This window comes from Paenibacillus sp. T2-29 (assembly GCF_052921365.1).
This window is the reverse complement of the sequence record NZ_JBREVE010000006.1, coordinates 57672-114628: the sequence shown is the minus strand read 5'-3', so window position 1 is coordinate 114628 and position 56957 is coordinate 57672. Positions and strand designations below refer to the sequence as shown.

Here is a 56957-nt window from a genome sequence, read left to right as displayed (position 1 = left end):
TGGGCGCATCCTGGTCATGACCGCGGTTGAAGGCGAACGGGAGGCTGTGCTGCGCGGCCTGAAAGGCGACACTCGCTTTGTGGTCGAACTGGCTGGTGTAGGCGCTCCGTCCGCAGCGGCTTCAACCGCGCTGGCACTAGCTACAGGCGATTACCGTCTAGTCATTAGCGCCGGAATTGGGGGTGGCTTCGTGGAGGTCGCTGCACTGGAGAGCGTCGTCGTTGCTGACGCGATTATTGCCGCCGACCTGGGGGCAGAGACGGCAGAGGGTTTCAGCAGCGTGGACGAGCTGGGTTTTGGCTCCAGCCGCATTGCCGTGAACGCTGCCACCACGCAGCGATTCGTTCAGGCGCTGCGTGATGCTGGCCAGACGGTCGTCGCCGGACCGATCCTGACCGTCTCGACGGCCACCGGCACGGCGGTAACAGCGGAACGCCTAGCCAAACGCATTCCCGGAGCTGCTGCCGAAGCGATGGAAGGTTACGGCGTTGCCGTGGCGGCCAACAGGTTCGAGCTGCCGATGATGGAGATTCGCACGATTTCCAATGCTGTTGGTCCACGTGACCGTGCAGCCTGGCGAATCAAAGAGGCTTTGCAAGCGTTGGAAGCCGCATTTTCTACATTAACGGAGGTTATATAGATGCAAATTGCTTTTTCACCTTGTCCTAACGACACTTTTGTCTTCCATGCCTTGGCTCATGGATTAATTCCGGGCGCACCCGCGCTGGACATTACATTCGCCGATATCGACATCACCAACAATCTGGCGATCACACCAGATGGACTTGATATCATGAAAATTTCGTACGCTGCACTTCCTTGGGTGCTGGATGAATACGCCCTGTTGCCTTGTGGCGGCGCACTGGGCCGGGGTTGTGGGCCGCTCGTGCTGACTAAGGAAGGTTCCACCGTCAAAGGTCCGGAAGCCCTGTCCGGCAAGCGTGTAGCTGTTCCAAGTGAACGCTCCACTGCTTATCTGCTGTTCCGCCTATGGGCGGCCAAGCATGTGCCTGGGGGTGTCGGCGAGATTGTCGTAATGCCGTTCGACCAAATTATGCCTGCTGTCCGTGACGGACATATAGATGCTGGATTGGTGATTCATGAAGCACGCTTCACATATCCGTCCTATGGACTTAGCAAGCAAGTTGATCTGGGGAACTGGTGGGAAGAAGATACAGGACTGCCAATCCCTCTCGGAGCTATTATTGCCCGTCGTACGCTGGATCTGGATGCGATCACCAACTGGATACGTGCCTCTGTCGAATATGCTTGGAAACATCCCGAAGCTTCGCGTGAATATGTATTGTCTCATGCGCAAGAGCTATCACCCGATGTTGCCCAATCGCATATTGACCTGTATGTGAACGATTTTACCGCTAATCTGGGCGATAGCGGTTATGCCGCCATCGAAGCCTTGCTCGGTCGCGCCGCACAGGAAGGGCTGGTGCCTTCGTTTGATTTAGCCAAACTGCGCCTTACGTCCACAACAACACGTTAAAAGGCGCAGACATGCCATGCATGTTATCTCCTGAATAAAGCAGCTTAAACATATAAAACCTCCCGAACGAGCACATTGCCTAGCCATGCGCCCCATTCGGGAGGTTTTATGATTTCAATTCATGATGCAAATCTTCATGAGATCTCGCTTGATCCTTATTCTTAGCTCTGTTCTTGCTCCACGACCTCGGTCTTAAACACGTTATCCAGTTTGGTACCCAATCGTTTGACCAGCGGCACCTTGATATCCCGACTCAGCTCCTTGAAAAAAGCGTCCATGTCACAATTAATCTTATCCAACACGACCTTTACGGTGCCCTCTTCCAAAATCTGCTCATTCAGATCCTCAGGTACCGTAACCGAGATATCATACTTCTTGCATAACGTTTTAATGTAGCGGCTAAAGATTTCGATAAGCTCCTCATTGTTGAACTTCTCAACTGCAACTTGCCCTTTGTTCGTAAATTTCAAATTCACTCTCACGTTAGCATTTCCCCTTTTCCTTTTGACCATTTATTTTGGATAAACGTTGAACCCTTCAGAGGCTCTTCAAAGAAAGGGCCTTACCGGTCGTTTTAGACTCTTGTCCTTTGATATACTAAGTATAACACATTAAGTCCGTTTTCATTTCCCAACTTGTCGTTTTATGATAAAAAATGATACATTTTGCGCATTTTCAGCATAATTTCTTTCTTTTCATGCCAATCATTAGGAATAGTTTATACACAAATACACAAGAAAACGCCAATCTGGCAAATGAAAGACGTCTCCATGTAGATGTTTAAGTAGTATGCATTTATAGAGGTTTCGTACATTCCCAACCGTGTGAACGATACTCACGCACAGCATCTCGTATATCCTCAATATCATCTGTATGCAGCAAAATGGCAGGTAGAATTACCCAGTACTCATTCTCCGCTAGATCAATAAATACGTCCTCGACATCATAATATTGCATATCGCCAAATGCCGTATCCCTGATTTTCTGTCCAACCAAAGGTGTAAAAGGGGAATCAAATGTTTTGGTCACCTTCGTATATTCCTTCACACCCGTTGCCGAGATTTGCTGTGAAACAATGACGCTCAATGGTGTTACCTCCCTGACCTAATAATGCTCATTATAACCTTCTCTCAGACCTTCTACAAAACCTTGCGCGAAAAAAATCATAAAAATCAACAGGCCAATGCCAATGGCGACGGAGCTGATGACGATAATCAGGATGCCCTGCGTGTTTCTTTGTTCCATCTTTCTAGTCAAAATTCCGAAAACAAGGCCGATAAGCCCAAGTAAGCCTCCAATGACAAAAAAACTAAATACGAACCCCAAACCTGAAAAAATCCAGCCAAATAGAGCGAGCACCCAGCCCTGCGGCTGCGGCTCACTCTGTTTCATCTGCCAGCGTTCCCTCGCTGTAGGTGTGTATCTGTCCATTTCTTAGCTCCCCCGCTCAATTTACATTCCATAAGACAAAAATCTGTAATGCCCAGCATCGGATTAACGTTAGGTTCCTTCCTATTGCTGACCAGTGAGCTTAAAAATGCCGCCTTCCCGCTTACCAAGCGGATAATTTTGAACCGTCATTTCCACCTTCGTATTCTTATCCCATACCGGAAGCTTGTCAGATGTATTGTACTCTTTCATAGCTATGTTGATGACTTCCTCTGCCTTCTTCGTCAATGCAGCAGAAGACATATTATATTTGCCATAACCTTGATAAGCACCGCCAAAACCGAGATTAGGTTGGTTGTTCACATTCAGTAGCACACCCTTCAACTTGCCATCCTCTGCCACATTAAAAGTCACTTTTTCCAATACAAAATCATCAGTAACGACAGATGTCTGCTCTAACAGATGCGTTATGGATGACAGGTTGGCTGCTAATTTAACTTTTCCCAGTAGCGCCTCTGTATCATTTTGTTGCTTGGTTAAGACTTGTGTTGTCTGTTTTAGCGATGCATTCGCTATAGTTAAAGAATTGACCTTTGTATTAAGATTATAGTTCCATACCGCCAAGGCTATACAGCCTAGTACAGCTACTCCTGAAATGACCGTTGCCACAACTGCCAGCTTACGAATAGACTGTGGTTGCGACTCCACAGTCTGAGTATGACCGCTTAACTCTCCCATACCAAACTTCCTCTCTATTTATATAGTCACATTTTACTATTCTCCCCTCTGATATTCTAGTATATTTTTCCTAATTCTATATTTTCTAAGCATTTGTACAGGAATTCGTTTTATCAGCTTTCGAGCTTTGATTCGCTCTTTTCCCAGGAGAAGCTGTATTTACCAGATATACACTACCTGCAATCAGCACCAACCCTACTACAAATGTCAAAGTGAGGGATTCTCTGAGCATGACCATACTAAAGATCGTGGACAGTACCGGAATCATAAACGTATATGAGCCGACGGTTCCCGCATCCCCGTTGTCGATTAGCTTAAAATAAATCAGCCAGCCCATCGCAATCACGAATATTGAAATAAATAATAGAATCGCGATAAAGGAGGCTGTCCAGTGGATATCGGCCCATTTCTCGGTCGTAAACCCAATCCCGTTGAGTAGGACCCCTCCCAGAATAAGCTGCATCGTCACCGCCCAAATGGAGTCCAGTTGTTTGCTTTTTTTCTTCATATAAATTGTTCCGAGCGCCCAGCACAGTCCTGAGGCTAGCCCCAACACAATGCCCAGCACAGACAAATGACCTGCCATTCCACCGGAGCTAATCACGATCACTCCGCCAAAACCCAGTACCAGTCCAATGACTTTCAGGGGAAACATACGCTCTCCTAACCACAACCAGGAGAATAATCCCAACAAGATCGGCTGAAGGAATACTAAAGTGGAGAACAACCCAGCAGGCAGATAACGCAACCCTACCGTCTGCAAGCCATAGTAGCCTGCAATATTAAATATAGCCAGCACAAGATAAGTCCACGCATTTTGTCTAAGTCGTAAGGTTTTCCGATTACGCATAGCGAACAACAGCAGAATCACACCACCCAGCAGCGTGCGGATTCCCGAAAAAAATATCGGCGGCGTATCTGGCAAAGCCAGCTTGGTCAACGGCCAGTTGATCCCCCATACCATCACTAATATCAAGACAAGCCACAACGTAGCTTTAGGCGTTAATTTTTTCATAGATGTCTCTCTCCTTAAAATTTCATTGCGCATTGCTTACGACTAAAATCTGAATAGCCGTTTGCAAAGTTTTGCTTTACTAGCTTATACTGTGGTCACTAATAAATAAAATGAATGTTTTCAATAAGGGAGATAACTTTTCACTTATGACTATAACTCAGATTATGATCTTTGTTCGCGTAGCTGAAACACTAAACTTTACTCAAACTGCCCATGAGCTGCATATGACGCAACCTGCGGTCAGCCATGCCATCGCTAGTATCGAGAACGAGCTTGATGTCCAGCTATTGCTGCGCGATCGAAAAAGAGGCGTGCTCCTGACAGAAATCGGACAAAAGGTGCTGCTGCAATTCCGCATGGTGCTGCAAAGCATGGAAAAAGTACAGCAGCAAGTGGCCGCTGAAAAAGGCTTGGACGTAGGTACAATCACGATTGGTGCCTTTCCTTCTGCCTCAGCCTATTTTCTGCCCCCCATTATTCATCATATCCGTCAGCACTATCCGAACCTTGTTTTCGATTTACATGAAGGCTCTACCAATGAGGTCAAGGAGTGGGTGCATACCAGAGAAATTGAAGCGGGAATCATCTTGTTGCCAGACCCTGAGGTAGATGTAATTCCTTTATGTCAGGATGACATGATTATTCTCTTGCCTGACGGTCATCCTTTTCAATCGCACGACAAAATCGCCATCCGAGACTTGAATCAACAGGAAATGATCTTTTGTAAAGGTGGACATGAGGTCGCCATTATGGAAGGGTTTGAACGCGAACAAAGTCAGTTGCAAGCACAATTTATTACTCACAATATCAGCACGCTGGTCAGCATGGTCCGACAAGGACTAGGTATGGGCATTGTCTCATCTCTCGCCTTATCTACGTTCCCCCATGATCTGACCGTCAAGGAAACCACGCCTCTAATCACGCGTCAAATTGGTATCGCTATCCCCTCTCTACACAATGCTTCACTTGCTGTACAGTTATTTGTGCGAACCGCGCAGGAGCTGTTTACGGATTTGAAACAATAGAGCAATGGTAACGGGATATGGGTAGGTGTATAATGTTTCCTTTACTTACTTGAATCATTGTCATAAGGAGGTCTATTCATATGCAGGTAAATCAAATCATTGAATACGAGGAAAAACTGCGTAAGGCGATGCTGACTAGTGATGTGAAGATCTTGGATGAGCTTATTCATGATAAGCTTATATTCGTGAATCACTTTGGACAGGTGTTGAACAAAGAAGCGGATCTGGAAGCCCACCGTTCGGGTGTTTTACATTTTACGGATATTCAAGTTCTTAATCAATCAGTAATTCCGCTGGATGATACTGTCGTTACGGTGACCCGCGTTTCTTTACGAGGAACGGTAGGCAATGATCCCATTGAAGATGAAATGTGCTATACACGCGTTTGGCACAATATAGATGGTGCGTTGAAGATCATCTCAGGGCATTGTAGCACGGTAAAATAAGATTAGTCGCGAATCCGCCATGGATGCTAAATCTGACTAAGACAGGTGAGCAGCTACGGCAAGAATCTTCGTAATTAAATCAATGGCACGGTGTAAGCACAAGAGCACTAACCATTTTAGGGATAGCGCTCTTCATTTTTACAGTCTTGTTAAGTCACTTGGTTGTAGCATCATACAAACGCTGTAAAAGGGTAACAGCTTCAGCACGTGTGACCAGTGCCTTTGGGCGAAGGTATCCATTGTCAGCGGTAAGGACGCCCATCTTGGTAAGGGTGTAGAATGCTTCTGCCTTTTGATCCTGGAAATCTCCATCATAGGAGTACTCTTCTCCCGTTGTGTCGATGTACAGTACCGGATAGTAGGCTGAGAATTTGTCATTGTAATTTGCCTGACGAACTTTCATATCGTTGTACTGTGCAGCTGAGGAAATTACTTCGGCAATCTCAGGATGAAGCGTCTGATTGGTATAATCCGTTCGAACAGAAGCAATCATCATCATATCCCAACGGGTCAGCGGTTTATCAGGATTGACATAGAATTGGTAGTTTGGATATTTGCCCCCTACACTTTCAGCAAACGGCCACACATAATCTCCGTTGAATATAGCTGCAAAATCTTGATTCGCCCAGTGCTTGCGTGCATCTACAAACTCTGAAGATTTACCCGCTGAATTATTGACTTCTGGAAAAAGTTTATGAAACATATGTACAAATTCTGCTTTTGTTATGGTTTTGCCTGGCTTGAAGGTCCCATCCGTATAGCCGCTGACAACACCTTTGTCGACCATCGAATGAATGGATTCGGCAGCCCATTCATATTTTGTACCATTCACATCAGGAAACGTATTTGCCGCCAATGCGGATTGACTGAACAACAGTGCCACCGCAACCACAGGGGTAATCAGCCATTTCTTTTTCAACATCTTGTTCCACTTCCTTTAGGTAAATTTACGTAGAAAATAGTTCTCCAGACTCAATGTTATATCGGTATTTCCTATGCAAAAGATAAACATAAACACAAAAACGACCTTCGCAACGAGTAAAATTCGTTACAAAGGCCGTTATCCGTAACCTAAACGTGTATCTTTAGGAATAATTCAGACCACCATTCGAAAAATTAACAAGGCTCTTCGTTTGGTTTCCCCGCATCTGTAGCTGTACGGAAGCTTGAACCGCAGCCGCATGTAGCTACAGCATTCGGATTATGAATCGTGAAACCGCCAGACATACCAGACTCTTCAAAGTCGATTTCCAGACCGTCCAGATAGCGGATACTATCCTTTTCCACGACTACTTTCATATCCTGTACATTCATATATATATCCTGATCCGTCTCGTTGTCGTCAAAGCCCATGGCGTACGAAAATCCGGTACATCCACCTGGCGTAACACCCAGACGTAAAAACGTATTCGGCGTTTCCTGCTGCTCCAGCATTTCTTTCAGGCGTTCAGCAGCGGAATCGGTGATGTTAATCATAGCTCCATCCTCCTCTTTTACTTCATGCTCCCCTTCAGTATACTCTCTTATTTGCAGGTGCTCAAGTCATGGAATGTCCTTCCGTTACAGGCTTAAACACCTCTTTTTCTACTCGTTTGTATTGAACACCAGTGGTGTGAGGTTTATAATAGGTGAAGAGTGTGTTAAAGAAACTGTCGGAAATTTGTCATTTCAAAGGCGAAATTATGAGACATCCATCATTGTAGCCTGGCATTGTAACATTTTTCACATATCGTATATCCGCGCTGCCGGATTTTACCGACGGAACGGGACATCCTGTGCGCATCAAGCGCTTGTGCCGCTAATTCGGCGGACAGCCTCGCACAGAGCAACTTGAAGGAGGAATAGGCATGTCCACATTAGTTACACCTTTTACAGACCGCAGAATGGCGGAAATTGTAGAAAAGGTACAAAACGGGATTCGTTTGAACCTCGAAGATGGTATATATTTGTATGAAACTGACGATATTCTCACACTGGGCCAGTTGGCTAACGAAGCTAATTTACGCAAGAACGGTAAAAAGGTTTATTTTATCGAAAACATGAGCCTGTACTTCACCAATGTATGCGAAGCGCGCTGCGCGTTCTGCAATTTCCGCAAGGATCAGGGGGAGGAAGGCTCTTATACGTTGTCCGGGCAGGAAATGATTGATTATGTAGAGCAACATATCCATCCAGGCGTAAGAGAATTCCATATCGTCGGCGGTCATAATAATCATGTACCTTTCCAATACTATGTAGATTCACTGAAAGCGCTGAACGAAAAGTATCCCAACGTTACACTGAAAGCATACACTGCAGCGGAAATTGACTTTTTCACACGCATAAGCGGCTTGAGTGTTAAAGAAGTTCTTCAAGAGCTGCAAAAGGCAGGACTTCAATCTTTGACTGGTGGTGGCGCGGAAATCTTATCCGATGAATATCGGAAGAAGATGCGTGTTACCAAAGCCAATGTAGACCGCTATCTTGAAGTACATCGTACGGCCCACAATCTCGGTATGAAAACTCATACGACGATGCTGTACGGTTCAGTCGAAACTTATCAGGATCGTATTGAGCACATGCTGCAAATTCGTGAATTGCAGGATGAAACAAATGGATTTATGGTATTTATCCCACTGTCCATGCAGCCGAAAAGCAAAAACGCCAACATCATGCGCCGCAACTCTGCTTACGAGGATCTCAAAACCATTGCGATCAGCCGTTTGATGCTGGACAATATCGACCATGTTAAAGCTTACTTCATTAATATTGGTCCGCAATTGACGCAGGTCGCTCTTACCTTTGGCGCATCTGATGTCCATGGCACGATTGTGCGCGAGCAGATCAGCCATGCTGCAGGTGCGTTGACTCCTGCCGGATTGACCCGCAAAGAGCTAATCTGGCTAGTCAAAGGTGCTGGACGCATACCTGTAGAACGTGACACCTTCTATAACGAAATCGAAGTTTTCGAATAAGTGTAACATTGGATTCAGATTTCCCGCGTGCATTTTATCCCCATTACTCACACCATGCAGCCTCAAGCTGCCCCGGAACACACTGGTCTGTCTGCCAAAGGCAGGCCCGCTTTTCCGGGTTTTACAACAACAAAAACTTGTGGCTAGATCGACAAGACACCAGACCATTGCCGGGGACACGGTAACGAAAGGACGGCGGATTTTGATGAAAAATTTCGTTATTCTGGGGGGCGGCTATGGCGGCCTTACCATTGCCAAAGAATTGCTGGATAAACACATTCCCGACAATATTCAAGTTATTTTAGTGGATCGGATGCCCTTTCAGGGCTTGAAAACAGAATACTATGCCCTTGCGGCAGGTACCGTATCTGATTTTGATTTGCGGGTACATTTTCCCGATGAACAACGCCTTATTCGCAAATATGGAGAAGTCACATCGATGGATCTTGAGAATAAAATGGTCCATTTTCAAGACGGTGAGCCTTTGCCCTATGACCAGCTTGTCATTGCACTAGGTTGTACCGACCGCTTTCATAATACACCGGGGGCAGAAGAATACAGCTGTACAATCCAGTCCTTTAATCATACCCGCCAAACGTATCTGCGCTTGAATGAAATCAAGCCTTATGGACATGTCCATATTGTAGGTGGCGGTCTAAGTGGGGTCGAGATTGCTGCGGAGTTACGTGAAAGCCGCGCGGATTTGAATATTACTATTATGGATCGGGGCGAGCGGGTGCTATCAGCATTTCCGCAACGTTTGTCTGCTTATGTACATGCCTGGTTCAAGGAGCATCATGTGAACGCACTAAATCATGTTGCGGTTTCCCGCATTGAGCCAGGGGCTATTTACAACCGTGACGAGCAAATTATGACCGATGCGGTTGTATGGACAGCCGGGATTCAGCCCGTTAAAATTGTGCAGGATTTAGCAGTTCCTAAAGACCCTCAGGGCCGCATCGTGCTAAATGAATATTATCAAATACCGGATCATCCTGAAGTGTACGTCGTCGGAGACTGTGCGAGCCTTCCTTACTCTCCAAGCGCTCAGGCGGCAGAGGTGCAGGGTGAGCAGATTGCCCACATTGTACGCGACCTGTGGAAGGGCCAAACGCCTCACCCGCATCCTTTAAAGCTACGTGGTACATTAGGTGCACTTGGCAAGAAGGCCGGGTTTGGTTATGGCTTTATGGGCAGTACCTCTTTGCGTGGACGAGTGCCGCGTCTGCTGAAGAGCGGTGTGCTCTGGAAGTCCAAACGCCATTTTGGCTAATTGGATACTCAACAACAAGGAAGACCTGCTTCCAGAGCAGGTCTTCTTTGTTGTTGCATCTATAAATAATATATATTTCCTACAAGAGGAAGCTGGCTTGCCGGTGACTTCTATTTTTAATCCAAATCCAGGTTGTCCCATGCTTCGGCTTCTTTAATTTTGTTTAGAATCACTTCGTACAGAAGCTCTGCTGAATCTGCGGATACAATTTCACCATTAACCATCGCATAAGGCTCTGCGTTACACTGACCGCAATTGCTTAGGCAGCCGTATTCAATCACATCATAATCCGGGTTCTGTTCTAGTTTGGACATAATCTCATCGGTACCAAAATGCATATTACTGGTGCAAAATTCAATAATAGGTCTTAACATTTTTTTCACCTGCTTTGAATGACGGGCATTTTAATTTGGCCCGCTTTGTAATATAATAAATAAGGTATAGGAAAGGAGTTGAATTCTAATGAGCGAAGCACAAAGCGTTCAAATGTATGATGAAGTAGCAGACGTACTGGATAAGCTCCGTCCGTTCCTGCAACGCGATGGCGGTGACGTTGAGCTGGTTGACGTTGAAGATGGTATCGTTAAGCTGAAGCTGGTAGGCGCTTGCGGCAGTTGCCCAAGTTCTACAATTACGCTGAAGGCAGGGATTGAACGCGCTCTTCTCGAAGAAGTCGAAGGCGTCCAAGAAGTGGTACAAGTATTCTAATGCTTGATGCATAATGATCAGAGAGTCTTGACTTCGGTAACGAAGCTCAAGACTCTTTTTGTGTTACAACGTCTAAAGGATCTCTCGATCTTATATGGTTGGCCGAATGGGGTCCAATCCTCCGGACACATCCATAATATTACCCGTTATAAAATCCGAATGCTCCTCACACAAATAGGCGATCACTCGCGCAATGTCCTCTCCGCTTCCTGGACGCCCACGCGGTGTCTCTGTATCCTGCATGCCTATGACATCGGCAATCGACTTTTCCTTGTTCGCTCCTCGGATATCCCCGGGACAGATCATATTGACCGTGATGCCATGGGGAGCTTCCTCTACAGCCAGTGACTTCGTAAAAGACACCAGCCCCACCTTAGCAGCTGCGTAGACGGCGCGATGCGGCCAAGCCCTTGCTTCTCCAGCATGACCAAAGCCAAAATGAATAATACGTCCCCATTGCTGGCTACGCATGTGCGGCAATACCAAATGATCCAGCAACATGGTACCGACCAAATTTCCCTGTATCATGGCATGAATCTCAGCTACACTGTAGTCCGCAAAAAGACGGCGTTCCCGGATGAAGGGTCCGGCATTATTCACCATAATATCAACCCCGCCCAGACGATCCTGCACTTCACCGATCAGCCTGGTGATATCTTCCTGAACAGAGATATCTGCTTGTAAAGACAGACAGCGTACTCCCTTAGATTCAATTACCTGCTTAAGCGCTTCGGCTTCAACCTGGCTATGGACATAATTTAGTGCAATGTCACAACCTTCATCAGCCAAACGCAGAGCGGTCATTTTACCTAAACCTTTGGCACTGCCCGTTATGAGTGCGACTTTGTCTCTCAACAGTTTTCCTCCTCTTCACAGAGAACGGTCACCCCCAAGTATAAAATATTTAAGCAATCCCTACAACTCCAGCCAAGAAGAAACCCCAGTCCTCTTGTTTAAGAGAAGCTGGGGTTTACGTTCAGCGGTTTCTTAGTTTCTGCTTAAAATGCAGGGATAATTGCGCCTTGATATTTGTCTTCAATGAATTTTTTAGTTTCTGGAGATTGCAAAGCTTTAAGCAGTTTTTGGATCGCTTCGGAATCTTTATTATCAGGACGTGCTACCAGTACGTTAGCATATGGTGAATCTTTGTCTTCCAGTGCCAATGCATCCTTGGTCGGATTCAGCTTGGCTTCCAAAGCGTAGTTCGTGTTGATCAACGCAATATCCACTTCAGGCAACTGACGTGGCAGCATAGCTGCTTCCAAAGTTTTAAATTCCAGATTTTTCTTATTTTCAGTAATATCTTTTACGGTAGCTTCAATGTTGCTTGCGTCCTTCAGCTTGATCAGACCTTGTTTCTCCAACAGCAACAATGCACGGCCTCCATTGGTCGCATCGTTCGGAATCGCTACTGTCGCACCGTCTGGAAGTTCATCAAGCTTTTTATATTTTTGAGAGTAGATACCGAATGGCTCCAGATGAACAGCGCCAATAGATACCAGATCCATTTTACGCTCTTTATTCATCACATTCAGGTAAGGTACATGTTGATAAAAGTTAGCATCCAGTTGCTTGTCAAACAATTGCACGTTCGGCTGTACATAGTCGTTAAACTGAACGACTTGAAGGCGAACTCCTTCTTTTTCCAACTGAGGCTTGATCGCTTCCAAAATTTCCGCATGTGGCACAGGAGAAGCTCCAACTTTCAGTTCGACTTCACGTGGTGACCCGCCTGTATTTTCGGCCGCATTGTTTGTATCCGATGTAGTGCTCTTTGTACCGCAAGCAGCCAGTACCGCAATTAATGTCAAGCTCAATACAGCCAATACCCATTTCTTCATGTTGTTACCCCTCCAATAATTTGTAATATTCAGGATCAGACGTCCTGATCAATAAGGATATCTATATGTTTTCCCTATTTTCGAGTATAATGCCGCACAAGGCGATCTCCTGCCATTTGCAGCAGTTGTACCAATACGATCATCAGCACGACCGCAACGATCATTACAGCCGTTTCATAACGATAATAGCCGTAGTTGATTGCCAGCGTACCCAGTCCACCGCCCCCGATCATACCGGACATTGCCGTGTAGGATACGAGTGTAACGACGGTAATGGTTAATGCGGCGAGCAGGCCCGGCAGTGCCTCACGTAACAGCACACGCCGGATAATTTGTCCTGTCGAAGCCCCCATCGCTTGTGCAGCTTCAATGACACCCTTGTCCACTTCACGTAGTGACGTTTCGACAAGACGTGCGAAGAAAGGAGCAGCCCCGATAACCAATGGCGGAATGGTTCCCAGCACCCCGGTCGAGGTACCTACCAACGATCGTGTAAAAGGAATAAGTGCAACGATCAAAATGATAAATGGTACGGAACGCAAAATGTTCACGATGAAGGATAATACAATGTATATCACCTTCATCAAAGTCAACGAGGAGCGGCTCGCCAGAAACAACAATATACCGAGCGGCAATCCAATAACGAGGGTGAACAATGCAGATGCCCCGAGCATCTGAAGGGTTTCCAGCGTAGAATTCCCTAGCTCTTCCCAACTCACTTGCGAAAAATCAAGTTCGCTCATTGTCCGATCACCTCCACATCAAGTCCTTGCCCAGACACTTCGCGCAGCGTATGCTCTATATCTGAATGGTTTCCTTCAAAACGAACGATCAGCTGTCCATACGGTACATTTTTAATTGTAGAGATGGTTCCCTGCAAGATTGCAAAATCAACACCCGTACTTCGAGCCGTACGCGACAGAATCGCATCATAAGTTTTGCTGCCTAAGAAGGAGATACGTACTACCTGTGTCGATTCCCCGCTACCTGCAGCTGCAATCGCTGCTTGTAACTCCTCGGGATGTTCCGCCTCCCGCTGGATAAAGTCCTTAGTTACCTGATGCTGTGGCTTCAAAAATACTTCCGCCACCGGACCTTGCTCCACGATATCGCCCTGATGAATGACGCCAACTCGATCACAAATGCTTTGAATGACATGCATCTCATGAGTAATCAATACGATGGTCAAATTAAAACGTTGATTAATATCCAACAGCAATTTCAGGATAGACCCTGTCGTCTGCGGATCAAGCGCAGACGTCGCTTCGTCACACAGCAACACATGCGGATCACTAGCCAGTGCCCGTGCAATTCCTACCCGCTGCTTCTGTCCACCTGAGAGCTGTGACGGATATTTTCCACTGTGTTCTTTGAGCCCCACTAGTTCCAGCAGCTCACGAACTTTCTTGTCCATCTCCTGCTTAGGGGTACTTACCAGACGCAATGGAAATGCAATGTTGTCATACACTGTCGCCGAAGACAACAAATTAAAATGTTGAAAAATCATTCCGATTTTTCGGCGTTGCTTCTGTAACTGGGATTGACTCACAGTCACAAGGTTAACCCCATCTACCCATACTTCGCCTGAAGTAGGGCGCTCCAATAAATTAATACAGCGGATCAACGTACTTTTGCCCGCTCCGGAATGACCAATCACCCCGAATATTTCTCCACGCTTTATAGAAAGATTCAACCCGGACAACGCATTAACGCGTCGGTTGCCTTTACCATAATGCTTGGTTAATTGCTTAAGCTCTATCAACGTGCTGCGACCCCCTTCACTTCTTCCTTACCCTTTTAACCAGTTGTCATCTCTCAGGATTGTATAAAATCGGCTATTTATTTATACAAAAAAGAGCCCCTTTCACAGAATGAAAAGGGCCCCACCTTGCGAACCTTTTCTCATCTGCCAAAATCGCTATAACTCTAGCGGTTTTGTAGGAATTAGCACCATATGTTCCCTCCCGGTGCATTACACCGGGAAAGAACGGGTTGCCGGGCTTCATCGGGCCAGTCCCTCCACCTCTCTGGATAAGAAAAATATGTTAAACTCCAGCTTTAGCTGTCCGTTTAGTTTATATAAAAAAATAATTCAAGCATTTTTCTGAAACTAGATTTCAGTATAGATAGTTTACATTGCTTTGTCAAAGGATATTTTCTGTCATAATTATGGGCGCACTGCCCGGTTCTCCCATTGTTTCGCAGTATAAGAAAATGCGTTTGATAGCGACCGGCATACCATTTCCAAGCCCTGCTGCAAATCTTCCAGATGGTGATCGAGGTCCTCCAGTTGGATTTTGCCATATAAAGCACGGTGACGTTGCCAGAGATCATCCTGCATTTCCGTGTTCATATAGTGTATCTCCGTATTTCGCCGCTTACGCAGGCGATTGATCGCATCGTTGTATGTGTCCTTGATATCAATTAAATTATCAGTCAATATAGGATGCATTTTGAGATACTTCAGCTGTCGCAACACAGTAAAATACGAATAATGCGCCTTATACTGCCCTGTTTTTAAATCATACAGGTCATTCATCCAGTTACCCAACTTATCCAAAATAGAGAATACCCGCACAAACCCATCCTTATAAAAGAATACGTACAAGGCATAATCGGATTTTTCATCCTTGCTCATATCTTCAGCGTATCCGGCTTTTACTTTCATACGAAAAAAGGCGGCAGCATGATGGCTCTGCTCCAGTTCATCCAATGACGACATTAGACCACGCGTCAAAATATCCGCCTTCCGAAAGTCATGAGTCGGATCACCACTGGCCTGGATTTGTCGTTCCAGCAAATGTAACATGTCTGACATGCTATTCATGGCATCCAGCAGGAAACCATTATTTACACGCGGGGGCTCGCCCAACAGCTTGCGTATCATGCTTCACGCCTCCTTCATATCTGTAAAATCCGGCTGTTAAGATGCTTTAATAGGCGTCAAGCGAAATAACTCGTCCATCGTTGATCTACAAGCTTAACAATATCTTCACGTGGCAGTACCTCATCAGGGTAGCCCGGCTTCATACGTGCATCCACCACAATCGGCAGCTTATAGTTCAGGTGATGCAAACGCACTTCGCTATTAGCGTACATATCTGTAGCCGGGTTAAAGCGTGTGAATACCGTCCACAGGAACGAAGCTTGGGAGCGAACAACTTCTTTGGCATCGTCCACGATAAAGACAAGTGGCCACTCTTGCTCACCCGCAGCTAATCGCTCCAATACACGCGCAGCGAGTTCAGGCTCCTGCTCAAAGGACGAGCCGGATACAACGAGGCATCCTCCACAATAGGGTTCGATGTCACGAATTCCCGGCAGATCGCCCCCTTCATAAACGCGAGGCAATTCACGCACAGGCTCGCCTACTCCCATCAGAATCGCCTTACTGCCATGATTCAGCTTACGGCCCGTGTAATCGAGTGTATCGTGAGACGTATGGTTGAAAATAAACAAATCTCTGGCTGGATTAAATCGTTCCAAAATGGTTTCGAGCAGCAGGTTAAAGTCGGATAAATCGATTACCCGATCTGTCAGCATCAGGAATTTGGTCAACGACAATTGACCTTGACCCAGAATGGTAAAGCCGGATACCAGCGCTTCACGGGAGTAGCTTTCACGTACGACTGCCGCTGCCAGCGCATGTACACCTGTTTCCGCATATGCCCATAACGACTTGACGGAAGGCATTACAAGCGGATAGGCGGGCGACAACAGACGTTGCAAAAACTCGCCGAGATAGTAGTCTTCCTGCCGCGGCTTACCTACAATGGTTGCCGGATAAATGGCATCTTTACGGTGATGCATATGTTTGACATGAAACACAGGGAAATCATGTTGTAATGAGTAATAGCCAAAATGATCACCAAACGGTCCTTCCAGGCGGCGTTCATGAGGCGGCACATAGCCGCTGATCGCAAATTCGGCTTCTGCCGGAATCCGGTGACCTCCGAGCGGGTCTTCTGTCATGGGCAGCTTGCCCCCCATAATAAGGGAAGCCAGCAATAGCTCAGGCAAATTTTCCGGGGCAGGAGCAATCGCAGACGCAATCAGAGCAGGCGGGCCACCGATGATGATCGTCGTAGGCAACGGCTCATTACGCAGCTCTGCTTCATGATAATGGAAGCCGCCGCCTTTATGGATCTGCCAATGAATCCCAGTCGTCTGATCATCATAAATCTGGATGCGATACATCCCCAAATTATGATCCTTGGACTGACCTGGCTTTTCGGTATACACGAGCGGAAGCGTAATGAACGGTCCTCCATCCTCGTGCCAGCTGGTCACTCTAGGCAGTGGAGCCAGCGGAGCATCAGTACGGCGAACGCCCAATACAGGGGCTTCGTTATGAGATACTGTTTTTAGTCCTACTTTTAGCATGTCCTTAATCAGCCCACGTTCATTCCACAACGCTTTGGGGGTAGGTGGAAGCAACGTTTTGGTCGCACCTACAATTGCATCCATCAGTTGCTCTGGACGAGGGCCAAAAGCCATGTCCACACGGCGATTCGTACCGAACAAATTACTGGCTACAGGAAACGGGGTTCCTTTGACATTTGTGAACAGCAGCGCCGGACCTTCTTCCTCAATGACTCTTCGGTGGATCTCGGCCAGCTCCAAATAAGGATCGACAGGTGCTTCTATAATTTTAAGATCATTTTCTTTACGCAGCGCTTCAATAAATTGGCGCAAATTCTGGTAGATCAACTGGATGATTCCTCCTAAGCAAATCAAGCCCTCGAGAAACTCGTGGGCCTGGTTTGTTTCTTATGATGTTATTATACGTGTTCCAACGCCTCTTGGGCAAAAATACGCTTCATTATAATCTACAAAATGCTTAGGTACGCTGTGCTTGGGTCGGAACAAGCTTGCGGTCCGGTGACAATTGCCATACACGATAGCTCAAATAAGCCAAAATGGAGAACAACGATGCAATCACCAGCATATGTCCCAGCACGATAAACATGTAAATTTCAGGTCTGTTGACGTACAGCAAGATAATGCCAATTACCACTTGAAGAATAATCAATACGACCGATACGACACCCAGGGTACGAATATCCCTGTGATTCGGGTGATAACGGTATGAGTAGTGACCCACAGCCAAAATAATGACAAACAGCAGACCGGCTGAAATCTGATGAAGCAGCAGTGGAGATATGAAACCCCCAATATTTACAACCTTCTGGATGACCGAATGACTAAGCAACGCTCCTGAATAGACAGCAATATAGGTATAAATCGTTGATAGCCATATAAAGTTACGATAGCCCCGACTGACACGCCCAGGAATCAGACGCGGAGTGTAGCGTGAATCCGCATGCTCCTGCCAGGCCCCCAGCGTCATCATGGTCGCACTGGCAAAAGCAATAAGCGCAAAGCCAAAATGCAGCCCCATGACTGCAGCCGATTGGGAGAAGATGACAGCCAATGCCCCCATCGCACCTTGTATAATAACAAACAATAGCGTGAGTAAGGAGAATAGCTGTAAATCCTTCCGATGCTTCATAAACAGCAAAAAGCCGACAAACGAGGCGATAGAAAGAATTCCGGCCATGGCACTGACGGAGCGATGAGAGAACTCAATAAGGGATGCGATGGTATGCGCCGGAACCAGCTTACCATTACAAAGTGGGAATTCTCTTCCACAGCCGAGACCCGAATCCGTTCGCGTCACGACACCTCCACCGAAGGTAGCCAAAAACATGACAATACATGTTACGAGTGCCAGCCATTTTAATATTCTGATTTTGTTATTCAATGAATTCACCCGTATCCTTCCAAATATAATATTTATTCACTTTATATGTTGTGAAATGATCACTTAAAGTAATTATAACTGATATATCGTTCCTTGACATACGAGCTTTGTTGACAAAATGTGAACGTGTCCGTAAGAAAGCCGCCTCCTTCGGAAGGAAGCGGCTTTCTGAATATCCTGATGATTAAGGTTCCCTGCGGAGCCCTCATACATACTATTATCCGTTATTTTGCCAAGTTAGCATGGACTTCTACAGCCCGGTCCAAAAACTGCTCGATTTCCTCGCGGGATTTACGCAATCTGTTCACCAGACGTACTAGTTCTCGCCCTTCACTGTAAGCGATAAAGCTAGGAATCCCTAGAACATTTTGCTCTTGGCTGACACTTTCGGCCTGTTCTACATCAATCTCAATTAATGTAAGCTTGTCTGCATATTGTTGCTCTACATCAGGCATGAATGGATCAATAAAATGACAATCCCCGCACCAGTCCGCCTTGAACACAGCTACCGTTACACCTGGAGTGGATATTGCCTTATTAAAGTCTTCATGAGAGACGATTTTTTGCATACATAATTCCTCCTTAAACTTCTTTTGTGCAGGAGATCCTGTACTTTCTATTGTAACGCCAAGTGAAGCTTTTGCACACTCCCCTATTATGCTCACATGCCGATTGGAAGCCCTCTCATTGAGACATACTATAGATATACTTAAGAATCCACATAGGCGACGACATCCCAATAGCATACCCAACATACTTGGTGGAATACGGGGATGCCTGCATTTGAAAGGAGGTTATTTAAACATGTCTCTCACCGAATGGCTCCATGTCGCATCTCGACAGCTTCAGGGAGGGCTAAAGTTACTGGGTTCCGTTCCGCGTGTTGCGGAGGAGGCATGGGAGGGCAAACGTGCGGCCTGGACCGAATCCCGTAAATTACGCTATCCCTTGCGTGATCTGCCGTGGGATTATCATTCGGCACAGGCCGCCATGAATGAAGCTGAAGCATTAATGCTGGTGAACGGACCCGCTACGCGTCCCTCTTCTCTAAATATGCCCTTATGCGAAACAGACTGTGAGCTGCTGGAGCGGATCAAGAACGATACAGCACAGGAGAATCGCAGCAACATCACGCGAACTGCCGCTTATCTTGAATGCTATCGTGGCTACCCGGAATTACACTGGGCATTACTGGCCCATCTGGTTTCTCGTAATGGCGGCTATAATATGACTGACCTGAAGGGGGAGCTCATTGGCAACCTGTTCGGCGAACAGGAAAAGGAGTGGCTGTATCGGCTACTTGAGCGCTGTAACGCTCTTATTTTTCAAGACGCTTATCCACAGTTGCAGCTTTACATGCACAGCCGTCATTTGGGACGGAGTTGCTTCCATTTGTTGCCTCATTTTCACGTTTCGCCATTCATGAAGCCCTTTTGGGAACGTTTCTGGGCTTGGCGGGATAGTTCTCTTTTGACGGTAGCGCTCATTATTAATGAACAAAACTATATTGAAGGACGGGTTGTGAAAGACCCGTATTTTCAAAAATTTGTGACACATAAGCCAGGCTTTTATTTGCATGACTGGCTTCAGCTCAATCAGGTTATATTTCCGCTTGGGCTAAACGGTGGACTTGCCGGACTTGTCATGGAGCGTTTTGGCCATCTGGATGAGCGGATCGGCTTTGGTAAAAGTCTTTACGCTATGTTATTTGGCCATCAGCAGGTACTGGATCAGGTATTCGCATTTGCAGCCAGCGTGCCGCATACCGGGTCTCGCAGCGACTATTGGCCCGGACTATTCACTCCGAATGTACAAAAAGCGCTGCGCTCTCCAGAAGAGAGTGCAACGCTTTTAGCACATGAATGGCTCCCGCCAAGTCAACGTCTGTACAGCCCGGAGCTGAACGCCGTCTGGTCAGATACAGCCTATGATCCGATTCCCCGTTATGACTGGTTTCAGGACGGTTCTACACTTGGGCATATCAGTGAACCAAGACGGCCTCTGTTATTTGCCATGCGCCATGAGCATCGCCATGGCATTCAAAAAACAGCAATGGCCCATGATGCTCATAACAGCTTAAGGTCCTTTCACTGAACAGATGAGAGGGCTTTTTTAGCCTCGTTGTCCAGTGGACTCACGCTGTAGGCGCATTAACGGACGCAATACCTTCTGCAACACGCGCGGATAGTTACCCAGCTCGTCCCTGCGCAATACGCGCAGTACAACCAGCAATACCAAGTAGCATACCAGTACAACCGCTCCGGCAATGCAGCACGCAATCAAGAAGGCTACACGCGCAGGCATCAGATGTACCAGCAAAATGCAGGCTTCATTTACTCCGTACCCGATAGCTCCCGAGACAACGACTGCGGTTAGGAAGCCAGCCCAGCGACGGCCCATGATTGAGAAGGAAACAATCCCTTTCAGTACACGTAAATTCAGCAACGTAATGACGAGAAAACATAATCCGGTTGCGGCAATAATTCCGTAAATCCCTAGCCAACCAGCCAGCAGCCAGCTCGCTGCCAACTTCACGACGATCCCAACCATCACATTGACCATTGAAATACGCGGCTTGCCCATACCAATCAATATCGAATTAGAGGTCATCATCGTAATCTGAAAGATCGTTCCGAGTGTCAGAACAGCGATAATCCCGCTGCCTCCAAGCGAGCTGAACAGCAGACCATTAATAGAATAGGCAGTCACACATAAAGCCAGCACAATCGGCATTCCAGTCAGAATAGAGATACGCAAGGCAAGCGTCATCTGATTTTGTAAATGCTGTTCATCCTTACGGGCAAAAGCCGCTGAAATGATCGGAATGAGCGATTGACTGAGTGCAATGGCCAAGATTGGCGGAATGCCTGCCACACTCTGTGCCCTAGAGCCTAGATAACCCAACTGAGTAGTCGCCTGATCCAATCCCACTTGTCCAGACAGCAGTCTAACTACAATCGACGTATCAATAAAATTAACCGCCGGAACCGTCAGAGACGACAATACGATAGGAATAGAGAGCTTGAAAATATCTTTGTAAATGCGCATCATTGGTAGCGCGGAGCTTTCCTCTTGAAATTGCTCTTGACGATCTTGGCGATCCTGACGACGCAATTTCACCGTGTAGTACAGCATTACCGCCAGAGCGCCAAGACTTCCCATGACACCCCCAAAGGAGGCCCCCGCCGCTACCTCACGATCTCCATAGCCAAGCTTCAAAATAATAAAAGCGAGCAGAATTGCGGTGGCTACCCGTGCGACCTGCTCGACAATCTGTGAAATACCGCCTGCGGTCATATTACCGCGTCCTTGGAAGTATCCGCGCATCATCGCAATGGCAGGAAACAACAGCAAAGCGGGTGCCAAAGCCTGAATAGCCAAAGCAGACTGCGGAACCCCTGCTACATGCTCGGCAAAATAAGGCGCTTCAAAATACAGCAGCCCCGTAATGATAACACCGGCCACGGCCGCGAATATCAAAGCCGCACGATACACACGTCGCGCTTCCGCAGGACGATCCAGTGCGTAGCGTTCCGAAACCATTTTGCTCAGTGTGCTGGGAATGCCGGCCGTAGCGACCGTGAGCAGCATCAAATAAGCGTTGTTCGCAATGGTAAACGAGGCGTTCCCGACGGAGCCGAGCAAATGCTCCAATGGAACGCGCTGTACCAGACCAAGCACTCTGGCCACCAAGGCGGCAGCGGCTAAAATAAGCGTACCTTTAAGGAATGTTTCTTTATTGGACAAAATGCGTTCCCTTCTTTCTTGCTGTTCACATGCATGCAAAAGCCCCGCAACAAACAGTCATGGCCTGAGCCATCACCGGTGCGGAGCCGCATGTCGATTCTGTCTCTGCAAATCATAATAAACGAATCTCTGGTTAAAACACCCAAATCAAGAATACAATTATCATGGCAAGCTGCAAAATTACTTTCATCACGGTGCTAGTAAACAGGCCCAAGACGGAGCCAAAGCCCACTTTTATAGCTCGATCCAGCGGGGCTTTGCCAATCAGTTCACCCAGCACAGCACCGATAAATGGTCCCAAAATCAGACCGAATGCCGGAATAACGAAAGGGCCAATAATGATTCCTACTGTACTAAGGATCGCTGATAAACGCGAGCCGCCAAATCGCTTAACTCCCCAAGCATTTACAGCATAATCCGCAACAAAAAGGGCAACGACGATTAATGTTTGTATAATCCAAAACAATGCATTGTATGGAGCAAACGAGAAAAACCAGCCGTATACAAAAAATGCAAAATAAATGGCGAGCGCCCCCGGCAATACGGGATACACCGCTCCCGCCATGCCCACAATGAACAGTACAATGACAACAATCCAACCTACAACGTCCATGGGCCTCCTCCTTCTCGTCTATTCATCTTGCTTGTGCACCATCATTTTATTACACAAGCACATAATCTCGAATCACTTCTACAATGCCGTCCTCATTATTCGAAGCCACAACCACATTAGCGGCTTCTTTTACCGTATCCTGAGCATTCCCCATCGCTACACCCAGTCCAGCCGCTTGAATCACAGCCAGGTCATTCAGACTGTCACCTACGGCAACCACCTGCTCCATGGTAATGCCGAGCAGGTCGCACACTTCAGCGATGCCACTGGCTTTGGATATACCAGCCGGATTAATTTCCAGATTCGTCATCGAAGAATTAGAAATTTCAAGTCCCCCCATCTCCTGAAGCTTAAGCAAAATTTGATGGCGAATTTCATCATTTTCCGTATTATAACCGAATTTGAGCCATTCCTGTGTGTCCAATGTGTCCGGCCAACGATCTCTGTTATATAACTCCTCGGTTGAGTAAGCCCAGAACCAGGAGCCTGTTTCTACGGCAATCTGGTGCATCTTACGAACGAGCTCCTTATCAAGTAAATAACGGCGCCACAACTCGTGGGGTGATTTCCACACCTCACTGCCGTTTACGGTTACCATTGGCGTCTCCAGGCCGAGTTGCTGACCGTAGGGCAGAGCATGCATGGCTGCACGTCCGGTGGACAAGCATACATGAATCCCTTCCTGAATCGCCTTGTTAATCCAGTTAATCGTTTCCAGGGAAATTTCATGATTATCATTCAGTAAAGTTCCATCCATGTCGAGCGCAAGCAGTTTGTATTTATATTGGTTTTCTCCCATAGTCTCTCTTCCTCCTGTTGTCCCTTATGTCCAACGACATTTTACCATGAAAAAGAGAAGCCCACAAAAGTATTCAAGTCCTTACTTGGCTGCAAGAGGCTTTTTAGGAGTACCATCTAGCCCGTAAACTTCGTCATACGCATCAAATATTTTACGCGCAACCGGTCCCGCGCTCGTCGCACCAAAGCCCCCTTCAGGAATGATGACCGCTACCGCCAGCTTCGGATTTTGACGTGGAGCAAAAGCGATGAACACCCCATTATCTTTAACCGTACGTCCCACCACCTGCTCAGAAGTCCCTGTTTTACGGGCATAGTCATAAGGAAATCCGTTAAAGGCTTTAACATCGGTAGCCATACCCCGAATCACTGTATTCCAGTACGTATCTGAAAAAGCGACCTCATTCAGCACCTTCGGCTTAAATTCACGTACAAGATTCCCCTGATCATCTACAATTTTGTTGACCAAATGAGGCTGCATGCGCTTACCCTTTGTTGCCAGCACAGTCGTATATTGGGCCAGTTGCATGGCCGTATACTTTCCCTGCTGACCAAAGGATGCCTGTACCAAACGTGTCAGTGCACTTTCATGCTTGCTCGTATATTCAAGTCTGCCTGCCCACTCGCCCGGCAGATCTACTTCTGTCGGTACGCCTAATCCAAATTCCTTCATATATTTGTCCCATACGTCAATTCCCTGATGCACCCCTGCATTACTTCCGTATTTGGCATACAGCGGCTTGCCGATCATATCCACCATAAACGTATTCGACGAGACCTCAATTGCCCTGCTAGGTGTCAAAGAACCATACACATGTCCGCTAGAATTCCCAACCCGGCTGGAGCGATTTTTGCCGTAGTACGCACTTCCCGTATCCAGATAAGTTTGTCCGGGAGAAAACAGATTTTCCTTCAACCCGATCAGCACGGATAGCGGTTTAATGGTTGAACCCAGCAGGACCGAGGATTCCGGGTGCGGGCCCACTTTTCCACTAGGTACGGATTTAATTGTTCCATTTCCCATTTTGTGCTGAATTTCGTCATATACCGAAGGTGAGGTACTTCCACTTTTCCATACATTAGAGTCATAATCCGGCATACTGGCCATTGCCACGATATTTCCGGTCTCTACCTCCATCGCTACAGCGAAGCCAGTGGTTGCGTCTTGATGAAGCTTCCCCGATACGGCATGAGTATGAAGCCAGCGAAGCTGATCCATAATGGCCTGTTCGGTTTTCTGCTGAATTTCCTTGTTGATGGTGGAATATAAATGATGTCCTTTTTCAGGAGGAGTAATGGATTCAATGCCCTCCGGCATGCTGCGAGGATTGACCTCTACCGTTTTATATCCGTTTTTTCCTCTCAGCTCGTCCTGGTACTGAAGCTCCAAGCCATCATATCCGACCGTTTCACTTTCCGAATAAACCTGTGCCGGTTTTAAAACCTCCGAATTCGCTTCATAGAGCTCTTTATATTTGGGCCGGTTCGTTCGAGCTCCTTTGAACTTGTACATATATCCAATCGTTTGTACCGCCACCCGATCCGGGTCATAATGGCGTACACTTTCTTCTACAACCTCTACACCAGGGAACTCTGTCCGATGTTCCAGAAAATAAGCGATTTCCTCCCGACTCAAGTCGGATTTGACCAAACGTGGGGTAAATCCCCTATATTGATTATAGTCCGGGTCCAGTCGCTTTTTTATTTCCTCTGCATTAAGCTGCTCTCCTTCGGTACGACCCAGTTCGTTTAATTTGGCAGCAAGCTTGGCAGCAAAAGCATTAAGCTCAGGGAGCAGCTTTTCCCCCGGTTTGCGATCTTTCTCCGTACGTTTGCTATAATCCTTAGATAAAGTTACATACAAGGACTGTACTGAAGTCGAATACGCCAGCTTAACCGTACCTGTGGAGTCATAAATCGTGCCGCGACTCGGGGCTAACGGGACATTTTTCATATTTACTGATTGCTGCTGGCCTTTCAGCTCCTCCGATTGTACAAACTGCAATACAGCTAGTCTGGTAATGATCAGGGCAAACAGCACAAAAGTACTAAAAAACAGTAGGTTGGTTCGTAAAACCGTCCGTTTTTTTCGTGACTCTTCATTCTCTTCAACATTTTTCTTTTTAAATGAAAACTTTTTATCCAAACTTCCTCTGTCCATATTAGCTAGTCATTACTCCTTTCAGTTAGGTTTTTATATTCCTGATCCTACCATATCCAAAGCAATAAACGATGAATTCCCAGATGACAATTTTGTAAGAAAACGTAGAAAAAATACAAAAAAAGCTTCCCTTAGCCCAATGGCTAAGGGAAGCTTACCTGAAATAGTATCTGTATAAAAATAATTATGGCTGTTTAGTAGTGTTAGGATCGGTTGCTGTGGCATCCTTTTTCTTAGGCACCCCGTCCAGACCGTACACTTCGTCGTAGGCATCAAAGATTTTACGTGCTACAGGTCCGGCACTCCAGGCCCCGAAGCCCCCTTCAGGAATAACAACTGCTACTGCAAGTTTGGGATTCTGACGCGGAGCAAAGGCAATAAATACCCCGTTATCTTTTAGTCCTCTGCCTACAACCTGCTGTGATGTCCCCGTTTTGCGAGCAAAGTCATACGGAAAGCCGTTAAATGCGCTGACATCTGTTGCCATTCCGCGTATGACTTCATTCCAGTATGCATCCGGGAAGTTCACTTCATTCAGCACCTTCGGCTTAAACGTCTGGACAACATTACCATTGGTATCTTTAATTTGACTGACCAAATGCGGCTCCATCCGTTTGCCTTTTGTAGCAATCATCGTTGTATACTGAGCAAGTTGCATAGGCGTATATTTACCTTGTTGACCAAAGGATGCATATGCTAATTTGGAAAGTGCAGACTCGGATTTACTCCTCGTATACTCTCGCCAACCCAGGAACTCACCAGGCAAGTCTACTCCAGTAGAAACACCTAATCCAAATTTCTTCATGTAGCGGTCCCATACGTTAACACCTTGGTCTTCTGCTGCGTTATTAATATATTTGTTATATAAGCGCTTGCCAACCATATCGACCATAAAGGCATTGGAGGAATGGCGAATAGCGGTAGCCGGGTCCATTGAACCGTACACATGACCAGATGCATTGCGTACCCGTGAAGAGTTGTTCCGTCCGAAATAAGCTGCTCCTGTGTCTTGATAGTACGTATTTGTTGTAAACAGTCCTTCTTCCAATCCAATAAGAACAGACAGCGGCTTAATTGTAGATCCCAGAAGCACTGTAGAATCTGGATGCTGTCCAGGTTGGCCTGAGCCAACATTCTTTATTGTAGCGTTTTGATACACATGTTTTATCTCTTCATATTTGTCTTTTGAAATCGTACCCGTTTGCCAATAATTCGCATCATAATCCGGCATACTAGCCATAGCTACCACATTTCCGGTATCTACTTCCATCGCTACTGCGAAGCCTGTTTTCGCATAAGGATGAGTTTTGCCGGATACAGCATGTGAATGGAGCCATCTCAATTGATCCATAATGGCATTTTCAGTCTTCACCTGAATTTCTTTGTTAATAGTGGAATAGACATTATCCCCTTTTTGCGGAGGAGTAACAGAATCTACACCTTCCGGCATATTGCGTGGATCAATGGGTACTGTTTTATAGCCATTTTTCCCCCGTAATTGTTCCTGATATTGATATTCCAGCCCGTCAAAGCCCACAGATTCGTTATCCATATAAATGAGGCCCGGATCATTTTCAGCTGACATGGATTTTTGAATATTCTTATATTTATCCAACGTTTCACGTGCACTTTTATAACTTTTAATATAACCAACCGTTTGAACAGCTACCGTGTCAGGATCGTAATGGCGTACCGTTTCTTCAACGACATCTACGCCTGGAAACTCACTTTTATGCTCCATAAAATAAGCGACTTCTTCTGGAGTAAGATTGGTTTTAATCAGACGAGGCGTAAAACCGCTAAATCGTTGATAGTTCCGGTCCATGGCGTCCATAATTTGTTCTGGCGTCATTTTAGGCTCATCTTTATTGCCATATTGAGCAAATCGATTCGCCAGCTTCTGTGTCATTTTCTCCAGCTCAGGCAATAGCTTTTTGTCATTATCACGCTTTTCTTCCATACCATCACTGTAGTTCTTGGAGAGCGTGATATAAAGCGACTGTACTGGTGTAGAATACGCCAGTCTGTTCTGCCCGGTTGAATCATAAATTGTTCCGCGAATCGGCGTAAGCGGTACATTTTTGGTAACATTACTGGCCTCCTGCTGTTTGAGCTGGGGTCCATCTACAAATTGAAGTATCGCCAGTCTTACAATAATGACCGTAAATATAATGAACGAGCTGAAAAAGAACAGATTGATCCGGAAGCTAAATCTTTTTCGGTCGGATGTCTCATTGTCTTTTCCTTGCTCGTTGTCCATCTTTCTCATGTACCCTTCTCCACTCCTTCTTTAAATCACTTTATCCTTGATATGTGTTTGGGCAAAACCTGGCGGGTTAAACCAGTCTCCACTTTGTGCCCAAGTCGGGTCCAGCGGTACCCACTGATCCTGTCCGCTCAAATATACCTCATTCCAGGCATGGGACCCGTATCCTCCCTGTCCGTTGTATCCAAGGCCTGTTACAACCTTGACCTGTAGTCCCTGCGAACGAGCCATCATTGAGTAAAGGCGGGCATAATCAATGCACACTCCTTTACGTGTATCAAACGTATCTCTGGGAGTCTGTTCATGCCAGTCACCACGTTGCTCATAGGCTTCCACCTTACTGTAATCATAGCTAATACGGGTGCCTACCCATTCATACAACGCTCTGGCTTTTTGCTCGTCACCGCTAGCCCCTTCTGTAATCTTGGCCGCTGCCTGAACGATATCGCTTGGAATGTCCCGGTCGATTATTTCATATTTGCGCTGCATGATACCATTCAATTCCTTGGTAACAGCCTGCGTAAATACGGGCAGCTTATCCTTAATTAGAGTCCCGGACAACGGCTCAATGACCGATTGCGCACCTTGCTTATAAATCGGCGAAGCTTGTACGTAGCTGCTAAACCCGCTGTCTGGATACAGACTTACGCCTATGAACAGCAGGGCTATGATCATCATGGCGCGAGCTCCACCAATAAGAGTACCTATGCCGGCCCCTGCCACCCTGCTGAAAAAGCCCGATTTCTTTTGATGCTCATGGAGGGAGGAATCTGATTTGCCACCTACCATCAACACATAAATGGCACGCAGTATAAACTGGGCAATAGCATAACTGAGCATGAACAATACGGCGAACCGCAGCAGCGGAAAACCCTCTATCCCCGCCACAAGCGTATAATAGAATTGCTCAATCCCACTTAGTTTTCGCTGTGGCAAATGCCCCATATAAGCTGCCAGCCATTGTTGCACCTTCGGTGAAAGCCACATGGCTAACCCGAGCGAGCACAAAATGCCCGCCACAGTGAGTATGCCATCCACAATGAGACTAAACAGCGCACCTACAGATCTGGAGGCCCCTCGCCTCCACCCCTGTATCAACGACAATACTACGATGGCGATCAGAAACACCGTCACGCCATTCCAATGAAGAATAGACTCAAGCCAGGATGGGTTCATTGTGTTCCTCCTGTCTCTACGGCGACTGTGGCTGCTGTACAGCAGCCAAGTCTTTCGCACTTTCGATATATTTCTTGACTGTGTCGCTCATACTCCATTCGCCCAGCGACATTCCCTGAAACCATACCTTGACCTTCTCACCCTCAAACGGGCCTTTTACTTCCAGGTTGGAACTGGTCACTGTAAATGTACCATCTCCGTTGGAGGTGTATTTGGCATTTTGGCCCTCTTTTATCATCATGTTCAAAGCCTCGCTCTGAACCTTGTTAATTGCATCATCCTTTGCCTGAGTCACGACCTTGCCGACCTGTTCAAAGGAAATACCACTGTAGACTAGCAAGCCTGCAATCACAACAATGACGATCAGCCATTTTACGAGAGTTCTTACAATCTTCAATATGACTAACAATAGGACAAGCCCAATCACTATATACAGCCAGTTATCCTGAACGATCTGCCAATTATGTTCCAAAAACTCTGACCAGACGTTCTTATCCATTCGCTACACTCCCGTTTCCAACTACATGATTCAAATTGCAAAATTGTCTCTGTAATTATACATGATTACGCAATGTCCTGTCAGCTTAGGTATTTTACTTTGAATTCTTGTCCATACAAAGTGGTCTATGTTCGTCCAATCTGGCGTACAACTTAGGAAGGGCCAATACGAAGTAACATGAAAGTTTACATTAAGGAAAGGGGGTCATTCACATGAAAACAGCCCTCTGGCTGTATCTCTTTTTGTTCATTGCCTTTTTTGATCTGCATGCACAATATCCTATTTTGACACCATTCGCCATCTCTTTGGGGGCAGCTCCTACCTTTATCGGTTGGATGATGGGAATTTACTCTCTGACTCACCTGCCTGGCAATTTGATGGCAGGTCCCAAAGTCGACAAACACGGCAGTCGCCGATATATTATGTTCAGCCTGACAGCCGCAGGCCTCATCCTGATCATTCAATCGTACATCCATACACCGTGGGAATTACTTTTTCTGCGTGCGATTAGTGGCTATGTGTTGGCCTTTTTATCTCCAGCCTGTCTGGCCATGCTGGCGCAACTGTCTGATCATCCGGTTACCCAGGGCAAATATATGTCGGGACATGGTGTCGTCCACACGTTGGCCTCTGTTCTATCTCCTGCCGCAGGCGCATTTATCGTTGCCAGCTTTGGCTTTAGCGAGACATTTAGTTCCCTTGGTATCATTCTCGTAATCACGGGGCTTATGGCTTATTTCACCTTACCCAAAAAGGCACCCGCTCCGCAGGCCCAATTATCTGAGGGTCATACGACACCTGCTCCACTCTCGGCAGCACAGACGCGGTTACCATTCAATTGGCGTTACCTGCTTCTACCTTTTGTTTTGGCGTGCGCACAAGGCATTTTATTTTACGAGATCCCATTACGAAATAACGGTTCTGCGTCCATGATGTCCACCGGATTGCTCTTTTCCATCATCAGTTTGGGGGCACTCTGTACGCTCAGTTTGCTTTTTCTGAACAAATATTCACCGATGGTAAGGCTACTTTGCGGCATTATTCTGATGTCTTTAAGCTTCTACGCACTCGCCACTACGCCCGAAGCGATAATAGGCATTATCCTGTTTATTTTGGGAACAGCCAAAGGCATCATTTTTCCAGCGCTGGCCTCTCTCTTCATACGGATTGGAGGTGCTCGATTGGGCAAAAGCTTTGCCCTGCAATCCATTGCAACGTCTATCGGCTCCTTTGCCGGGCCTGTACTGGCGGGTCAGCTTCCGGATCACATATCTCCTTTTTTTATCGCATTTCTGATTCTGATGACTGGCCTGCTATTCGTTCCCATTCAGCGATTATCTCCTACACCACCACTATCTGCCTCGGGCCCTTACCATTCCTAGTTACAACTAAGGGGGCATGCTGAGATACTACCTTTAAAGCCCAAAATACGTTCTAGAGGGCATACGCACAGTACCTAATACCCTACTTAACATAGACTAATTTGACTGAACAATTCATTTACAAAGGGAGGTGCAGCCCGTGAGCCACTGTCATCCTGTAAGCCCTTGCCCTGTTTTCGGCACTTCAACTGGTACCATTCTTGTTCTTTATGTTCTGCTCGTCATCATTCTTCGTACTTGCTGGATCTGATGTCTGATATGCCCTAATATGCTGACTATGTACCTATGCCTGCCACTTCTGGCAGGCTGTTTTGTTGTTTTTTGCATGGGAACCCCTTTTAGAGCTAAACTATACACATATTCTTTCATTTCCCGGGGAATTTCGAGCACAGGCATCAAGCAAGGGGTGAGCAAAATGGCGATAACCGTGATCGTCGAAGGAAAAAATGACCGCAGTAAACTCCGCCGATTACTCGATCCGGAGGTCAACATTTTATGCACCTTCGGCACACTAAACTCAATAAAATTAGAATCCCTCCGCCAGCGGACCAAGCATGACGAAATATTTTTATTTATGGACAACGACAGCTCAGGGAAAAAAATAAGAGGTGTGCTTGCAGACGCTTTTCCGGATGCCCTTCATATGTATACACGCAAAGGCTATGCAGGCGTAGAAGGTACTCCAGATGAATATGTAATTGCCCAGCTGGAAAAAGCAGGGCTTGAGGAATACATTGTATACCCTCCCGTTCTTTAGTCCTGCAAATAACAAAAAAAGCTGTCCTCAGGTCAATTTCATGCCTGTTGGACAGCTCTATATAGTACAGCTTCTAAGATTGGTATTAGAACTTATGAACCGTATCAACGATCATCAGCAAGAAGCTGAGTGTCAAATGGTTAATGGAAAAGAAAAATACTTTTTTTGCCCACGAATCCGTTTCTTCTTCCTTAATCGTAAAGCCTTTAAAGGCATAAAACGCCCAAAGCACGGACAGTAACACGGACACGATCATAAAAATCATACCGGCATATCCATAAGCATACATAAGGATGGGTACCGGGATCAGTAGCACAATATAAGGAATCATCTGAATCTTAGTCCGATGGATGCCTTTCACGACTGGCAGCAATGGAAATCCTGCTGCGCGATATTCCTCAACTCTGCGAATGGCAAGTGCCCAGAAGTGAGGAGGTTGCCATAAGAACAGTAGTGCGAATAAGAGCCAAGCACCCATGTCAATACGGCCCGATGCGGCCACATAACCAATTACCGGAGGCATAGCTCCAGAAATACCGCCAATGGATGTACTCCATGTAGATGAACGTTTCAACCAGAGTGTATAGATGCCAACGTAGACAAACATACCCAATATGCCCAGTAGTCCTGCCTTCACACCAGAGAAGGAGAATAAAACAGTCAATCCGACAATACCCAAAATAATAGCGTATGACAACACCGTTGTAGGGGTCAGACGTCCTGTTGGCAGTGAGCGATTACGTGTGCGCTCCATCTTCAAATCCAACTCACGGTCAAAGTAGTTGTTAAAGACACAAGAAGACGCCATAACCAGCATTGTACCTAAGAGTGTAAGAATTAACTTTATATAGTCAACGTCCCATTGCGATGCTAACCAAAAACCACCGAAGGCTGCAACCAGATTAGTACGAAGGATGCCTGGCTTGGTAACTGTAATAAAATCTTTCCAAGTGCCGGCCTTGCCGGGTGGTTTAGATTTTACAGAATAGGTAGCCGCATCCGAAGAAGTCTTATAACTAATATTATCCATTGTGAGTAACTCCCCCTTAGAGATGTATGAATTCGGGAGTAAGTTGAACTCCGATATAAATTTTATCATATACCCACCCCAAAAAGTTTGACAGAAAACGCACAAAACGTTCACAATTCAGATGGCAAATCACCCCTGTTGATCGTTTACAGTAAATTTGGGTAGTAATAAGTACAGGAAACAATACAAAAGGAGCGACAGATATGGATACAGCCACACACTTTGTCATGGGAGTCGGGTTGGCCGGGCTGGCCTATACTGATCCTGTCGTCGCCGGAGATCCCAAGCTAGCAGCGGTCATACTGCTCGCTACAGTCGTAGGGTCACAAGCTCCGGATTTTGACACCTTGCTTCGGTTGAAAAATAATGCAGCGTATATTCGCAATCACCGTGGACTGTCGCATTCTATCCCCTTCTGGTTGATATGGATCTTGTCCATAACGGGACTGATTTGCCTGATCTTCAGGGATGTGCCCCCAGGTCATGTAGCATTATGGGTAACGATTGCCGTCTGCCTGCATGTATTCACAGATTTATTCAATACGTATGGAACCCAGGCATTTCGGCCGTTTACGAATAAGTGGATATCTTGGAATATCATCCATATTTTTGATCCCTTTATTTTCGGCACCCATGTTGCTGCGATCATGCTGTGGATCACCGGATTGGTTCCGCCCGCCCCCTTATTTATTACGCTGTACGTCATTATTGGCCTGTATTACATTTGGCGAACCTGGAGTCATTTTATTACCAGAAAAGCGGTACGTGATATGGACAACAAACGTCAGGAAGGCGACACCTATTATATCATTCCCACGGTATCATGGAACCGGTGGCATGTGGTAAAAGCTCATCAGAATGGAAGCTATGACATTGGCGGATTAAATGGCAAGCATTTATTTTGGACGAAACACGCAACTCCATCCACACATCCAGCCGTAGAGGCCTCCAAATCCTATCGCGATGTGCAAGCATTTCGCTATTTTTCCTCCTTTGCCGTTGCCGAGGTGGAAGAACTGGAGTGGGGCTATATTGTGCGATGGGGAGACGTCAGGTATCGACACCGGAGGCAATATCCATTTGTGGCGGTGGTCGCGATGGATAAGCAATTCGGACTGATCAACAGTTATATTGGATGGCTCAGTGACGAAAAGATGCAAAAACGTCTTTCCTTGCATACGAATTAAAAATATTTCCAAGCTAACAATAGGCCGAGTGTATTACAGACAGCAAGTCTCCCTTAAACGGGGGCTTGCTGTTTTTTTGACTATTCCCGTAAAAAAAGTATTTCATGAAAGCGCCCTCTTGACGAAGCAGACTAACGTGATTCACAATGGTCATAAACATGCGCAAAAAAATCCGGAGCATGATTGCTCCGGATTTTCTTCATCACAGCTGCTCATAATACAGCTTCCAAGATGGGAGTGTTTATGTGTATTACTGCAAGCGGCTGCTGCCCGACAAGGATTGTTCTGCTTGTTGGACCAGCTTTTTCGTGATGTATCCCCCAAGAGAACCTGTTTCGCGGGAAACGACATTACCGAAGTAACCGTCCTGAGGGATGGTGATGCCAAGTTCTTGAGCTGCCTCATATTTTAATTGTTGTAAAGCGGCGTTGGCCTGCGGTACTTGCAGGTTGTTTGAACGACGTCTGCTCATATTTGAATCTCCTTTCAGTTCTTTGTGAGTGAGGTTCATTGCAAGCTTGCAAGATTATTATGGCTCACTTACATCTACTTATTCCTGAAATTCAACATTCGAAGGCTGGAGGTTTTTACCATGAGCAAAGGTCTATCCCTATGGTTCGCCGTTTCATCCATTGTCCTGCTGACAGCAGCCGCTATATCCATCAGCTATTCTGCATGGCTTGCTATATTACTGGGGCTTTTATCTGTCGGCAATATCGGCTGGGGCTTTGTAATCAAGGCCCGACAACGTCGCTCTTAAGTCGATTTGCAGAAGCCCCCATCTGTCTTGTCTTCAATAGGCTCTAGCGTACACGTGGCAAAAAGCCCATACGCTCTTTGACCGCAGACAGCGTGACTTCAGCAGCTTCTTGAGCACGCTCTGCGGATCGGGCCAAAATATGTCCAATTTCACCGGATTCCCGGATATCGCGATAGCGCTGCTGAATCGGTTCAAGCATAGCTACAACCGTCTCTGCCAGTTCTTTTTTAAATGTCCCGTACATTTGGCCTTCATAACGATCCTGCACTTCTTGGAGCGACAAACCGGAACACTGGCTGTAAATGCTCATTAGATTACTAATTTCCGGTTTATTGGCCGGGTCATATTTAACTTCACTGCCCGAATCGGTAGTGGCGCGGCTGATTTTTTTGCGTATAACTTTCGGATCGTCCAGCAGCGCAATAAAACTGCCTGCATTCGGATTACTCTTGCTCATTTTTTTGGATGCATCATCCAGGGACATAATTCTCGCCCCTACTTCAGGGATATACGGCTCGGGAACAGTAAAATAATCTCCATAACGGTGATTAAAGCGGCCCGCCAAATCCCGTGTCAGCTCCAGATGCTGTTTCTGGTCATCACCTACTGGGACAAGATCCGCATTGTAGAGCAAAATGTCGGCTGCCATTAACGACGGATATACGAACAGCCCTGCTCCTACGGAATCCTTGCCAGCAGACTTGTCCTTAAACTGAGTCATACGTTCGAGCTCGCCCATATTCGTCAGTGTCGTCATCAACCATCCCAGCTCAGCGTGCTGAGGAACATGGGATTGTAAAAAGACGTTGGATTTCTCTGGGTTAATACCCGCTGCGATAAATAATGCCGCCACCGCCTCCGATTGCTCGCGTAATTGAGCTGGTTCCTGCGGTACGGTAATCGCATGAAGATCTGGAACCATAAAGTAACATTGGTGATCCTCTTGCAATTTCACAAAGTTTTTCATTGCGCCGATGTAATTACCCAAAGTAAGTTGTCCACTAGGCTGAATACCTGAAAGTACGGTTTTCATATTCTTCCTCCTCCGTTTATTTCAATATTTTAGAACGCAAAAAGGCCCCGCATCCTCAAGGGACGCGAGACCGTGGTACCACCCTTATTCATTGCCGTCAGCCTATTAGTTGTCGGAGCTATCCCCCGTGGCCGCTGCAATCTTAAAGCTCCGTTAACGGGGAGCAATCGGCCGTCATACTGAGGAAAGCAAAATCCTGTTCTGTGCGGCACTCCAAGGTCCATTCAGCAGTGCAGACTCACCGGTTCTCATCCACCACCGGCTTTCTGAAGAGCTTATGCAAAAGCTTACTTGTCCTCATCATCGTGTTATCCATGTCATTTCCTTCTAAGCTACATTAATGATAATTCCGCTTACTGTTATTGTCAAATGACGATTGTGCCATATGACCAAAAATCTGTTATCATAATGACACGAAGCTTCAACCGATTATAGTGGACAAAGGAGCATGAATATGAAACAAGTGACCAAAGAACACTGGAACGGTTACGACACGTATGTTTTACATAGTGGTGAATTGGAAGTTACAATGATCCCTCGTCTGGGGAATAATATTATCTCCGTGCGTGATCTGAAGCTGAACCGGGATATCGTACGTCGACCTGGCGAGGAAGAATTGGCATTTTATTTACAAAAGCCATATCATTTTGGCTTACCTATTTTGATTCCTCCTGGCCGAATTCGCAAAGGACAATTTGAGTTTGACGGCGTCCCATATCAGTTTGACCGTAATACAGCCAACGACAATCATATACACGGTCTGCATCGCAATCAATCCTGGCGTTGCAGCGATATTGAAGAGGATGAAGATGGTTGCAGCGTAACAACCGAGCTTCTGACAGAAAGTGATCCGCACTGGATGGAACAATACCCCATTCCTTTGCGGCTGGAAATGACGTATCGTTTGCAGGGCACCGTATTAAGTCAAACGCTGCGCGTCACAAATCTAGGTGAAAAAACAGCCCCATTCGGCTTGGGATACCACACTTGGTTTATGGTGGATGGAGAACCTGAGCGCTGGCGCCTGAAGCTACCGGTGAATGGAGTATACGAACAGGATATTGAGCAGCTGCCTACAGGTGTCATTACTTCTTTAGATCATTTGGAACAGCTCTCCTCAGGTCTATCTCTGAAAGGAACAAATTTGGATACTGTGCTGCGAGCAACGGAAGGCCCTGCTGAAGCTGCCTTGACTCGTGATGATGGCTATCAAATCCGCTACACAGCAGATGAGCAATACTTTAAATATTGGGTGCTATATACCAAAGGGGAATGCGATCAGTATCTTTGCATTGAGCCTTATACCTGGCTATCTGATGCTCCCAATTTCCCAGACCCAGTCGGAGATGGTGGGTTGATCCGTCTAGAGCCTCAACAATCCATCGACCTCAAAACTCAGATTCATATCATATATCCGTAATTTCCCTATAGTCACTTTTCTTCCTTCGGCGCATATTTTCATAACTCTGTCGCATACTAACCTCATCACAGCCGAAGGAGGTGACTACACATGTATGAAGCCAATCAAGGCAGAGGACGTCGTAGCAATACTCTAGTCGTTCCTCAAGCCAACAACGCATTGCAACAATTGAAATATGAAGCTGCGCAAGAACTGGGCATCACCATTCCGGCAGACGGTTACTATGGTGATATGCCGTCCCGTGAAGCTGGGTCTCTGGGAGGCTATATCACTAAACGCTTAGTACAGCTGGCTGAACAGCAATTATCAGGTCGTTCAGGTCAATAAGCGTCATTATTCCACATGAGCATTCCGTTATCGTAATTTACCAAAATGCGTTATAACGGGTATATAACAAAGGCGGTCTTCCTTCGGAAGGCCGCTTTTCTTTGCTCTTTTTAATGTCGATGATTATTCAGATTTAGCCGCGCGATATGTAGGCTTGTTATAGCGGATCATGAGATTAGCCATGTTGTAGTTGGACTCTAATGTTGCATCTACCAAGATTGTTCCTTGTCTGATGGCAAAATCGAAAGCAATCTCACCATGAGTCCAGCTACGCTTGTGATTTAGCGTTTCCAGAGCCATACGCCGAAAATGATCCCGATGCTGTACAGATAAGCCTGGTTCTACTGCTGCAAATGTGCCACCTTTGCCTGCAATTGGATTATGCCGAATCCCAAATTTACCAACTACATTATTCCGTATTTGTACAAATACGATGCCTGACGATAAACCCGCCAGTTCATTATCCAATTCTTTAAAAACGATATCCATCTGCCTCGCCAACGACAATTGACCTACTTCATCCATCAAAAAACCCTCCTATATACCTTGTATTAAAATATTTAATAGGTCTTACGGCTCAATTATATGCGAAGGTTTTTAAGCTTACAATCAAATTCAACATAATTGGGTATTTATAACTATTTTCTAAGTATATCCATCATTTTAAATTTCGCTAACAGGTAGTGTCAATTACACTTCGACATTTTGCGACTTTATTCATCATCCTCTGCAAAAATTACAAAAAAGGCCCCCCTTACGGGAGACCTTCTAAAATAACTCGGTTATTTTGTCATTTGCAAAAATTGCTCAATATCCTGAACAGTAACTTGTGCGGCGTTACGCCAGAAGTCAGCCTGTGTTAAATCGGTACCCAAGTGCTTGGAGGCCAGTTCTTCTACTGTCATGCGACCTGTATCACGCAGCAAAGCATCATATTGGTCGGCAAAGCCATCCGAATTTTCCTTCGCAAAAGCGTAAATCCCTGCACTGAACATATACCCAAACGTGTATGGGAAGTTGTAGAAAGGAGTTTCCGTAATATAGAAGTGCAGCTTGGAAGCCCAAAAATGAGGATGAGCCTCATCCAGAACCCCACAAAACGCTTCACGCTGCGCTTCTTCCATCAACTCACTTAATTGCTGTGCTCCTACAACACCCTTTTTCCGCAGTTCGTAAAAACGGGTTTCAAATAGGAAACGGGCATGAATATTCATGAAGAAGGCTACACCACGCTGAATTTTATCCTCTAGCAAAGCTACCTTCTCCTGACCCTCAGCAGCTTCCAGCAAAGCATCTGATACAATCAGTTCTGCCAGCGTCGATGCCGTTTCAGCCACGTTCATAGCATAATTTTGATTCAATGGATGCAATTCATTCATCACATGCTGATGATAACCGTGTCCGAGCTCGTGAGCCAGTGTCGAAACGTTGGATGGTGATCCGGCATAGGTCATAAAAATACGGGTTTCTTTGCTTAGACGCAGAGATGTACAAAACCCGCCTGGACGTTTGCCTGGACGATCCTCTGCTTCGATCCAGCTTTTCTCAAAAGCCATCTGGGCAAAGTCAGCCATTCTCGAACTAAATTTACCAAATTGCTCAACAATCGTTGCGGCTGCATCGTCGTAAGGGATTTTAGTGGTTGATGTTCCCAGCGGAGCTTCAATGTCATGCCAGGACAGTTTTTCTAAGCCTAGAAGCTTGGCTTTCCGCTCCAGGTATTTAACTACAATAGGCTTGGTTTCATTAATCACTTGCCACATCGTGTCCAACGTTTGGGCTGACATACGGCTGATTTCCAGCGGTTCCTTGAGCACGTCTGTCCAGCCTCGGTTTTCATATAGCTTGAGGCGGAAACCTGCCAGATGATTCAGTGTATCGGCGCAATAGTCCTCAACCTGAGTCCATGCCTCTTCCCAACGTGCAAATACATCTTTACGTACGCTGCGATCTGCTTCATCCAGCTTATTAGCTGCCTGACCCACAGACAAGTTTACAATCTCACCATTTTCAGGCACAGGGATCGTCATATTTTTGACAATGGTATCATAAAAGTCACCCCAGCCATGGTAACCATCCACTGCCAAATCCAATGCAAGGCTCTCCAGCTCAGGAGCCATTTTTTCACGCGCTTCGTTCCGGTATTCAGTCAGGACAAAAGAAATCGGCTTGATCGCTTCGCGCTCCATCCACTTCTGCCAAATGTCTTCACTGGTTTGTGCCAGCAAGTTCTGAAAAGCGACTAAAGCACTTTTCCCTTGGGCATATAATGAATTGACACGCGCCCCCAGTTGAACAGCCAGCTTGTCATGCTGATTTTGAGCAGTTAAACAAGATACAAAAGAACCTGCCTGCGATGCTCCATTAAACAGCTCCTGTATGCTATTCAGAACACTATCCAGACGCTCGGTATCCAACACCGTTTGTGGCACTTTGGCTACTTTAAGCTGGGATTGCAGCTGTTGGACCTTGCTCTCCAGTTCTTCCAAAAATGCATGAAATGAGGCAGAGGAAGAGCCTCCGCTAAAAATAGATTCCAGATCCCATGTTTGCTTTAACGGTGTTTTCATAATAGTTCCACCTTTCTTTTTTGGCGAATTCATGTGGTTTCATATACAATAAAGCTACATCGTGATGATACAATCACTACAATTAGGAGGAAAACAGGATGAGACCCTTACAAATTTCGCCGGAAACGGCTGTGAAATTATCCGAAAAACTCGGCATTCCGCTGGAACACCTTATGCATACACCCCAGCACATTTTGATGCAAAAGCTGGCCGAACTGGCTAAAGAAGAAACCGCTGGCTCGAACGGCGGAGAATCGGACAAATCATGATTCCTTTTGATAAAACCTGGCCTTATGACATTGTCATGGGAGATGTTTATGTACAGTCTTGTCCGTTTTGCAATCATGATAACGTCTTGCTACCCCTGAAGCCCAAAGAGCTTAAGCTCATTCATGAAGGCATGAAAAAGCTGCTTGTGTTTCCATGCTGCCATAACAAGGTTACTTTGGTGGATTGTGACGACGATTATTTGCTGTCAGATACCACGTTGCGCCATCATTAACTTATGAGGCAGTTGCAAGATAAGATAACTCGTTTTACAAACAAGGTGTGAACCATGAGCCTAGATCGCTCATAGTGCACACCTTTATTACTTCAAGAGGAGCTTGCGTTCTGCATTTCCTCAGGTAGCTGGAAGTTTTTTGCCAGCATTTGTTCACGTAGGACAGACCACTGTTCACGAGAAGCTCTAATCATCGCTGCATCCATAATTTTCTTGTCATTAATGACACGCGAAAACCAGCGCACTGCTTCGTTAAAGTTACCCGTACGTCGATGCAGTTCACCAATCAGATAAAGCAGTTTGGCATTATTCGCACCGACGCCCTCCAGCTCATAGACTCGAACATAGGAATCCAAACTAAATTTGAGAAAGCGAAGCTCCTGCTCCTCATTCCCCTGGTATCTGTACATCCATGCAATATGCTGCAATAGACTGGCTACTACGCGTTCCTTTTCTCCGATGACCTGTGCACAGAGTAAACCCAATTTGTACGTTTCTAATGCCTCTTCCCAGCTACGATGCCCGCCATATTCGCGAGGCTGCCAGCGATTACCGATTTTATCCTTAAATAGCTTGGTTTGCTGATCGCTTAACTGAACGGTAGAGTGCTCTGTCGAAGTAAATCCACAATGAGGACAGACCCGTACGACATAAAAATCCGGATTTTCGTTCTTATAATAAGCGCAAAAATCTGAATCGGTACGAATAGCCTTCTTTAGGCTTGGTCTGACACGGGATGTCTGAAATTCTTGTTCGCACTGCGGGCAGACGATTTTGATCTGATATAACGGTTCAAGTTCCAATGTTTTTACAACCCTCTCCAAAATTCGGCAATCCCCGAAAGCTTACGGGGTATTTACAAAATGATGCGCAGGACCGGACAAACGACTAAGTATGATGGAACGAAGCGGCTCCTCAATTCCCGTATCCGTTAACGCATCTGCCATACAAGACAACCATGCCTCTGCTCGCTCCTCCGTCACGGGGAACTTCATATGTCTGGCACGTAACATCGGATGACCATATGCATCAGAAAAGAGGGACGGCCCTCCAAAAAACTGGCTTAGGAACATAAACTGCTTTTCCTTTACCGGCTCCATGTCTTTAGGAAACAGGGGACTTAACAACGGATCTTTATAAACTCTCGGGTAGAAGGCCTCAATAATAGCACGAATACCTTCTGCACCCCCAAGGTTGTCATAAATGCTCAGGCTAGGATTCACTTTTCCTCCAACTTTCTGTGCTATGGTAATAAATATACACTCGTATTATAACAAAAAACAAAAAATGACGCTAAAAATAAGCGTCATTTTATCAATTTAACATATGAAGAGGTTTGCTTCGCTGCACATCGCTTCGTCATTCCATGAATTCCACTAATAACTCCGCCAATCCTCTTCACCGGGATGGACGAGAGAGGCACGAATTACATACACAAAAGCACATACAAACAGACCGGCAACGATACTCATCCTGATCACTCCATCCTTAAGGTTATGGAATCGTTGTTTTTTTATTTTAACATACTCTTTACAAAAAAACAGCATTCCATGTAATCGTTTTCTTTACTTTTTTGTACTCTTTGTCCATCCCCGACATAGGTATAATAGTACAACTCCAAAGGAGGGGCCTCCATGTCGCTGTACCACCGTTTCTCGCTTCCTTTGCTCATCCTTATGCTGTTATTCCTATTCATACTGATGGCCGTGTATCCGCAATCTTCTCTGAATGCCGGGCTTCGCGGTCTTGCCATCTGGTGGGATGTGCTATTCCCGTCCTTATTTCCATTTTTCGTTATTTCCGAGCTTCTTCTCGGCTTTGGAATTGTTCATTTCATAGGTGCGCTACTGGACCCACTGATGCAACCTCTATTCCGTGTACCTGGCTGCGGGGGGTTTGTCGCTGCGGTCAGCTGTGCATCCGGCTACCCTATAGGGGCCAAATTAACCGCAAAGCTGTGGGAGCAAAAATGGATCACACGCATTGAAGGTGAACGTTTGGTCGCGTTTACGACTTCCTCTGATCCGATATTTCTGATCGGTGCAGTTTCGGTTGGCTTCTTCCATCAACCCGAAATTGCACTCGTACTGGGAGCGGCCCATTACGGTGGTGTTCTCATCATCGGACTACTCATGCGTTTTCATGGTTCCCGTTCAGAAAAAAACGATATTCGCAGCGAACGTTCTCAGCCTCCTCAAAAAACCTGGTCGAAGTCTGCTAACACAATAACAACAGGTCGCAATAAGCAGCCTGGACCACTGCGCCAAGCGTTATATGCTATGCATACAGCACGTTTGGAAGACGGACGTCCATTGGGTGAGTTGCTTCGTCAGGCGATTGCTTCCTCCCTACGCCTTATTATTGTCGTAGGAGGGCTGGTTGTATTCTTCTGCGTCATTTTAGAAGCTTTGACGAACTCTGGCTTAATGAGCGGGCTACATCTGCTTACGGCTAGCTTATTGTCTGCCTGTGGTCTTCCTCCTGCATTAACAGAGTCCATCGTAGGTGGTATTTTTGAAGTCACTTTAGGTGCGCAAGCTGCAGGTGGAGCCGCAGCAGCGGCATTACCGTTCAAGGTAGCTGCAGCAGCTTTTGTTCTCTCCTGGGGCGGGCTATCGGTCCATGCACAGGTTGCAAGTATTTTAAATATGACGAATCTCCGCTATATGCCATTTTTGCTGGCCCGGGCTGCGCATGGGATCATCTCCGCACTGCTAGCTCTCGTGTTATGGCGCCCGTTAATGGGACAGGGAAGCTCTCCGGTCTTTTCTCCGGTACATGATATCGCATGGTCCCCTGGCTTCTCGTCCGCTATGCTACTGCAAAGTCTGCTGCTTCTTGCTTGTATACTGACTGGAATGCTGGCTCTCTCCTGGTTAAGCGTGGGTACAAATCGCTTATTCGTACGATTGAGAGGAATACACCGGCAATGAACGATTGTGTTCTTGCTCATAATTGATTATGATCGGTATATACCCATGACAAAGGAGCTTTTCATCTTGAGATATTATGTTCTGGATCGCGGGGATCAGCACTCCATGGACTTGAGTCAGCAATTTCACCGTCTTGCCCAAGAAAAGAATTTCAAGCTGGATGCCGAATCGCCAGAAATCGTCGTGTCTATAGGAGGCGATGGTACGATGCTTCATGCGTTTCATACCTTCATTGACCGCATTCCGGATATAGCCTTTGTTGGTGTACATACCGGTCATCTGGGCTTTTACGCGGATTGGCGTGCGGACGAGCTGGAGGAGCTAATCCACCTGATGAGCCAAAGCGGATCTGAGGGACCGCTTAACCCGAGAATCGTTAAGTATCCACTGATTGAGTTGGAAATTCACAAGAAGTCAGGCAATGCTTCTTTTATTGCCCTGAATGAGTTTACGTTAAAAGGGGTAGATGGCACGGTCGTTGCCCAAGTAGATATTAACGATATCACCTTTGAAATGTTCCGTGGTGACGGTATATGTGTTTCTACACCTTCAGGAACGACCGCCTATAATAAGGCACTTGGCGGAGCTATGGTTCACCCTACCATCGAAGCATTGCAATTAACTGAGATCGCTTCCATTAATAACCGTGTGTATCGGACACTGGGATCACCACTGCTACTGCCAAAACATCATCATTGTGATATTTTTTCACGGAAAGATCAGCGTCTTCTACTGACAGTAGATCACCTGAACTTTCCTGTGGATGACTTAATCTCTGTTCGATGTCAGGTTGCAAGTCAGAAGATCAGCTTCGCTCGTTACCGTCCTTTCCCATTTTGGGATCGGGTACGTAACGCTTTTCTCAATTAGAACTTGTAAAAGAGCCGACTCCGGCTCTTTTTTAATTGATCAGGAGGGCATATCCCCACTTTAAATAGGCAAAAAGTTGGTCATAACTTGGCAGCCTTGGAGGAACTTACAAACAAAACGGCTCCTGAAAATTCAGGAACCGTTTTGTTGTGGAGATGTGAATGTTTTATTTTTTTGACGCTGGCCCTCGGGTTCACGCGAGACACGAACTTGCCGTCCCTCCCGATTTTCCTTGGGCTGGCGATCATAACGTGGCCCACGCGATTCTTTTTTATCGAAATTTCCTTGCGGATTGCGCTGCCTACGTGGTTCACGGGCTTGCTGCCCTTCCCCCGAACTTCGCCCATCCTTTGCTTCACGCGGTTCTCTTGGCTGGCGCGAATCACGTGCTTCACGCTGCCGATTTCCTTCACGTCCTTCTCTGGATGGCCGACTTTCGCGAGCTTCACGTGGCTGTCGTTCACGCACTTCCTGAGCATCCTTCGGTTCCCTACGTTGCAACTCGCGTGGTTCACGGGCTTCTGAAGGCTGTTCCACTCGTGACTCCTCTGTAGCTGCGGAATCCTGCTGTGGTTGCGGCCATTCCGTTTGTCCAGCTGAAGGCTGCGATACCTCTTGGCGCTCTTCGAAATCTAACGTTCCCGCTTGTTCCCTTTGAGCATCTACCAACTGCTGGATGTCGGGAGGAACGAAGTCATCACTGGTGCCGTTCTTATTTTCAACTTCACGGCTTTTTTGCAGCACAAAATAGGCACAGCCAAAATTGCAGTATTCATTAATATAATCGTCCAATACCACAATGGATGTATCCTTATTGGCTTTGGGGTGCCCCTCTCGATAAAACCCCTTCAGACGAAGCTGATTGTAACCCCAATCGCCAATAATGTAATCATAGCGATCCAACACTTCACTATATCGATCACGAAAGGCTTCGGGATTCCACCCGTTCTTGTGATCCTGCAACACTTCATAGTTCTTACCACCGATTTGAAACAAGCTATTCTGACCGCCTTTCCCGGATCAAACCTGCGAAAGGGCGCTTTCTTCCTTATGCTGAGCGGCCGACTTCACCTGCTCATGCGCTTGGTAGGAGCTGCGGACCATCGGACCGGATTCGACGTGGCTGAATCCTCGCTGTAATCCCTCTTCCTTTAACTTCGCAAAATCTTCCGGTGGATAATATTTTTGCACATATAAATGTTTCTCGGACGGCTGCAAGTATTGACCAATTGTCATAATGTCACAATCGACTTTGCGCAGATCATCCATGGTTTGTATGATCTCGTCCCACTCTTCTCCGACACCTAACATGATGCTTGATTTCGTTGGGATCGCCGGATTTAATTGTTTTGCACGTTGAAGCAGTTCCAGAGAGCGATGGTATTTCGCTTTAGCCCGAACCTTGTCGGACATGCGTTCCACTGTTTCAATATTATGATTGAGAATATCTGGCTTGGCATCCATGACAATTCGCAGCGACTCAATGTCGCCCATAAAATCGGGAATCAATACTTCTACACTGCAAAAAGGCAATCGGCGGCGAATCGCACGAACCGTTTCTGCAAATATTGTAGCGCCCCCATCTTTTAAATCATCACGTGCCACACTGGTTACGACACAGTGCTTTAGATTCATGTTCTCAGCCGCTTCCGCGACGCGTTCAGGCTCCTGCAAGTCCAGTTCCGTAGGCATTCCCGTATTTACTGCGCAAAAACGACACGCACGCGTACAAATATCACCCAAAATCATAAATGTAGCTGTCCTGTTGGCCCAGCATTCATATATATTAGGGCACCGTGCCTCCTCACATACGGTATGTAATGTCTTGGAACGCATCATGCTCTTGATTTCCTGATAGTTATCGCCTGTCGTAAGTTTAATACGAATCCAGTCGGGCTTAGCTTCCTTCACTTTTTTAGACAATGGCATAGACCTTCTTTCTGATGTGCTTTAGCTGTCATTGCCATACATTATAGCATGAAAGCCATGGAAAAACCTCCATTCATTGTTCCCTTTTTGATATGACATTGATGCCGGAAAAAGTAAACTCTTGAGATGGATAAAAGCGGCGGAAATGGCTCAATCTAATCAAAAGCGCCCTATTTACGCGAATACGGGCCAAGAATTTACCGGGTGGTTAAGCCCTTTTATAGGAGGTCGGTTCACGTGCCTTACCCTACGCGGGCAGTCCGCGCTGTTCGTCTGTTATCGCTGCTGTTGTGCGCTACTACACTGACAACGGCTTGTCCGCTTCCTGCTCATGCCTCTGCAGAGCACACAAAGTCCTCGTCAGGCGGAAATAACCTGACAGCAACTATGGATGCTTCACACGCTTCGTCTTCATTGTATACGTCCAGACTTGCTTTATATCACTCCATCGAAGCCCTGACAGGAGTCCCTTGGTACAGACTGGCTGCCATCGACCAGTACGAACGCACACTTACGGTGGCCCATCCCAAGGATCGCAAGCATGCGGAACGGATCATAGGTATTTTTGTGACAGGACCGGTATGGTCCGGTCTGTTGAACCCTGATTCCGAGGATCAAAATCCGCGTTCCATCGAACTATTTTCCGGGCTGGGACAAGACGGCTCAGGCGATGGAATCGCTGACCGCAATAATGACAAGGATTTGCTGTTCAGCATCGCTTCTTATCTCGGAAAGTATGGAAATAGCGAGGATGAATTTGGTATTGCCGTGTGGGAATATTACCATAACAGCCGCTCGGTTCAAAGAGTTCAGCAGTTTGCCAAGCTGTATCAGACGTATGGCAAGCTTGATCTGGTCAGTCAAGCTTTTCCGCTGCCTCTAGGCAGCATTTATAGCTACCGCAGCACTTGGGGAAGCCGTCGCAGCTGGGGCGGCTACCGTATACACGAAGGGACTGACCTGTTTGCAGGCTACGGAGTTCCGGTTCGCAGCACCTGCTACGGTGTAGTTGAAATGAAAGGTTGGAATCCCTTCGGAGGCTGGCGAATCGGTATTCGTGATCTCAACAACCGCTATCACTACTATGCACACCTTTCCGGCTTTGATAAAACCGTTCATAACGGAGACATCGTCAAGCCTGGTCAGACGGTTGGCTGGGTCGGAAGCTCGGGCTATGGAAAACCGGGTACCCAAGGCAAGTTTCCACCACATCTGCACTATGGTATATACCGGGACAATGGCTGGACAGACTGGTCCTTTGACCCATATCCGTTATTGAGACAGTGGGAGCAGAGCGAACGTAAAGCGCTCAAATCAGGAAAAACCAAAGGGACCTCCTCATAGGTCCCTTTGGTTTTTCCTGAGTAGCTCACACCAATCCCCTCTTTGCTTATGGCGTTGGAGACTGCCTGAGGGAATTGGGTTCTTCCTGTATCTCTGGAACACTTTCTATGCTGGAATCTACAGCGCCGCTACTTTCTATAGAATGGGAAGGCAGTGCCAACTGCGGAGCGGTTGCACCATTTTTGCCGACGGGTTTACCTTGATTGTCATAGTAGTACATCGGGACGTTGCCCACCACCAACAAATAAGAAACCGGGATTTCCGTCTCCACAATCTGAGGTTGCATCTCAAACGGTATAACCACAGACACTTCCGTCGTAATTCGAATGTACACTTCCACCAAGATCATGTTTATGCCCGCATCCTGCTGACGTGTATTTAAATCCACCTTGATTGCTCCATGCGGCTCCACCTTTAGAGGGACCTTGGGTCCATAAGCTGCCAGCAGCGGACTCCCCAATGCCTGACCAATCGGAACGCTCTCGTCAAAATGACTCATACTGTCCATCGTTGCCTTGACTGCTTTGAGTGTGTCTGACGTAATTCTCATATGCTCCGCATAATTTAGAACAAATCCAGAGGTTCTCCCTTGTGTATCCGTTCTCCATTCGATCAAATTATCAGCAGTCTTCCCCTGCTCTACCTGCGCAGTAATTGCTGAATTAATTGCCTCCGTCGCCATTTGTTTGACCCGCACTTTAGCCAGATGCATCATGGGCGGCTTCAAATGCTGTTCCACATAAGCGGCCACCTGTACGATTCCTACCAGCAGCGCCAATGCCACAATGAGCCACATTCTGCGCCTGCCGCGTCGCCTTCTGCTCGGTCTGCTGTGCCATTGCGGTTTTCTATTCATTCTGATCCCCCCGCAGCGATGAGCTTACTTTAGAAGGATATGCCGCAAATAAACGAAAAAGAAGCCGCCCGTCCGGCAGCTCCTCCTGGTGTTAAACATATATGATTTCAAATCCGATTCAGTTCAGCTCAACTTATTATTTGAAAATGTGGTCAATCTTTTCGATATCCGCCTGACTCAGTTGGACATTCAGCGTTTTCAGATTCGCCAGAACCTGCTCCGGTCCCTTCGCGCCTGGAATGAGGGCATCAATCGAATCGCGGGTCAAATACCATGCAAGCACCACATGAGCAACCTCTGCATTCAACGCATTGGCAATCTCACGTACCTGCTCCACTTTGTCCAAATTACGGGCAAATGCATCTCCCTGAAACAATGGATCTTTCGCTCTGATGTCCGTGAAGGTCATGTCTTTCGTATACTTACCACCTAGCAGTCCAGAAGCTAACGGGAAATACGGCACAAACGAAATGCCATTTTCCTTAGTATAAGGCAGCAGATCCTTCTCAGCTTCCCGTTGCAACAGATTATAATGGGATTGAAGCACATCTACATAGCCGTCACTATTCGCATCTTTAAGTTGTTCAATGGTAAAGTTAGATACACCGATAGCCTTAATTTTACCTTCGTCTTTGAGCTTCTTCAGTTCTCCGACTGCTTCTGCCTTCGGTGTAGCTTCATCTGGGAAATGAATATAGAACAGATCAATATAATCTGTTTGCAATCTTTTCAGACTGGATTCGACGGATTCACGTAAAAAAGCAGGCGAGTTGTCAAAAACAACCTCTCCGTTTACAAACTTATGTGCTCCCTTGGTCGCTATGACAGCTTCCTCACGTTTGCCGCGCTCTTTAAGTACCTCACCGATCAACCGCTCTGAGTGCTCAGGCCCATAAATAAAAGCTGTATCCAGGAAGTTGATGCCGTTATCCAAAGCTGTGCGAACGACTTCTTTGCCCGTTTCATTGTTCAAACCGGAAAAAAGATTATGTCCTCCTACCTTATTCGCACCCAAACCGATTGGTTTTACATATAAATCTGTTTTGCCAATACGCACTTGCTCTGCCAATTCACGTCATCTCCTTTTCGAAAGTTACTTCCATTTTATTATTAAATTCCAAAAAAAGCAAAGTGCGTACCTGGCTGCTGCTCTTATCCCTTAATCCCCGTTAAGGCAATGCCTTCCATAAAATACTTCTGCCCTATGGCAAAAAGAATGATAGCTGGCAACACGACAATTAAAGAAGCGGCCATCAAAACACCCCATTGCGCCGAATATATTCCCTGAAACTGCTGTAGCCCAATCGCCAACGTAAATTTGCTTTCATCATTAAGATAAACGAGCGGTCCCATAAAATCATTCCATGTGTTCAAAAATGTAAACAATCCGATGACCAAAATCGCTGACCGGGACAAAGGTAAAATAATGCGAGTAAAGATCGTAAAATGGTTGCCTCCATCCACAAATACAGCTTCATCCAGCTCTCGCGGAAGAGTCATGTAAAATTGTCTAAGCAAAAAAATGTTAAAAACGCCTCCACCAAAAAACGAAGGTAATACCAATGGAACGTAGGAATTAACCATGCCTAATGCCTGCCAACCAATAAAAGACGGAATTAGCGTGACCGCAAACGGCAGCATCATACTGCTTAATAACACGGCAAAAACCTTATCTCTTCCTTTCCATCTCATTCGCGCAAAGCTATAGGCAGAAATGGTACTCGACAGAAGTACACCCACTAAAGTACCTGCAACGACGATAAATGTGTTCACAAAATAGCGCCCAAACGATAACTCTTCAAACGGCTGTAAAAAATTTTCGAATACAAAAGGCTCGGGAATCCATTTCGGCGGGATCAAAAAAATCTGACTTAAATCCATCATGGAGCTTCTCACCAGCCAGTAAAAAGGAAACATGCAAAAAAGTGACCCCACAATGAGCACTGTGTAGAGAAAAACTCTGCTACAACGCAAGCCATGTTTTTTCATCCTCATGCCCCCCCGCCTTCGTAATACACCCATTTTCGGGCTGTCTTGAACAGAAAGGCAGTGAATGTTAAAACTACAATAAAGAGCACCCAAGCAATCGCACAGGCATAACCCATATTCGAAAAAGTAAATGCCTCGCGGAATAAATAAAATGTATAGAATAAGCTAGAATTGTTAGGTCCACCCTGAGTCATGACGTAAGGCTGGACAAACACCTGAAATCCACCGATGAAGCCCATAATCGTATTAAAGAAAATCGTAGGCGATGTCAATGGAATTGTGATATAGATAAGCTTATGAAGAGCGCTACCACCGTCAATTTCAATGGCTTCATAATAATGCCTAGGTATATCCTGCAAGCCAGCCAGAAAAATAATCATTGTTCCCCCAACGGTCCACAAACTCATTAAAACCAGTGTAGGAACTACCGACCCTTCACTATAAATCCATTGACTTTCGGGCAAATGCAGCGCACGCAACACCACATTCAGCAAGCCAAGGTCCGGATCAAACAGCCACATCCAGATCATAGACGATGCTATGAGTGGGACAATCGTGGGCAGATAAAAAACGGTCCTGAAAAAAGCCAAACCTTTTACCTTTTGATTGAGCAATATGGCCAGAAAGAAAGCCACTATAATTTGCAGGGGCACACTCAAAAACACATAATAAAAAGTAACCGCAAGGGATTTGTAAAAAAATTGATCCGTACCGTCAAATAAGTTTACATAATTATCCAGACCAATAAAACGGGCCTGTGAAGCAACCTTGTAATCGGTAAGACTGAACCAGAGACTAGCGATCATCGGTCCCAGAACAAAAATGACAAAGCCCAGAATAGCAGGGGCGGCAAAAAGCCACCCCAACCCATTTTCCTTCTTACGAATAGAAGATAACGATTGCATTCTATCCCTCTCTTTCTGTCAAAACCCTCACCTTATTCTTTCGGATATGTCCCTTTAAATTCAGCGTTCGCCTTGGCGGAAACCTCCTTAAATGCTTGCTCCACCGTTTTCTTGCCCAGCCACACCTGATCTAGCGCCGGGTTAATAATCGCATTGATTTTTTCCGAGTTTTTCAGATAGTAGTCGTAAGAATTAACACCGTTATGCAACGTTTGGTTCATGACTGCATCACGATATCCCTCCGCATGGCCTGGCTTGACATCTGCCCATTTGCTAATCAAGTCTGGTTCGGTGTACCACTTTTTCATGACAGGCATCCACAATCCGCTGGAATGCATGTCAAGTCCGCTTTCAGCATCCAGCAAGAATTTATAAAACATCCATGCTTCTTTCGGATGTTTGGTTTTGGCAGAAATCACTTCCGGTTCACCAAACAGGATTGTTTTACTGCTTTTCAGTTTGGGTAACACGCCTACACCAAAATTCACCTTCGATTCTCCAAGATCCAATTGGACCCACTGCCCATCCAGATCCATCGCTACACGTTTGCTTTGCAATGCTACGGCCGGAGAAGGAATATTTTTGGACTGCGTCGGCGACGGTGCCACATGATACACGTTGATCAGATCCGCCATCTTTTGCACGGCTTCAATCACATCAGGGTTTTCAAGGTTAAGCGAGTCCCCTTTGTCGGAAATCACACTTGCGTTATTGGAAGGAACCAGCAGGTGCCACATCCATGTGTCAAACCGAACTCCATACTGTTTGATGTTACTTGCATCAAAATTGGGGCTGAGCGCATTATTTCCCGCTTTATCAATGGTGAGCTTTTGTGCTGTCTCTAAGAATTGTTCCCATGTCCAAGCCTCTTCAGCTTTGACTGGCGGCAAGGCAACACCAGCCTCATCAAACAAATCCTTGTTGTAATAAAGCGCAAAGGCTTCCTCCGTCACCTTGACCCCTGCCACTTTATCCTTATCCCAATAGATAACTGAATTAGGAATGAGGCTTTCCTTCGTTAGCTCCTTATCCTCCTTCAAAAATTCATTTAAATTATATAGTTTGCCTTGTTCAGCCCATTGCAGAGCCTGTGCTTTATAAATAGGAAATACATCTGGTGCCTGGTTGGCGGCAAACATCGTCGTTAATTTAGTTACGTAATCCCCGGGGATGTGCATATAGTTGATTTTGATCCACGGATATTTCTCTGTGAATTTTTTGGCAATCTCCTGTTGAACCTTCTTTTCATTGGTGCTCCCCCAGCTGGCATAGGTCAGTGTCACTTGCTCGTGCCCCTGCAAATCTACTGGCTTGCTGCTCTCATTTGAACTACAGGCTGACATAAGTCCAACGATCAAGCACATGCAGACGATCCATAACTTTCGTTTTAACATGAGTAGCGCCCCCAAACCGTTTATTTTTTATCTTTTCGTTTGTTGCTTCGTCACTAAATCCATTCTAGCAAACGCTTACATTTTGAAAAGTCGTACTCTCATTGGATTGGTGTCATTTGATTAGATCTATGCGTTTCTCCGATTCGGATCAGGACAAATGTCCCCTTACCTTCTGGCGAGTGGAGCGCAATCCCATATTCCATCCCATATAACAGCCGCACTCTTCTGTCTACATTTTTAATGCCTGTTGCCCGGATTTCTCCAGCTTGAATTCGGCGTATATGATCTTCTTGAATTCCTAATCCATTATCCTCGACTTTAAAACACACCAATTGCGTTTCGATCCAGGCTGTGATCTTAATCTGACCGCCTGATTCCATTTCGGCGAAACCGTGAATAATTGAATTCTCCACAAAAGGCTGCAAGAAGAGTTTGGGAACCTCCATCTGAAGCAAAATGGGATCAATATCATATTCCACCGTGAACTTGTTCTCAAAGCGATTTTGCATAATGTAAATGTATTTTTCCAGCCAATTCAGATCGGTTTCCAGGCTCCATGTATCATTTTTGTTTCGAGTCGTAATTTGCAGCATTTCCGCCAGACTAATGATCAATTGGCCCAGTTCCTGTTGTTTATGCTCTAGTGCGATCCAATACATTGTCGTTAAGGTGTTATACAAAAAATGGGGATTAAGCTGTAAATTAAGTGCCATTAACTCCGACTCTTTGGCTCGCAGACGTGATTTGTAATTTTCTTCGATCAAATCTTTAATTTTCTCATTCATTTGATTAAATCGGATCACCAGGTCCCCCAATTCATCATAGCCACGTTCAGGAATTCGAATATCAAAATCTCCCTTCTCCATTACCTTCATCGCCTGTTTCATATCTGTAATGGGCTTACTGATGTATACAGACAGCAAATAAGCAAGGATAACAGCAATGAGCATCATAATGCCTAAAAAAAACAAGGTGTAGGTACGAATCGTTGACAGATGTCCCAGTACATCTTCCATGGGAATGGCTATATACGATACCCAGCCCGTCGTCTTCATCGCTTCGTAAACCAGTAATATGCTTTGACCCTTAACGTTTACCATTTTCGTCCCTTGTTCCGAAGTAATGGCCTTCTTCAGCCAATCTGCCACCGGCTCCCCCGCTTGTTGCTGTCGATCTGAACTCATGACTATCCCATTGTTATCGTGAATCATACCGTAGGATAGATGTGCAAATCCGCTGCGGGCTGCATAATCTTCAAAACCGACCTTTAGCAAATCAGGCCGGAAATTCAATATAAGTATAGGCTTTTCCTTGCCTTCAGGAAGCGTATGAAAGGTTCCAGCATCATCTAATGCAGTCAAATGAAGCTGCTTAACCACAGCAAATAAAGAACTAAAATCATAGGAACCTTGTTTTAAATCCTGCTGATGAAAGGTGTCGGCATACGAATAGGCAGGAATCCACTTGGTAGCCCCCTCTGCTTGCACCGCTGTTGTCGCCAAGGGAGAAGAATAAAACGGCTGAACGGGAATATACATCCGCTCTGTACTTCCGTATGCATACTTTTGCGTCATAATTTGAGAAGCGTATACTTCCTCCATATTGCCAAAGTATCTGTACAAAATTTTCGTAATACTGCGATCAGTTCGTAAAAGCGATGAAGAATCCGTAGTATCCACGTCTGTAATGGTCTGTAGAAGGTCATGATCAATTGGAATCATATCTACGGTTTTTTGAATAGCTGTCAGCTTGTTATCCAGCAGCTGGTTATTACTTCGAAGTACACTTGTAACGCCATCTGTTACGTTTGCAGTAATATTCCGCGCACTGGTTTCGAAGTAGACAAAGCCCAGGATCAAAACGATAAAACCAGACAACAAAAAATAGGACAGCATCAACTTCGTACGAAAGCTACTGTCCAAAAATTTTTGATATATATATTTGACTTGGCGCATTGTACCTTCCTTTCACCTAACGATTAATTGAATTTTCTGCGAAATTCTTCAGGTGTGTGCTTTACGTTTTTTTTGAACACTTTAAAGAAGTATTTGATATCTTTATAACCAACCTGTCTACTAATTTCTGCGACCTTGGCGTCTGTATGCAGCAGTAAGTGCTGAGCCTTTTGCATTCTGAGCTTCACCATATATTCCGTGAACGAGAGCCCAAAATAATTTTTGAACAGAATGCTAAAATAGGACGCATTATAGTGAAAGCGCCGGGCCACAATCTCCAGACTTAGGTCTTCATGTAGATGTGTATCCAGAAATTCCTTGCATTTTTTCATGATAGGTTCACCTTTGGAGCTGCCGTCAAGCTCAAGAATCAGCTCTTTTAACCATGCTGCAATACGATCCTCAAGATTCTGAAGACATGTGGCCTCTTCGACAGCTCGGTTCAACTGTTCCGAGTAACGTGAGTAGGCTTCCTCACTCCACCCTATATTTAACCGTGGTAAACTAACTAGGAGAAGGTGTATTAATTTAGCTTTAAGCGCATCAGGTGGAGGGTACCCTTGCGTCATTCGTCCAATGAAATGTTGTACCCATTCCAATAGCTGATCGGGCTTTCCATTGGAGATAGCGCTTTCAACGAATTTTAGAAAGGCTATTTGTTCATGAGTGCTCAATTCCTGTACCGGCTGGTCATCATCTGAAGCGACAAGGTTCAAACATCTGATGTGAGGTGTATAAAAACGCATGGAGATCAGGCGAACAGCCCTTTCGTGAGATGGGCTTATTTGCATTTCATCAAAATCAAAAGGCTGACCCCAAGCAAACCAAATGGAGATAGCTTGCTGCTGCTCCACCTTTTTCAGACCAGCTTGAAGTGCACCTTTGGCCTCCTTGCCTTCAGTCCTGTCTCTCCAATTCACCACGGCGATCATATGGTCTTTATGGACTTCAAGTGGGAACACGACAGAAGACGCCCAAGGCCGCAATATTTCAACAACCGTGTTTCGCAGCTTATTATCCCACATATAAATATCCTCTGGGCGGGATGCAGATGCCCCCAATGCGAGAACTTCACCTACCCCCTGCCACCCAAAGTGACTTTTTAATAGGCTTTTCTCGTTCGACTGCAACTTGTCTGTCACGCATCTGCTAAACAAATGCTCCACAAATGCAGGCATGCTCTGCTCGATTTGATTTAACGCTGTTCGATTTTCACCGAGTACTTCCTGCTCCTCTAGAATGATCTTCTCCATGTGTTGAATCACTTCAATAAGCTGCTGTGATTGCACCGGTTTTACCAAATAATCATTCGCTCCGTATCGTACCGCCTGCTGTGCATAGCTAAATTCCTGGTAGACTGTCACTAAAATAACTTTGGTCTCATGCTGACCCGATGTCCTCAATTGTTGAAGATATTCAATCCCGTTCATAATCGGCATCTGAATATCTGTAAAAACGATCTGGATCGGTTGGGATAATGAAATGTTTAAAGCATCTTTCCCGTTCTTGGCTTCCCAAACCTCGTATTCTGGACGTAAATCCCGGACCATGGCAGCCAACCCACGGCGCTGCCTAGTTTCATCATCTACAACCAGCACTCCCAGCGGGATCGAATTCACTGACTCCCCTCCTGTCGATCTTATACACGTATGTTTTTTTCAGTATAACACTTACAGGCGGGGACCCATCCTATTTTCTTTTTCGTTTCATACTACGAATGGTCGTTTTCGTTGCCTGATCCACCCGGTATGATTCTGTGATTTTTTGCAGAGCCTTGTTGAAAGTAAAATCGTCTAATGCATTATGACTTAAATACGCCATCGTTACCTCAGGCAGCTTGATATAACAGATAGATATAGCCCAGGCTACCGCCATTTGTACATAATAATCCTCACGATGGGTC

The 56957-nt window shown here is 46.0% G+C and carries 59 protein-coding genes, 1 riboswitch and 1 other annotated feature (2 of these 61 cut by a window edge); of the genes, 19 read left to right on the top strand and 40 right to left on the bottom strand.

Annotation, left to right across the window (positions count from 1 at the left end; translation table 11 throughout):
- A protein-coding gene (locus ACU1JV_RS17710; protein WP_413987512.1) for a futalosine hydrolase crosses the window boundary here: on the top strand, nucleotides 1-640 show its 3' portion. 20 nt of this gene lie to the left of the window's left edge; 640 of the gene's 660 nt are visible here — the last part of the coding sequence; its start codon lies beyond the left edge, outside the window; the stop codon is at nucleotides 638-640.
- Nucleotides 641-1498 carry a 1,4-dihydroxy-6-naphthoate synthase gene (locus ACU1JV_RS17705; RefSeq protein WP_064963458.1) on the top strand — a complete coding sequence of 286 codons (858 nt, stop codon included), beginning with the start codon at nucleotides 641-643 and terminating at the stop codon, nucleotides 1496-1498.
- Nucleotides 1499-1659: 161 nt separating this feature from the next.
- Here the strand turns inward: ACU1JV_RS17705 and ACU1JV_RS17700 are convergent, their stop codons facing one another.
- From ACU1JV_RS17700 to ACU1JV_RS17680, 5 genes are all read right to left on the bottom strand, one after another.
- The gene (locus ACU1JV_RS17700; RefSeq protein ID WP_013372898.1) at nucleotides 1660-1980 is read right to left on the bottom strand and encodes a hypothetical protein; all 321 of its coding nucleotides are present in this window, start codon (nucleotides 1978-1980) and stop codon (nucleotides 1660-1662) included.
- A 313-nt stretch (nucleotides 1981-2293) separates the two neighbouring features.
- A complete protein-coding gene (locus tag ACU1JV_RS17695) occupies nucleotides 2294-2584 on the bottom strand; it encodes a hypothetical protein (RefSeq protein ID WP_013372899.1) in 291 nt (96 codons plus the stop codon).
- Nucleotides 2585-2602: 18 nt separating this feature from the next.
- Nucleotides 2603-2929 carry a hypothetical protein gene (locus ACU1JV_RS17690; RefSeq protein ID WP_013372900.1) on the bottom strand — a complete coding sequence of 109 codons (327 nt, stop codon included), beginning with the start codon at nucleotides 2927-2929 and terminating at the stop codon, nucleotides 2603-2605.
- An 81-nt stretch (nucleotides 2930-3010) separates the two neighbouring features.
- The gene (locus ACU1JV_RS17685) at nucleotides 3011-3625 is read right to left on the bottom strand and encodes a hypothetical protein (protein WP_137079194.1); all 615 of its coding nucleotides are present in this window, start codon (nucleotides 3623-3625) and stop codon (nucleotides 3011-3013) included.
- 85 nt (nucleotides 3626-3710) lie between these two features.
- Complete coding sequence (locus tag ACU1JV_RS17680) at nucleotides 3711-4640, bottom strand: DMT family transporter (protein ID WP_413986948.1); 930 nt, start codon at nucleotides 4638-4640, stop codon at nucleotides 3711-3713.
- Nucleotides 4641-4786: 146 nt separating this feature from the next.
- On the opposite strand from ACU1JV_RS17680, the gene ACU1JV_RS17675 reads away from it, so the two are divergent.
- Both ACU1JV_RS17675 and ACU1JV_RS17670 read left to right on the top strand, forming a co-directional pair.
- Nucleotides 4787-5665 (top strand): LysR family transcriptional regulator, encoded by an 879-nt coding sequence (locus ACU1JV_RS17675; RefSeq protein WP_013372903.1) that lies wholly within the window; start codon nucleotides 4787-4789, stop codon nucleotides 5663-5665.
- Between the two features lie 80 nt (nucleotides 5666-5745).
- Nucleotides 5746-6111, top strand: a complete 366-nt coding sequence (locus ACU1JV_RS17670; RefSeq protein WP_413986949.1) for a nuclear transport factor 2 family protein — start codon at nucleotides 5746-5748, stop codon at nucleotides 6109-6111.
- Nucleotides 6112-6265: 154 nt separating this feature from the next.
- On the opposite strand, the gene ACU1JV_RS17665 is transcribed toward ACU1JV_RS17670, so the two are convergent.
- Both ACU1JV_RS17665 and ACU1JV_RS17660 read right to left on the bottom strand, forming a co-directional pair.
- Nucleotides 6266-7033: an S-layer homology domain-containing protein gene (locus ACU1JV_RS17665; RefSeq protein ID WP_413986950.1), complete on the bottom strand. Its 768-nt coding sequence runs from the start codon at nucleotides 7031-7033 to the stop codon at nucleotides 6266-6268.
- Nucleotides 7034-7227: 194 nt separating this feature from the next.
- A complete protein-coding gene (locus tag ACU1JV_RS17660) occupies nucleotides 7228-7587 on the bottom strand; it encodes a HesB/IscA family protein (protein ID WP_413986951.1) in 360 nt (119 codons plus the stop codon).
- A gap of 371 nt (nucleotides 7588-7958) precedes the next feature.
- Between ACU1JV_RS17660 and mqnE the strand changes: the two genes are divergently transcribed.
- Both mqnE and ACU1JV_RS17650 read left to right on the top strand, forming a co-directional pair.
- Nucleotides 7959-9065, top strand: a complete 1107-nt coding sequence (mqnE, locus tag ACU1JV_RS17655; RefSeq protein ID WP_016820012.1) for an aminofutalosine synthase MqnE — start codon at nucleotides 7959-7961, stop codon at nucleotides 9063-9065.
- Nucleotides 9066-9270: 205 nt separating this feature from the next.
- Nucleotides 9271-10338: an NAD(P)/FAD-dependent oxidoreductase gene (locus tag ACU1JV_RS17650; RefSeq protein WP_013372908.1), complete on the top strand. Its 1068-nt coding sequence runs from the start codon at nucleotides 9271-9273 to the stop codon at nucleotides 10336-10338.
- A 116-nt stretch (nucleotides 10339-10454) separates the two neighbouring features.
- Here the strand turns inward: ACU1JV_RS17650 and ACU1JV_RS17645 are convergent, their stop codons facing one another.
- A complete protein-coding gene (locus ACU1JV_RS17645; RefSeq protein WP_016820010.1) occupies nucleotides 10455-10712 on the bottom strand; it encodes a YuzB family protein in 258 nt (85 codons plus the stop codon).
- Nucleotides 10713-10800: 88 nt separating this feature from the next.
- Here ACU1JV_RS17645 and ACU1JV_RS17640 point away from each other — a divergent pair, with 88 nt between their 5' ends.
- A complete protein-coding gene (locus tag ACU1JV_RS17640) occupies nucleotides 10801-11046 on the top strand; it encodes a NifU family protein (protein ID WP_013372910.1) in 246 nt (81 codons plus the stop codon).
- A gap of 90 nt (nucleotides 11047-11136) precedes the next feature.
- Here the strand turns inward: ACU1JV_RS17640 and ACU1JV_RS17635 are convergent, their stop codons facing one another.
- From ACU1JV_RS17635 to ACU1JV_RS17600, 8 genes are all read right to left on the bottom strand, one after another.
- Nucleotides 11137-11901 (bottom strand): SDR family oxidoreductase, encoded by a 765-nt coding sequence (locus ACU1JV_RS17635; RefSeq protein ID WP_413986952.1) that lies wholly within the window; start codon nucleotides 11899-11901, stop codon nucleotides 11137-11139.
- A gap of 143 nt (nucleotides 11902-12044) precedes the next feature.
- Nucleotides 12045-12887, bottom strand: coding sequence for a MetQ/NlpA family ABC transporter substrate-binding protein (locus ACU1JV_RS17630; protein ID WP_165083684.1), 843 nt, complete (start codon nucleotides 12885-12887; stop codon nucleotides 12045-12047).
- 74 nt (nucleotides 12888-12961) lie between these two features.
- Nucleotides 12962-13630 carry a methionine ABC transporter permease gene (locus tag ACU1JV_RS17625; protein ID WP_031462166.1) on the bottom strand — a complete coding sequence of 223 codons (669 nt, stop codon included), beginning with the start codon at nucleotides 13628-13630 and terminating at the stop codon, nucleotides 12962-12964.
- Complete coding sequence (locus tag ACU1JV_RS17620; protein WP_165083685.1) at nucleotides 13627-14649, bottom strand: methionine ABC transporter ATP-binding protein; 1023 nt, start codon at nucleotides 14647-14649, stop codon at nucleotides 13627-13629. The genes ACU1JV_RS17625 and ACU1JV_RS17620 overlap by 4 nt, the downstream gene beginning before the upstream one ends.
- Before the next feature lie 137 nt (nucleotides 14650-14786).
- Nucleotides 14787-14925, bottom strand: a riboswitch (SAM riboswitch).
- Between the two features lie 129 nt (nucleotides 14926-15054).
- On the bottom strand, nucleotides 15055-15774 hold the full coding sequence (locus tag ACU1JV_RS17615; RefSeq protein ID WP_025674141.1) for a Cthe_2314 family HEPN domain-containing protein: 720 nt from the start codon (nucleotides 15772-15774) through the stop codon (nucleotides 15055-15057).
- Between the two features lie 56 nt (nucleotides 15775-15830).
- Nucleotides 15831-17597, bottom strand: coding sequence for a UbiD family decarboxylase (locus ACU1JV_RS17610; RefSeq protein ID WP_413986953.1), 1767 nt, complete (start codon nucleotides 17595-17597; stop codon nucleotides 15831-15833).
- A 130-nt stretch (nucleotides 17598-17727) separates the two neighbouring features.
- Nucleotides 17728-18660 (bottom strand): COX15/CtaA family protein, encoded by a 933-nt coding sequence (locus ACU1JV_RS17605; RefSeq protein WP_013372916.1) that lies wholly within the window; start codon nucleotides 18658-18660, stop codon nucleotides 17728-17730.
- Between the two features lie 215 nt (nucleotides 18661-18875).
- On the bottom strand, nucleotides 18876-19220 hold the full coding sequence (locus tag ACU1JV_RS17600; protein ID WP_013372917.1) for a thioredoxin family protein: 345 nt from the start codon (nucleotides 19218-19220) through the stop codon (nucleotides 18876-18878).
- A 235-nt stretch (nucleotides 19221-19455) separates the two neighbouring features.
- Between ACU1JV_RS17600 and ACU1JV_RS17595 the strand changes: the two genes are divergently transcribed.
- Nucleotides 19456-20745 (top strand): DUF2515 family protein, encoded by a 1290-nt coding sequence (locus ACU1JV_RS17595; RefSeq protein ID WP_413986954.1) that lies wholly within the window; start codon nucleotides 19456-19458, stop codon nucleotides 20743-20745.
- An 18-nt stretch (nucleotides 20746-20763) separates the two neighbouring features.
- Here ACU1JV_RS17595 and ACU1JV_RS17590 read toward each other — a convergent pair whose 3' ends face one another.
- The 7 genes from ACU1JV_RS17590 to ACU1JV_RS17560 form a co-directional block, all read right to left on the bottom strand.
- Nucleotides 20764-22398 carry a putative polysaccharide biosynthesis protein gene (locus tag ACU1JV_RS17590; protein WP_413986955.1) on the bottom strand — a complete coding sequence of 545 codons (1635 nt, stop codon included), beginning with the start codon at nucleotides 22396-22398 and terminating at the stop codon, nucleotides 20764-20766.
- Between the two features lie 133 nt (nucleotides 22399-22531).
- On the bottom strand, nucleotides 22532-23011 hold the full coding sequence (locus ACU1JV_RS17585; RefSeq protein WP_413986956.1) for a DUF456 domain-containing protein: 480 nt from the start codon (nucleotides 23009-23011) through the stop codon (nucleotides 22532-22534).
- Between the two features lie 49 nt (nucleotides 23012-23060).
- Nucleotides 23061-23810 (bottom strand): Cof-type HAD-IIB family hydrolase, encoded by a 750-nt coding sequence (locus tag ACU1JV_RS17580; RefSeq protein ID WP_017427275.1) that lies wholly within the window; start codon nucleotides 23808-23810, stop codon nucleotides 23061-23063.
- Nucleotides 23811-23891: 81 nt separating this feature from the next.
- Entirely contained in the window at nucleotides 23892-25970 is a 2079-nt protein-coding gene (locus tag ACU1JV_RS17575; protein ID WP_413986957.1) for a peptidoglycan D,D-transpeptidase FtsI family protein, read from the bottom strand.
- 184 nt (nucleotides 25971-26154) lie between these two features.
- Nucleotides 26155-28239 carry a peptidoglycan D,D-transpeptidase FtsI family protein gene (locus ACU1JV_RS17570; protein ID WP_413986958.1) on the bottom strand — a complete coding sequence of 695 codons (2085 nt, stop codon included), beginning with the start codon at nucleotides 28237-28239 and terminating at the stop codon, nucleotides 26155-26157.
- Between the two features lie 21 nt (nucleotides 28240-28260).
- Nucleotides 28261-29412 carry a transglutaminase domain-containing protein gene (locus ACU1JV_RS17565; RefSeq protein ID WP_413986959.1) on the bottom strand — a complete coding sequence of 384 codons (1152 nt, stop codon included), beginning with the start codon at nucleotides 29410-29412 and terminating at the stop codon, nucleotides 28261-28263.
- 16 nt (nucleotides 29413-29428) lie between these two features.
- On the bottom strand, nucleotides 29429-29911 hold the full coding sequence (locus ACU1JV_RS17560; protein WP_058830389.1) for a hypothetical protein: 483 nt from the start codon (nucleotides 29909-29911) through the stop codon (nucleotides 29429-29431).
- A gap of 212 nt (nucleotides 29912-30123) precedes the next feature.
- On the opposite strand from ACU1JV_RS17560, the gene ACU1JV_RS17555 reads away from it, so the two are divergent.
- Both ACU1JV_RS17555 and ACU1JV_RS17550 read left to right on the top strand, forming a co-directional pair.
- The gene (locus ACU1JV_RS17555) at nucleotides 30124-31293 is read left to right on the top strand and encodes an MFS transporter (RefSeq protein ID WP_413986960.1); all 1170 of its coding nucleotides are present in this window, start codon (nucleotides 30124-30126) and stop codon (nucleotides 31291-31293) included.
- Between the two features lie 415 nt (nucleotides 31294-31708).
- Entirely contained in the window at nucleotides 31709-32050 is a 342-nt protein-coding gene (locus ACU1JV_RS17550) for a toprim domain-containing protein (RefSeq protein WP_017427271.1), read from the top strand.
- Between the two features lie 85 nt (nucleotides 32051-32135).
- Here the strand turns inward: ACU1JV_RS17550 and cyoE are convergent, their stop codons facing one another.
- Nucleotides 32136-33080, bottom strand: a complete 945-nt coding sequence (gene cyoE / locus ACU1JV_RS17545) for a heme o synthase (protein ID WP_413986961.1) — start codon at nucleotides 33078-33080, stop codon at nucleotides 32136-32138.
- 203 nt (nucleotides 33081-33283) lie between these two features.
- On the opposite strand from cyoE, the gene ACU1JV_RS17540 reads away from it, so the two are divergent.
- A complete protein-coding gene (locus tag ACU1JV_RS17540) occupies nucleotides 33284-34267 on the top strand; it encodes a metal-dependent hydrolase (protein ID WP_016819988.1) in 984 nt (327 codons plus the stop codon).
- 250 nt (nucleotides 34268-34517) lie between these two features.
- On the opposite strand, the gene ACU1JV_RS17535 is transcribed toward ACU1JV_RS17540, so the two are convergent.
- The gene (locus ACU1JV_RS17535; protein ID WP_013311857.1) at nucleotides 34518-34739 is read right to left on the bottom strand and encodes an alpha/beta-type small acid-soluble spore protein; all 222 of its coding nucleotides are present in this window, start codon (nucleotides 34737-34739) and stop codon (nucleotides 34518-34520) included.
- Nucleotides 34740-34859: 120 nt separating this feature from the next.
- Here ACU1JV_RS17535 and ACU1JV_RS17530 point away from each other — a divergent pair, with 120 nt between their 5' ends.
- Nucleotides 34860-35027 (top strand): hypothetical protein, encoded by a 168-nt coding sequence (locus ACU1JV_RS17530; protein ID WP_016324694.1) that lies wholly within the window; start codon nucleotides 34860-34862, stop codon nucleotides 35025-35027.
- Nucleotides 35028-35070: 43 nt separating this feature from the next.
- On the opposite strand, the gene trpS is transcribed toward ACU1JV_RS17530, so the two are convergent.
- Complete coding sequence (gene trpS, locus ACU1JV_RS17525; protein ID WP_058710786.1) at nucleotides 35071-36060, bottom strand: tryptophan--tRNA ligase; 990 nt, start codon at nucleotides 36058-36060, stop codon at nucleotides 35071-35073.
- Nucleotides 36061-36115: 55 nt separating this feature from the next.
- Nucleotides 36116-36373, bottom strand: a binding site (T-box leader).
- Between the two features lie 141 nt (nucleotides 36374-36514).
- Between trpS and ACU1JV_RS17520 the strand changes: the two genes are divergently transcribed.
- Nucleotides 36515-37480 carry an aldose 1-epimerase gene (locus ACU1JV_RS17520; RefSeq protein WP_413986962.1) on the top strand — a complete coding sequence of 322 codons (966 nt, stop codon included), beginning with the start codon at nucleotides 36515-36517 and terminating at the stop codon, nucleotides 37478-37480.
- A 90-nt stretch (nucleotides 37481-37570) separates the two neighbouring features.
- Complete coding sequence (locus tag ACU1JV_RS17515) at nucleotides 37571-37807, top strand: alpha/beta-type small acid-soluble spore protein (protein ID WP_013372934.1); 237 nt, start codon at nucleotides 37571-37573, stop codon at nucleotides 37805-37807.
- 123 nt (nucleotides 37808-37930) lie between these two features.
- Here the strand turns inward: ACU1JV_RS17515 and ACU1JV_RS17510 are convergent, their stop codons facing one another.
- Entirely contained in the window at nucleotides 37931-38332 is a 402-nt protein-coding gene (locus ACU1JV_RS17510; protein WP_013372935.1) for a hypothetical protein, read from the bottom strand.
- 257 nt (nucleotides 38333-38589) lie between these two features.
- Complete coding sequence (locus tag ACU1JV_RS17505) at nucleotides 38590-40377, bottom strand: M3 family oligoendopeptidase (protein ID WP_040102930.1); 1788 nt, start codon at nucleotides 40375-40377, stop codon at nucleotides 38590-38592.
- A gap of 98 nt (nucleotides 40378-40475) precedes the next feature.
- Here ACU1JV_RS17505 and ACU1JV_RS17500 point away from each other — a divergent pair, with 98 nt between their 5' ends.
- Nucleotides 40476-40646, top strand: coding sequence for a YycC family protein (locus ACU1JV_RS17500; RefSeq protein ID WP_080683342.1), 171 nt, complete (start codon nucleotides 40476-40478; stop codon nucleotides 40644-40646).
- Nucleotides 40643-40879 carry a hypothetical protein gene (locus ACU1JV_RS17495; RefSeq protein ID WP_013372938.1) on the top strand — a complete coding sequence of 79 codons (237 nt, stop codon included), beginning with the start codon at nucleotides 40643-40645 and terminating at the stop codon, nucleotides 40877-40879. Before ACU1JV_RS17500 ends, ACU1JV_RS17495 begins: the two co-directional genes overlap by 4 nt.
- Nucleotides 40880-40971: 92 nt before the next feature.
- Here the strand turns inward: ACU1JV_RS17495 and ACU1JV_RS17490 are convergent, their stop codons facing one another.
- Nucleotides 40972-41682 (bottom strand): DUF2225 domain-containing protein, encoded by a 711-nt coding sequence (locus ACU1JV_RS17490; RefSeq protein WP_017427265.1) that lies wholly within the window; start codon nucleotides 41680-41682, stop codon nucleotides 40972-40974.
- A 42-nt stretch (nucleotides 41683-41724) separates the two neighbouring features.
- Nucleotides 41725-42102, bottom strand: coding sequence for a globin domain-containing protein (locus ACU1JV_RS17485; RefSeq protein WP_013372940.1), 378 nt, complete (start codon nucleotides 42100-42102; stop codon nucleotides 41725-41727).
- Nucleotides 42103-42513: 411 nt separating this feature from the next.
- Here ACU1JV_RS17485 and ylbJ point away from each other — a divergent pair, with 411 nt between their 5' ends.
- Together ylbJ and ACU1JV_RS17475 are read left to right on the top strand one after the other, a co-directional pair.
- Entirely contained in the window at nucleotides 42514-43812 is a 1299-nt protein-coding gene (gene ylbJ / locus ACU1JV_RS17480; protein ID WP_090738322.1) for a sporulation integral membrane protein YlbJ, read from the top strand.
- 66 nt (nucleotides 43813-43878) lie between these two features.
- Nucleotides 43879-44682: an NAD kinase gene (locus ACU1JV_RS17475; RefSeq protein ID WP_013372943.1), complete on the top strand. Its 804-nt coding sequence runs from the start codon at nucleotides 43879-43881 to the stop codon at nucleotides 44680-44682.
- Between the two features lie 132 nt (nucleotides 44683-44814).
- Here ACU1JV_RS17475 and ACU1JV_RS17470 read toward each other — a convergent pair whose 3' ends face one another.
- Both ACU1JV_RS17470 and lipA read right to left on the bottom strand, forming a co-directional pair.
- Entirely contained in the window at nucleotides 44815-45678 is an 864-nt protein-coding gene (locus tag ACU1JV_RS17470; RefSeq protein ID WP_090738320.1) for a YutD family protein, read from the bottom strand.
- Nucleotides 45679-45702: 24 nt separating this feature from the next.
- Nucleotides 45703-46605, bottom strand: a complete 903-nt coding sequence (gene lipA / locus ACU1JV_RS17465) for a lipoyl synthase (RefSeq protein ID WP_016324696.1) — start codon at nucleotides 46603-46605, stop codon at nucleotides 45703-45705.
- 243 nt (nucleotides 46606-46848) lie between these two features.
- Between lipA and ACU1JV_RS17460 the strand changes: the two genes are divergently transcribed.
- Nucleotides 46849-47955 (top strand): M23 family metallopeptidase, encoded by a 1107-nt coding sequence (locus ACU1JV_RS17460; RefSeq protein ID WP_337683416.1) that lies wholly within the window; start codon nucleotides 46849-46851, stop codon nucleotides 47953-47955.
- A 46-nt stretch (nucleotides 47956-48001) separates the two neighbouring features.
- Here the strand turns inward: ACU1JV_RS17460 and yunB are convergent, their stop codons facing one another.
- The 8 genes from yunB to ACU1JV_RS17420 form a co-directional block, all read right to left on the bottom strand.
- Complete coding sequence (gene yunB, locus ACU1JV_RS17455) at nucleotides 48002-48751, bottom strand: sporulation protein YunB (RefSeq protein WP_013372947.1); 750 nt, start codon at nucleotides 48749-48751, stop codon at nucleotides 48002-48004.
- A 196-nt stretch (nucleotides 48752-48947) separates the two neighbouring features.
- Complete coding sequence (locus ACU1JV_RS17450) at nucleotides 48948-49880, bottom strand: aldo/keto reductase (RefSeq protein WP_013372948.1); 933 nt, start codon at nucleotides 49878-49880, stop codon at nucleotides 48948-48950.
- 83 nt (nucleotides 49881-49963) lie between these two features.
- Nucleotides 49964-50800, bottom strand: coding sequence for a carbohydrate ABC transporter permease (locus ACU1JV_RS17445; protein ID WP_413986963.1), 837 nt, complete (start codon nucleotides 50798-50800; stop codon nucleotides 49964-49966).
- A 2-nt stretch (nucleotides 50801-50802) separates the two neighbouring features.
- A complete protein-coding gene (locus ACU1JV_RS17440) occupies nucleotides 50803-51705 on the bottom strand; it encodes a carbohydrate ABC transporter permease (RefSeq protein WP_413986964.1) in 903 nt (300 codons plus the stop codon).
- A gap of 32 nt (nucleotides 51706-51737) precedes the next feature.
- Nucleotides 51738-53099 (bottom strand): ABC transporter substrate-binding protein, encoded by a 1362-nt coding sequence (locus tag ACU1JV_RS17435; RefSeq protein ID WP_058710777.1) that lies wholly within the window; start codon nucleotides 53097-53099, stop codon nucleotides 51738-51740.
- Nucleotides 53100-53197: 98 nt separating this feature from the next.
- On the bottom strand, nucleotides 53198-55054 hold the full coding sequence (locus ACU1JV_RS17430; RefSeq protein WP_446724610.1) for a sensor histidine kinase: 1857 nt from the start codon (nucleotides 55052-55054) through the stop codon (nucleotides 53198-53200).
- Between the two features lie 23 nt (nucleotides 55055-55077).
- Nucleotides 55078-56673, bottom strand: a complete 1596-nt coding sequence (locus ACU1JV_RS17425; RefSeq protein ID WP_413986966.1) for a response regulator transcription factor — start codon at nucleotides 56671-56673, stop codon at nucleotides 55078-55080.
- 70 nt (nucleotides 56674-56743) lie between these two features.
- A protein-coding gene (locus ACU1JV_RS17420) for a DNA alkylation repair protein (protein ID WP_413986967.1) crosses the window boundary here: on the bottom strand, nucleotides 56744-56957 show its 3' portion. The gene runs 476 nt beyond the window's last position; only the last 214 of its 690 coding nucleotides appear in the window; its start codon lies beyond the right edge, outside the window; the stop codon is at nucleotides 56744-56746.

What these genes read in the sequence shown, in the direction of transcription:
- ACU1JV_RS17705 (WP_064963458.1), top strand. Translation starts at nt 641, where the DNA reads ATGCAAATTGCTTTTTCACCTTGTCCTAACGACACTTTTGTCTTCCAT.
- ACU1JV_RS17690 (WP_013372900.1), bottom strand. Translation starts at nt 2,929, where the DNA reads ATGGACAGATACACACCTACAGCGAGGGAACGCTGGCAGATGAAACAG.
- ACU1JV_RS17685 (WP_137079194.1), bottom strand. Translation starts at nt 3,625, where the DNA reads ATGGGAGAGTTAAGCGGTCATACTCAGACTGTGGAGTCGCAACCACAG.
- ACU1JV_RS17680 (WP_413986948.1), bottom strand. Translation starts at nt 4,640, where the DNA reads ATGAAAAAATTAACGCCTAAAGCTACGTTGTGGCTTGTCTTGATATTA.
- ACU1JV_RS17675 (WP_013372903.1), top strand. Translation starts at nt 4,787, where the DNA reads ATGACTATAACTCAGATTATGATCTTTGTTCGCGTAGCTGAAACACTA.
- ACU1JV_RS17670 (WP_413986949.1), top strand. Translation starts at nt 5,746, where the DNA reads ATGCAGGTAAATCAAATCATTGAATACGAGGAAAAACTGCGTAAGGCG.
- ACU1JV_RS17665 (WP_413986950.1), bottom strand. Translation starts at nt 7,033, where the DNA reads ATGTTGAAAAAGAAATGGCTGATTACCCCTGTGGTTGCGGTGGCACTG.
- ACU1JV_RS17660 (WP_413986951.1), bottom strand. Translation starts at nt 7,587, where the DNA reads ATGATTAACATCACCGATTCCGCTGCTGAACGCCTGAAAGAAATGCTG.
- mqnE (WP_016820012.1), top strand. Translation starts at nt 7,959, where the DNA reads ATGTCCACATTAGTTACACCTTTTACAGACCGCAGAATGGCGGAAATT.
- ACU1JV_RS17650 (WP_013372908.1), top strand. Translation starts at nt 9,271, where the DNA reads ATGAAAAATTTCGTTATTCTGGGGGGCGGCTATGGCGGCCTTACCATT.
- ACU1JV_RS17645 (WP_016820010.1), bottom strand. Translation starts at nt 10,712, where the DNA reads ATGTTAAGACCTATTATTGAATTTTGCACCAGTAATATGCATTTTGGT.
- ACU1JV_RS17640 (WP_013372910.1), top strand. Translation starts at nt 10,801, where the DNA reads ATGAGCGAAGCACAAAGCGTTCAAATGTATGATGAAGTAGCAGACGTA.
- ACU1JV_RS17630 (WP_165083684.1), bottom strand. Translation starts at nt 12,887, where the DNA reads ATGAAGAAATGGGTATTGGCTGTATTGAGCTTGACATTAATTGCGGTA.
- ACU1JV_RS17625 (WP_031462166.1), bottom strand. Translation starts at nt 13,630, where the DNA reads ATGAGCGAACTTGATTTTTCGCAAGTGAGTTGGGAAGAGCTAGGGAAT.
- ACU1JV_RS17615 (WP_025674141.1), bottom strand. Translation starts at nt 15,774, where the DNA reads ATGATACGCAAGCTGTTGGGCGAGCCCCCGCGTGTAAATAATGGTTTC.
- ACU1JV_RS17600 (WP_013372917.1), bottom strand. Translation starts at nt 19,220, where the DNA reads ATGCAAAAAATCGTCTCTCATGAAGACTTTAATAAGGCAATATCCACT.
- ACU1JV_RS17595 (WP_413986954.1), top strand. Translation starts at nt 19,456, where the DNA reads ATGTCTCTCACCGAATGGCTCCATGTCGCATCTCGACAGCTTCAGGGA.
- ACU1JV_RS17585 (WP_413986956.1), bottom strand. Translation starts at nt 23,011, where the DNA reads ATGGACGTTGTAGGTTGGATTGTTGTCATTGTACTGTTCATTGTGGGC.
- ACU1JV_RS17580 (WP_017427275.1), bottom strand. Translation starts at nt 23,810, where the DNA reads ATGGGAGAAAACCAATATAAATACAAACTGCTTGCGCTCGACATGGAT.
- ACU1JV_RS17575 (WP_413986957.1), bottom strand. Translation starts at nt 25,970, where the DNA reads ATGGACAGAGGAAGTTTGGATAAAAAGTTTTCATTTAAAAAGAAAAAT.
- ACU1JV_RS17570 (WP_413986958.1), bottom strand. Translation starts at nt 28,239, where the DNA reads ATGAGAAAGATGGACAACGAGCAAGGAAAAGACAATGAGACATCCGAC.
- ACU1JV_RS17565 (WP_413986959.1), bottom strand. Translation starts at nt 29,412, where the DNA reads ATGAACCCATCCTGGCTTGAGTCTATTCTTCATTGGAATGGCGTGACG.
- ACU1JV_RS17560 (WP_058830389.1), bottom strand. Translation starts at nt 29,911, where the DNA reads ATGGATAAGAACGTCTGGTCAGAGTTTTTGGAACATAATTGGCAGATC.
- ACU1JV_RS17555 (WP_413986960.1), top strand. Translation starts at nt 30,124, where the DNA reads ATGAAAACAGCCCTCTGGCTGTATCTCTTTTTGTTCATTGCCTTTTTT.
- ACU1JV_RS17550 (WP_017427271.1), top strand. Translation starts at nt 31,709, where the DNA reads ATGGCGATAACCGTGATCGTCGAAGGAAAAAATGACCGCAGTAAACTC.
- cyoE (WP_413986961.1), bottom strand. Translation starts at nt 33,080, where the DNA reads ATGGATAATATTAGTTATAAGACTTCTTCGGATGCGGCTACCTATTCT.
- ACU1JV_RS17540 (WP_016819988.1), top strand. Translation starts at nt 33,284, where the DNA reads ATGGATACAGCCACACACTTTGTCATGGGAGTCGGGTTGGCCGGGCTG.
- ACU1JV_RS17535 (WP_013311857.1), bottom strand. Translation starts at nt 34,739, where the DNA reads ATGAGCAGACGTCGTTCAAACAACCTGCAAGTACCGCAGGCCAACGCC.
- ACU1JV_RS17530 (WP_016324694.1), top strand. Translation starts at nt 34,860, where the DNA reads ATGAGCAAAGGTCTATCCCTATGGTTCGCCGTTTCATCCATTGTCCTG.
- trpS (WP_058710786.1), bottom strand. Translation starts at nt 36,060, where the DNA reads ATGAAAACCGTACTTTCAGGTATTCAGCCTAGTGGACAACTTACTTTG.
- ACU1JV_RS17520 (WP_413986962.1), top strand. Translation starts at nt 36,515, where the DNA reads ATGAAACAAGTGACCAAAGAACACTGGAACGGTTACGACACGTATGTT.
- ACU1JV_RS17515 (WP_013372934.1), top strand. Translation starts at nt 37,571, where the DNA reads ATGTATGAAGCCAATCAAGGCAGAGGACGTCGTAGCAATACTCTAGTC.
- ACU1JV_RS17510 (WP_013372935.1), bottom strand. Translation starts at nt 38,332, where the DNA reads ATGGATGAAGTAGGTCAATTGTCGTTGGCGAGGCAGATGGATATCGTT.
- ACU1JV_RS17505 (WP_040102930.1), bottom strand. Translation starts at nt 40,377, where the DNA reads ATGAAAACACCGTTAAAGCAAACATGGGATCTGGAATCTATTTTTAGC.
- ACU1JV_RS17500 (WP_080683342.1), top strand. Translation starts at nt 40,476, where the DNA reads ATGAGACCCTTACAAATTTCGCCGGAAACGGCTGTGAAATTATCCGAA.
- ACU1JV_RS17495 (WP_013372938.1), top strand. Translation starts at nt 40,643, where the DNA reads ATGATTCCTTTTGATAAAACCTGGCCTTATGACATTGTCATGGGAGAT.
- ylbJ (WP_090738322.1), top strand. Translation starts at nt 42,514, where the DNA reads ATGTCGCTGTACCACCGTTTCTCGCTTCCTTTGCTCATCCTTATGCTG.
- yunB (WP_013372947.1), bottom strand. Translation starts at nt 48,751, where the DNA reads ATGTGGCTCATTGTGGCATTGGCGCTGCTGGTAGGAATCGTACAGGTG.
- ACU1JV_RS17445 (WP_413986963.1), bottom strand. Translation starts at nt 50,800, where the DNA reads ATGAAAAAACATGGCTTGCGTTGTAGCAGAGTTTTTCTCTACACAGTG.
- ACU1JV_RS17440 (WP_413986964.1), bottom strand. Translation starts at nt 51,705, where the DNA reads ATGCAATCGTTATCTTCTATTCGTAAGAAGGAAAATGGGTTGGGGTGG.
- ACU1JV_RS17435 (WP_058710777.1), bottom strand. Translation starts at nt 53,099, where the DNA reads ATGTTAAAACGAAAGTTATGGATCGTCTGCATGTGCTTGATCGTTGGA.
- ACU1JV_RS17430 (WP_446724610.1), bottom strand. Translation starts at nt 55,054, where the DNA reads ATGCGCCAAGTCAAATATATATATCAAAAATTTTTGGACAGTAGCTTT.